We start from the raw sequence: 57,500 nt of genomic DNA on the forward strand, positions 1-57,500 counted from the left end.
AAACAAATACAAACACCGAGGGCTTATATAGCCCATATACTGATTTAAAGTTTCAAAAAGGTCTAAATAGTGTATACAATATCCGTTTTAAGGGGAGGCTAACTGTACGGAGGTGGAGAAGATGGACGAAACAGTTAAACTTAATCATACATGTGTGATTTGTGATCAAGAGAAGAATAGAGGCATTCATCTTTATACGAAATTCATATGCTTAGATTGTGAGAGAAAAGTAATTTCTACATCAACTTCTGATCCTGACTATGCGTTTTACGTAAAAAAACTAAAGAGCATTCATACACCGCCATTATATTCATAGACCTGAAAAGGTCTTTTTTTGTACTCTTAATAATAAAAAGAAGATGAAACTTGTTTAAGGATTGAACGTAGTAGATAATAATATTAAAACTGAGTATAGACACAGGAGTCGATTATCTCATGCAGAGATTTTTTCACTTTTTGGTGTGGAGTTTAACTAGCAGTGCGACTTTTGTTTTCATTGGAATATTGAGCTTTTTTGGTTTAAACCAGTCGATTTTTTTATCTATTGTTTATGGGCTTGCTTCTGGAGCAGCCGTATATATAGCTGGCATCTGGAATGCAAGACGGTTATTTCTTAAAAAGCATGAATTGACAGGAAGAGAGTATGCTTACATTAAGAAAAACTTAGAGGAAGCAAGGCAGAAAATGGTCCGTCTTAGGAAAGCCTTGTTTCAGGCTAAAAGCATTCAAATGTTTAAGCAAAATGCAGAAATGCTAAGGATTGTGAGAAGGATTTATCTCCTCACCAAAAAAGAGCCAAAGCGGTTTTATCAGGCAGAACGATTTTTTTATCAAACTCTCGATTCGGTTGTTGAATTGACAGAGAAGTATGCTTTTCTATCATCTCACCCAAAAAAAAGCAAAGAACTGTCGATGTCGTTAAGTGAGACACGCATCACTCTTACTGAATTGACCAAGCGTTTAGAGGAAGATTTAACTCAAGCAATGGGTGATGAAATTGACGAGTTGCAGTTTGAATTAGACGCAGCAAAACATTCATTAAAGAAATAAGGGAAGAGGGTAAGAGCGATGAACCGAGACCAAAGCGACCTTCATATAGATGAATTATTGGCAGATCCTTTTGGTGGTAACATAGAGATACCAGGTTCGGAGGCTGTAAAAGCAGAGAAAGAGCAAGTACGGCTTGTTGATGTTCTTCCTGAGGAAAACAAGGAAAAAGCAATTCAGCTTGCTGGACAGATTGATCATAAAAATATGCAAAGCATTGTCTTATACGGTTCACAAGCTCAATCTAAACTGCTGAACTTTTCTCATGATATGATTAATCATGTTCAAAAGAAGGATGTCGGGGAGATTGGCGAAATACTTGGAGAGCTGATGAAAAAGCTGGAGCAAGTAAATCCTGATGATCTCCAATCTAAGAAAAAGGGTTTTTTGGCACGCATGTTTGGAAGAGTATCAAGTTCTCTTCAAGAGGTGCTGTCTAAATACCAAAAGACCAGTGTGCAGATAGACAGAATCAGCTTGAAGCTGGAGCACTCTAAAAATGCTTTAATCAGTGACAACAAGCTGTTAGAGCAGTTATATGAAAAAAATAAAGAATATTTCGCAGCGCTGAATGTTTATATTGCTGCAGGAGAACTGAAGCTGGAGGAATTAAAAACAAAAACGATTCCTGAACTGAAGCAACAGGCTGAATCGAGTGATCATAACCAAATGGCCGTTCAAGAGGTGAATGATTTAATTCAATTTGCTGACCGGTTAGATAAAAGGGTGCATGATTTGCTGCTGAGCAGGCAAATTACAATCCAAAGTGCACCGCAAATCAGGCTGATTCAAAATACAAACCAAGCGTTAGCTGAAAAGATTCAGTCATCCATTGTGACAGCGATTCCGTTATGGAAAAATCAAGTTGCCATTGCACTGACGCTTTTAAGGCAGCGCAATGCAGTGGATGCACAGCAGAAAGTATCTGATACAACCAATGAGCTTTTGCTGAAAAATGCGGAGCTTTTAAAAACCAATACAATTGAAACTGCACGGGCAAATGAAAGAGGCCTTGTTGATATAGATACCTTGAAGAAGGTGCAGGAAAGCTTAATAAGCACGCTTGAAGAAACACTGACTATACAAGAAGAAGGACGAATCAAACGCCGTCAGGCAGAAGAAGAGCTCATGATGATGGAAGGCGACCTGAAGCAAAAGCTGATTACAATAAAGGAAAGATGATTACCAGTAAGTCTGGCTTTAAGTTCTGTCAGAGGCACGATATAATAAGGTGTAAGAAGACACATTCAAAGGATTGTTTTCATGAACACACCTTTATATAAAGCATTAATTCAACATGCGAGAAGAAATTCTCATTCATTTCATGTTCCGGGACATCACAATGGAGATGTCTTTTTTGATGACGCTAAGTCAATATTCGATCCGCTTCTCACCATTGATGTAACTGAACTGGCAGGACTGGATGATCTCCATCATCCTTCTGGGGTGATTAAGGAAGCTCAGGAGCTTGCCAGTCAATTATATGGATCGGCGGAAAGTTTTTTTCTGGTAAATGGTACGACTGTCGGAAACTTAGCGATGATTTTATCTGTTTGTGAACCTGGTGATACAATTCTGGTTCAAAGAAACTGTCATAAATCTGTATTTCATGCTGTTGATTTGTCCGGTGCTGAGCCGGTTTATCTTGCACCTGACGTTGATTCAGCGATGCATGTGCCTACGCATGTTCCGCTTGGAACAATTAAAGAGGCCCTGGAAGCATATCCAGATGCGAAAGGCTTGGTACTGACCAATCCGACATATTACGGACATAGTGCTGATTTGACTGAGATCATTACTGAAGCCCATCATTACGGGATTCCTGTTTTGGTCGATGAAGCGCATGGCGCACATTTTATTTTAGGTGAGCCTTTTCCGGTCTCAGCTTTAAAAATGGGGGCAGATATTGTTGTTCAGTCGGCCCACAAAACGTTGCCAGCCATGACGATGGGTTCTTATTTGCATCTCAACAGCAGCTGCAGGATTAACAGGGATCGGGTGGCAGAGTATTTAAACCGATTACAAAGCAGCAGCCCGTCTTATCCGATTATGGCTTCGTTAGATATTGCCCGCGCTTATGTACAGCATATTATAGAAGAACAAAAGCTTTCTGACATTCTGCAGCGGATAGAAACACTTAAACAAACGTTTGATTCACTTACAAATGCAGAAGCTGTTAACCCTGCTAATCCACTGATCATCACGGATCCGCTAAAGCTCACAATTCGTTCAAAACGCGGGCATTCTGGCTATACGCTGCAAAGCATTTTAGAGCGTGCCAACATATTCACTGAGCTTGCTGATGAAAATCAAGTTCTGCTCGTTCTCCCATTGGGAGGAAAACGGAGAATAAACGCTGAAATCATTAGAAGCATCGATGAAGAGATTGAGAAAACGCCTCCGGATCAGACGTTTGTTTCTGCAGAATGGGGTGTGCAGCCTGTTACTGTCTTGCCTTATCCAAAAAAGGTCTTACATTCGTTTAAGAAAGAATATGTGAGCTTTGAGGAAGCAGCTGGCCGGCTTAATGCAGAAGATATCATCCCTTATCCTCCGGGTATCCCGATGATTATGGCGGGAGAAAGAATAACAAAAGAAAGTGTGCAAAAGCTCAGCCGCTTGATCAGCATGAAAACGCATGTTCAAGGGAATATGAAAATCAAAGAGAAACAACTACTTGTTTATATAGAAGAGGAGAAATCATGAGCGGTTTATTTATTACATTCGAAGGTCCTGAAGGTGCAGGGAAAACGACTGTTCTGCAGGAGATCAAAAACATACTGACAGCAGAAGGCCTTCAGGTTATGGCAACTCGAGAGCCAGGCGGAATAGATATTGCAGAACAAATTAGAGAGGTTATTCTGAATGAGAACAATATATTAATGGACCCAAAAACAGAAGCTCTCTTATATGCGGCTGCAAGACGCCAGCATTTAGTTGAAAAAGTAAAACCTGCTTTAGAACAGGGGTTTATCGTTCTTTGCGACAGATTCATAGACAGTTCTCTTGCGTATCAAGGATATGCAAGAGGGCTTGGAATTGATGAGGTTCTGTCCATTAATGAATTTGCCATTGGAGATATGATGCCCCATGTAACGGTTTATTTTTCAATTGATCCGGAAGAAGGACTGAAGCGTATTTACGCAAACGGCTCACGGGAGAAAAACAGGCTCGATTTAGAAAAACTGGACTTTCATACAAAAGTACAAGAAGGTTATCAAGAGCTGATGAAGCGATTTCCGGAAAGATTTCATTCAGTTGATGCCGGGCAATCCAAAGACCTCGTCGTTCAGGATGTTCTAAAGGTGATCGATGAAGCGTTGAAAAAAATTCAATTGTGACCTGTTTCCCAATAGTTGATATAATAATGTAAACGAGATCACGTTGTTTCCAATCTAAAGGAGGCCTTCACAGATGAAATTGATAGTGGCAGTTGTACAAGATCAGGACAGCAACAGACTTTTGAAAACCTTAACGGATCACAACTTCAGAGTCACAAAGCTTGCAACGACAGGAGGATTTCTTAAATCAGGCAATACAACGTTTATGATCGGTGTCGAGGATATACGCGTCAATAAAGCGTTGAGTCTCATTAAAGAAAACGGGCAGAAACGTGATCAGATGATTGCCCCTGTATCTCCAATGGGTGGAAATGCTGATTCCTATGTCCCTTATCCAGTCGAAGTTGAAGTTGGCGGAGCGACAGTATTTGTCCTTCCAGTCGATGAATTTCATCAATTTTAAGGATCTGAAACTGTGAAAATTAATAAAGATATACGTACATTTATAGATAATAAGCAGATTCCCTCTGTGAAAACATCTGAGATCACAGCATCGTTTAAAACATCAATGGAAAACCAAAGCAGCAAAATGAAGCTTGATCAGCTTACCAGGCTGTTATCTGATATAGAAGCATTTGGAAAAAGGCTAACGAAATCTCGGAATTTTAAAGACTTAGCGAGATTTAAAGGACTTGTGAAACGTTTTGTCAAAGAAGCTGTGGACAGCGGTCTTTCACATGAAACATCGAAAAGCTTTGACCTTTACGGGAACAGCAGAACGCTGGGACTTGTGAAAGAAATAGATGACAAATTGATACAGCTTACGGAAGAGATGATGGATCAGGAAAAACCGGCAATTGATTTGCTGGAGCGTATTGGCGAAATAAAAGGTTTATTAATTAACCTTTACACATAGAGAGTGATACAATGGCAATATCCTGGAAGGAAATGAACGAGCTTCAGCCCAGAGTGATGAAGCTTTTATATAATAGTATTGAGAAGGACAGACTATCACACGCTTATTTGTTTGAGGGGAAAAAAGGAACAGGCAAGCTTGATGCCGCGCTGCTTCTTGCAAAAAGCTTCTTTTGTCTGGAGGGTGGCGCGGAGCCTTGTGAGAGCTGCCGAAACTGTAAACGGATAGAGTCAGGGAACCATCCTGATCTCCATCTTGTTCAGCCTGATGGCTTATCAATCAAAAAGGCGCAAATTCAAGCGCTCCAAGAAGAGTTTTCTAAGACAGGACTTGAATCGCATAAAAAGCTGTATATTATTTCGCACGCAGATCAAATGACAGCAAATGCGGCGAACAGCCTGCTGAAATTTTTAGAAGAACCGAACAAAGACACAATGGCCGTCCTCATCACTGAGCAGCCCCAAAGGTTATTGGATACCATCATTTCAAGATGCCAAACCCTTCCTTTTCAGCCTTTGCAGCCGAAAGCAATTGAAGACAGACTGATCGAACAGGACGTCTCGCCTCATATGGCAAGGCTTCTGGCCAACATGACTAATAATGTAGCAGAAGCAGTCGAATTAAGTCGAAATGATGAGTTTGCAGAGTCTAGAGCGAAAGTGATAAAATTGTATGAAGTCCTACACCAGCGGAAAGGACATGCTTTTTTCTTTATTCAAGATCAATGGATGCCCTTTTTCAAAGAAAAAACCCATCAAGAAATGGGTCTTGATATGCTCTTATTGATATATCGTGATGTGTTGTCCATCCAAATAGGAAATGAAGATAAATTGATTTATCAAGACTTATTCCAATCAATAAAACAGCATGCGCTACAATCAACACAACAAAGCGTTACGAATCAGATACTTGCTGTTTTAGAAGCAAAGAAACGGCTTCATTCCAATGTGAATGTACAAGGATTAATGGAGCACTTGGTGTTAATGTTGCAGGAGGGATAAGCTTGTACAATGTAATTGGTGTCCGCTTTAAGAAAGCGGGTAAAATATATTATTTTGATCCGAATGGATTTCATATAGAACATGACAGCTGCGTAATTGTAGAAACTGTCAGAGGCGTTGAGTACGGCCAGGTCGTAATTGCAAATAAACAGGTGGATGAGCATGATGTGGTGCTTCCCCTTCGAAAAGTGATACGTGTGGCAGACGATCGCGATCTTCTCATTGTAGAAGAAAATAAACAGGAAGCACTATCAGCATTTGATATCTGCCAAAAGAAAGTGATTGAGCATGGCTTGGATATGAAGCTGGTCGATGTTGAATTCACGTTTGATCGCAATAAAGTCATTTTTTACTTCACTGCTGACGGCCGAGTCGACTTTAGAGAGCTTGTAAAGGATTTGGCTTCTATCTTTAAGACAAGAATTGAGCTGCGCCAAATCGGAGTGAGGGATGAGGCAAAAATGCTCGGAGGAATCGGTCCTTGCGGAAGAATGCTTTGCTGTTCAACGTTTCTTGGAGATTTTGAACCCGTTTCCATTAAAATGGCCAAGGATCAGAACTTGTCTTTAAATCCTACGAAGATTTCGGGTCTTTGCGGACGATTGATGTGCTGTCTAAAATATGAGAACGATGAGTATGAGACGGCAAAAGAACAGCTTCCGGATATAGGAGAAATGATTACGACAGCAAACGGTCCCGCGAAGGTCGTCGGACTAAATATTCTGGAACGGGTGCTTCAGGTGGAACTGATAAACCGTGAAAAAGTGATAGAATATACTTGGGAAGAGCTCTTGGAAGAGGGCGTCGTATCCGCACAAACCACAGATTAACGAGGTGTGGAACCTTGGATAAAAAAGAGTTATTTGATACAGTCATTAACTTAGAAGAACAAATTGGCTCACTGTACCGGCAGCTGGGGGATTTGAAGCAGCATATCGGTGAGATGATTGAGGAAAATCATCATTTACAGCTTGAAAACAAGCATTTGCGCAAACGGCTGGACGATACGACGCAGCAGATTGAAAAGTTCAAAGCTGATAAAAAAGAATCAAAAACACAGAAGACAGAGCAAACTGATATAGGGGAAGGATATGATAATCTGGCACGTCTGTATCAAGAAGGATTTCATATCTGCAATGTCCACTATGGAAGTGTTCGAAAAGAGGATTGTCTTTTCTGTCTGTCATTCTTAAATAAAAAATAGGGAAAAGGCTTCCGCATAAGACGGGAGCCTTTTTCAAAGGTACTGAAAGGATAAGAAGATGGTTTCATTACATGATGATGAAAGATTAGATTATTTGCTGGCAGAGGACATGAAAATCATACAAAGCCCAACAGTGTTTGCTTTTTCGTTGGACGCTGTGCTTCTGTCCAAATTTGCGTACGTTCCGATTCAAAAAGGGAAAATTGTTGATTTATGCACCGGCAATGGTATTGTGCCGCTGCTGCTCAGTACAAGATCAAAAGCAGACATTCTGGGAGTCGAAATTCAAGAAAGACTGCATGATATGGCTGTTCGCAGCGTGGAGTATAATAAGTTGGACGATCAGATCCAGATCATACATGATGACCTGAAAAACATGCCGGAGAAACTTGGACATAATCGATATGATGTTGTCACCTGCAATCCGCCGTATTTTAAAACGCCGAAACAAACTGAACAAAACATGAACGAGCATCTCCGAATCGCAAGACATGAAATCCACTGCACGCTGGAGGATGTCATTTCAGTCAGCAGCAAGCTGCTCAAGCAAGGGGGAAAAGCAGCTCTTGTTCACCGGCCGGGAAGGCTTCTGGAGATTTTTGAACTGATGAAGGCTTATCAAATCGAGCCGAAACGTGTACAATTTGTCTATCCGAAGCAAGGGAAAGAAGCCAATACCATTTTGGTTGAAGGTATCAAAGGCGGGCGCCCGGATTTGAAAATTCTTCCTCCCTTATTCGTATATGATGAACAAAATGAATATACAAAAGAAATCAGGACCATTTTATATGGAGACAAATAACCATTTCTTCTACGTCGTGAAATGTAAGGACAATAGCTGGTATGCCGGGTATACCAACGATCTGCATAAACGAGTGAAAACGCACAATGATGGAAAGGGCGCAAAGTACACAAAAGTAAGACGTCCGGTTGAATTAATTTTTGCCGAGAGCTTTTCAACAAAGCGGGAAGCTATGCAGGCGGAATATTATTTCAAAAAACTAACTCGGAAGAAAAAAGAGCTTTATATAGAAGAAAAGCGGAACAGCAAGGAGGCTGTATATGTTAAGGCGCCAAATGAGCTTTAATGGAAAGTCGGACATGGGGATTCTTTACTTGGTCCCAACCCCAATCGGAAATTTAGAGGATATGACATTCCGGGCGATCGACACGCTGAAATCAGTGGATGCGATTGCTGCGGAAGATACGAGGCAAACGAAAAAGCTTTGTCATGTATATGAAATTGAAACACCGCTCGTCAGCTATCACGAACACAATAAAGAAAGCAGTGGGCACAAAATTATTGAATGGCTGAAATCGGGAAAAAACATTGCTCTTGTCAGTGATGCCGGTCTGCCGACGATTTCTGATCCCGGAGCGGAAATTGTAAAGGATTTTACGGATATAGGCGGTTATGTTGTTCCGTTGCCGGGAGCAAATGCTGCATTAACAGCTCTTATTGCTTCAGGTATTGTACCGCAGCCTTTTTTCTTTTACGGTTTTCTCAACAGACAGAAAAAAGAAAAGAAGAAGGAGCTTGAAGCCCTTAAAAAACGGCAGGAAACGATCATTTTTTATGAAGCGCCCCACAGATTGAAGGAAACCTTGTCAGCGATGGCAGAGATATTAGGAGATCGGGAAATTGCTGTAACACGTGAACTCACTAAGAAATATGAAGAGTTTATCCGAGGAACCATATCTGAGGTCATTGGATGGGCAAACGAGGATCAGATACGCGGCGAGTTTTGTCTTGTCGTAGAAGGAAGTAATAATGAAGAGGTAGATGAGGAAGAACAATGGTGGGAAACCCTCACTGCGAAAGAACATGTCGAGCATTACATTTCGAAAGGCGCTACGTCTAAAGAAGCTATTAAAAAAGCAGCAGTCGATCGCAATGTACCAAAGCGTGAAGTGTACGATGCTTACCATATTAAGCAATAAAAAAACGTTCTTGTGTCATAACAAGAACGTTTTTTGTACAAGAAATGATTATTTAAGGTTTTGAAGCTGGTTTTGGATTTCGCTGATGATTTGCTCAGCGCCTTCTTTACTAAGAACCAATTTACCGCCTGCAAGTTTAAGGTTATCATCAGAAACTTCACCAGTTACTTGGCAAGTCATGTTTGGTTTATATTTTTTAAGGATGATTTTTTCATCATCAACATAGATTTCAAGAGCATCTTTTTCTGCGATTCCAAGAGTACGACGCAGTTCGATAGGAATAACTACACGTCCTAATTCATCAACTTTACGTACAATACCAGTAGATTTCATAAACATTCTCCTCCCAAGAGATACTTATTTGTTTAAATTATATTTTTCTTCGTCATTATTCGACAAAATCCTTACCTTCATAGCATAACAAGGTTTCCAATAATCGTCAATCATTTTGTTTACTATTGATTGTAAGAATTAGTTCTTATAGTCAGTAATGTCTTGGAAACTACCGAAATAACAGCATTTTATAAATATTTAATAAAGCTATTATCCTACTAAAAATCCTTTTAAATCAAGACTTTCGAACCAAAGTTTTTTATTTCATTTGATTATATACGACAAAATTCGACACGAACAGACTTTTTTTATTTTCATTAAAGATTTTTAATTTTAATTATTCTTTTTCAGGGCGTATGTATATATTCTTGATCTTAAAGGCTAAGATGGTATCATAGATAAAGGATAAATATAAATAATATTCATATATGATTTGCACTTATCGCCGCTCTCGTCCTTTGGGCGGGAGCTTTTTGACATTCTGATTAGGAGGTTTCAAGATGCCGCAAGAAAACAATACATTTTACATTACAACACCGATTTATTATCCGAGCGGAAAATTACATATCGGCCATGCATATACGACAGTCGCAGGAGATGCAATGGCACGTTACAAAAGATTAAAAGGGTTCGATGTTCGCTATTTAACGGGAACGGACGAGCATGGACAAAAGATCCAGCAAAAAGCTGAACAGGAAAACATTACACCTCAGGAGTATGTGGATCGCGCAGCGGCAGATATTCAAAAACTGTGGAAGCAGCTTGAAATCTCAAACGACGACTTTATCCGCACGACAGAAAAACGGCATAAAGTTGTCATTGAAAAAGTGTTTCAAAAGCTTCTTGATAACGGGGACATCTATCTTGATGAGTATGAAGGCTGGTACAGCATCCCTGATGAAACGTTCTACACGGAAACTCAGCTCGTTGATATTGAGCGGAATGAAAAGGGAGAGGTCATCGGCGGAAAAAGCCCTGACAGCGGTCACCCAGTTGAATTGATCAAAGAGGAATCTTATTTCTTCCGCATGGGGAAATACGCGGATCGTCTTCTGAAATACTATGAAGAAAACCCGACATTCATTCAGCCAGAATCACGCAAAAACGAAATGATTAATAACTTTATCAAACCTGGACTTGAGGATTTGGCAGTATCACGTACCACTTTTGATTGGGGCGTGAAGGTGCCGGAAAATCCAAAGCATGTTGTATATGTTTGGATTGACGCACTATTTAACTATTTAACGGCACTCGGTTATGATACAGAAAATGATGAGCTTTATCAAAAATATTGGCCTGCCGATGTTCATTTAGTCGGTAAGGAGATTGTACGATTCCATACTATTTACTGGCCAATTATGCTGATGGCGCTGGATCTTCCGCTGCCAAAGCAAGTATTCGCGCATGGCTGGCTTTTGATGAAAGACGGAAAAATGTCGAAATCAAAAGGAAACGTTGTAGATCCGGTTACATTAATTGAACGCTATGGTTTAGACGAACTTCGCTATTACTTGCTTCGCGAAGTGCCGTTCGGATCAGACGGTGTTTTCACGCCGGAAGGATTTGTTGAGCGAATCAACTATGATTTAGCGAATGATTTAGGAAATCTATTGAATCGTACTGTTGCGATGATTAATAAGTATTTTGACGGACAAATCGGTTCTTACAAAGGTGCTGTTACGGAATTTGACCATACGCTCACTTCTGTTGCTGAAGAAACAGTGAAAGCTTATGAGAAAGCAATGGAAAATATGGAGTTCTCGGTAGCACTTTCGACTTTATGGCAGCTCATCAGCCGCACAAACAAATACATTGATGAGACAGCTCCATGGGTGCTTGCGAAAGATCCGGCAAAAGAAGAAGAATTGCGATCAGTTATGTATCATCTCGCTGAATCATTGCGTATTTCAGCGGTACTGCTTCAGCCATTCTTAACAAAAACACCTGAAAAAATGTTCGAGCAGCTGGGCATTACTGATGAATCTTTAAAAGCTTGGGACAGCATTACAGCTTTCGGCCAGCTGAAAGATACAAAAGTACAAAAAGGCGAGCCATTGTTCCCTCGTTTAGAGGCAGAAGAAGAAATTGCTTACATCAAAGGGAAAATGCAAGGTTCAGCACCAGCGAAAGAAGAAACAAAAGAAGAAGAGCCTCAAGAGGTCGATCGTTTACCTGAAATTACGATTGATCAATTTATGGATGTAGAGCTTCGCGTAGCTGAGGTCATTGAGGCAGAGCCAGTGAAAAAAGCAGACCGTTTATTGAAGCTGCAGCTTGATCTTGGTTTTGAAAAGCGCCAAGTGGTATCCGGCATTGCGAAGCATTATACGCCTGAAGAGCTTGTTGGAAAAAAACTCGTTTGTGTAACAAATCTAAAACCGGTTAAACTCAGAGGAGAGCTTTCTCAAGGTATGATCCTTGCAGGAGAAGCAGACGGCGTTTTAAAGGTCGTATCTATCGATCAGTCGTTACCAAAAGGCACAAGAATTAAATAATGATAAACAAAAGGTGTTTCACGTGTAACAATTCGTCGAACACCTTTTGTGTTTCGACAAGAAAGGAGTTTTTCACTTATGTTGTTTGACACTCACGCGCATTTAAATGCAGAACAATATGATACTGATCTTGAAGAGGTTATTGAACGGGCAAAAGCTGAAAAAGTTGAACGAATTGTCGTAGTTGGTTTTGACCGTCCGACGATTACCCGTGCGATGGAAATGATTGAGGAATATGATTTTATTTATGCAGCCATTGGCTGGCACCCTGTTGACGCTATTGACATGACAGAGGAAGACTTAGCGTGGATTAAAGAGCTTTCTGCTCATGAGAAAGTGGTAGCGATAGGGGAAATGGGACTGGATTATCATTGGGATAAATCACCTAAAGATATTCAAAAAGAGGTGTTTAGAAATCAAATCGCCTTAGCGAAAGAGGTCAATTTGCCTATTATCATTCATAACCGTGATGCAACGGAGGATGTCGTGACCATTTTGAAAGAGGAAGGCGCAGAAGCTGTGGGCGGAATCATGCACTGCTTTACAGGAAGTGCGGAAGTGGCAAGAGAATGCATGAAAATGAATTTTTATTTATCATTTGGGGGACCGGTGACATTTAAAAATGCGAAGAAACCGAAGGAAGTAGTGAAGGAAATTCCCAATGACCGGCTGCTGATTGAAACGGACTGCCCGTTTCTCACACCGCACCCTTTCCGCGGGAAAAGAAATGAGCCAAGCTATGTGAAATATGTGGCAGAACAAATCGCCGAATTAAAAGAAATGACCTTTGAAGAGATTGCTTCCATCACGACTGAAAATGCGAAAAGACTTTTCCGTATAAACTGACAAAAAACGCTAGCGGGTTTTGTAAGAGCTTGTCCCTTACAGCGTTTTTCTATAAAAGTTCTACATGCTTTCTTCTCCTCATAGGATAGGTTTGTCGACAAGTCTTTCTTCCGTTTCTCAGTGTATTTCAGGATAATGAAGAGGACACTGAGCTTTTGGGAGAAAGAGAAGGGAGGGTTGACAGCCTTTTAGATACTCTATATAATCTCTCCGAGGAGAAGGAGGCGTTTTTCATCACACAAAAAATGAAAAAGCTGTTTTCCGTAAAGCTTAGCAAAAGCAAAGTCATTCTGGTTGCTGCTTGTTTGCTTTTGGCAGGAAGCGGGACTGCGTACGCGGCTCATGAGCTGACGAAACAATCAGTCTCAGTTTCTATCAATGGCAAAAAGAAACATATACGCACACATGCAAATACAGTCGGTGATCTTTTGGAGACGCTTGATATAAAGACAAGAGACGAAGACAAGATCACACCTGCTAAACAGACAAAGATAACAGCAGACATGGACGTTGTGTATGAGGCTGCAAAACCTGTGAAGCTTACAATAAACGGGGAAGAAAAGACGTTATGGTCAACAGCAAAAACGGTCGGTGCATTACTGGACGAACAAGATGTTGATGTGAAAGAACAAGATCAAATTGATCCCGCAATAGATACAGATATTTCGAAAGACATGAAGATTAACATAGAGCCCGCATTTCAGGTTACTGTGAATGATGCAGGGAAACAAAAGAAGATCTGGACGACTTCGACTACGGTCGCTGACTTTTTAAAACAGCAAAAGATGAACATAAAAGACGAAGATAAAATCAAGCCTGCGTTAGATGCAAAGCTGACGAAAGGAAAGGCTGATATTACAATTACTCGTATCGAAAAGGTCACCGATGTAGTTGAAGAGAAGATTGCGTTCGATGTGAAAAAGCAAGAAGACGCTTCTCTTGAAAAAGGGAAAGAAAAGGTCGTCCAAAAAGGAAAAGAAGGCAAGCTAAAAAAACATTTCGAAGTCGTTAAAGAAAACGGTAAAGAAGTGTCCAGAGAGCTTGTAAAAGAAGAAACAGCTGAACAAAGCAAAGATAAAGTGATTGCTGTCGGCACAAAGCAAAGCAGTCCAAAATTTGAAACGGTCAGTGCTTCAGGTGATTCAAAAACAGTTGTGTCCCGCAGCAATGAATCAACAGGCAAAGTCATGACTGTATCATCTACGGCTTATACGGCAAGCTGCAGCGGTTGTTCAGGACATACAGCGACAGGCGTCAATTTAAAAAATAATCCGAATGCCAAAGTCATCGCTGTGGATCCAAATGTCATTCCGCTAGGCTCCAAAGTCCACGTGGAAGGCTATGGATATGCCATTGCTGCAGATACCGGTTCAGCGATTAAAGGGAACAAGATAGACGTCTTTTTCCCAGAGAAATCATCGGCGTACCGATGGGGAAATAAAACAGTCAAAATTAAAATCTTAAATTAGTATATACTTATGTATTCAGAGGGTTTTGCGCCCTCTGTTTTTTTCGTTATAATAGACAAAGTGCATTTTCTGCTTATTAGACGCTCGATATAAGAAAAAGTTTCATGAATATACAAAAGTTTTTATTTTGTCTTGGAGGAAATAATGAAAATTAAAGAGATCATTGTGGTCGAGGGGCGTGACGATACGGCCCGCATCAAATTGGCTGTTGATGCAGACACAATTGAAACAAATGGTTCAGCCATCGATGATCATGTGATTGACCAAATCCGTTTGGCCCAGAAGACGAGAGGCGTCATTATTTTAACGGATCCGGACTTTCCGGGAGAGAAGATTCGCAAAACCATCTCAGAGGCTGTACCCGGCTGTAAGCATGCATTTTTGCCAAAACATCTTGCCAAACCTAAAAACAAGCGGGGAATTGGTGTGGAGCATGCATCGGTTGAAAGCATTAGGGCATGTTTAGAAAATGTGCATGAGGAGATGGAAGCGCAGCCGAGTGACATTTCAGCTGAGGATTTGATTCATGCCGGACTAATAGGCGGGCCTGCGGCCAAATGCCGCCGGGAACGACTGGGTGATCTGTTGAAAATCGGCTATACAAATGGCAAACAGCTTCAAAAACGGCTGCAAATGTTTCAAATTAAAAAAAGTGATTTTATGAGTGCGCTCGATACCGTTATGCGGGAGGAACAGAATGAATAAAGATATTGCGACACCGATTAGAACGAAAGAGATACTGAAGAAATACGGTTTTTCTTTTAAAAAGAGCTTAGGACAGAATTTCTTAATTGATACGAACATTTTAAACAGAATTGTTGATCACGCGGAAGTGACGGAGAAAACAGGTGTCATTGAAATCGGCCCGGGAATCGGGGCTTTAACCGAACAGCTTGCCAAGCGGGCGAAAAAGGTCGTGGCATTTGAGATTGACCAGCGATTATTGCCGATTCTGAAGGATACACTGTCACCTTACGAAAATGTCACTGTCATTCATCAGGACGTGTTAAAGGCTGATGTCAAATCAGTCATTGAAGAACAATTTCAAGATTGTGATGAGATCATGGTAGTTGCCAACCTTCCTTATTACGTAACAACACCGATTATCATGAAACTGCTTGAAGAACATCTTCCGCTGAAAGGGATTGTGGTTATGCTGCAAAAAGAAGTGGCTGAGCGCATGGCGGCTGATCCTTCATCTAAGGAATACGGCTCGCTTTCAATCGCGGTGCAGTTTTATACAGAAGCCAAAACGGTGATGATCGTCCCGAAAACCGTATTTGTTCCTCAGCCTAATGTCGATTCCGCAGTCATTCGTCTGATTCTCCGAGACGGCCCGGCAGTGGACGTGGAAAACGAATCCTTTTTCTTTCAGCTCATCAAGGCAAGCTTTGCACAGCGCCGTAAAACGCTGCTCAATAACTTAGTTAACAATCTGCCTGAAGGAAAAGCACAAAAATCAACGATTGAACAAGTGCTCGAAGAAACAAATATTGACGGTAAGCGCCGAGGTGAATCCCTGTCTATTGAGGAATTCGCAGCGCTGTCTAACGGATTGTATAAAGCCCTTTTCTAAAAGGGCTTTTTGTTTTGCGCACCACATGGACTGCCGCTACATAGGCTAGAGAAGGACCTTTCATTCAATGATAAGAAAAAACTTGGACTCAGCGAAAAAAGGCGCTTTCTCAAGGCTCTTTCTTTCATGATGAGGCTTAGTCTATGTGTGGAGTGAGGAACGTGCAATTTCAAATAGGGGATATGGTAGCCAGAAAATCCTATCAGATGGATGTTTTGTTTCGAATTATAGGAATAGAGCAAACAAGCAAAGGAAATTCAATTGCCATTTTGCATGGAGATGAAGTCAGGCTGATTGCTGATTCGGATTTTTCTGATCTGGTGGCAGTGAAAAAGGATGAGCAGATGATGCGGAAAAAGAAAGATGAGAGCAGAATGAATGAGTCGCTCGAATTGCTCCGCCAAGATTATAAGCTGCTCAGAGAAAAGCAGGAGTACTATGCGACAAGCCAATATCAGCATCAGGAGCATTATTTCCATATGCCGGGCAAAGTGCTTCATCTGGATGGTGACGAAGCATATTTGAAAAAATGCCTGAATGTCTATAAAAAAATTGGAGTGCCGGTCTATGGCATCCATTGCCATGAAAAGAAAATGTCTGCTTCTATTGAAGAATTGCTCGACAAATATCGACCTGACATCCTGGTGATCACAGGGCATGATGCGTACTCGAAGCAAAAGGGCGGTATTGATGATTTGAATGCGTACAGACATTCTAAGCACTTTGTTGAAACAGTTCAAACAGCCCGAAAAAAGATCCCTCACTTAGATCAGCTTGTTATTTTTGCGGGGGCCTGCCAATCCCATTTTGAATCACTCATCAGAGCGGGTGCGAATTTTGCAAGTTCACCGTCAAGAGTCAATATTCATGCGCTTGATCCGGTATATATCGTCGCGAAGATCAGCTTTACGCCGTTTATGGAACGGATTAATGTATGGGAAGTGCTCCGTAATACGCTGACAAGAGAGAAAGGGCTTGGAGGTATTGAAACAAGAGGAGTTCTGAGAATTGGTATGCCTTATAAGTCCAATTAACAGTTGAAAACCTGCATAGGAGAGCTATGCGGGTTTTTTATTTTACATAATGATACATAATTTACCGAAACTTGCGGAACATAATTGAGGAATCATAGAATTTTGTCAAAATAATTTTATTGACAACGTCTTATTAACGTTGATATAATTTAAATTTTATTTGACAAAAATGGGCTCGTGTTGTACAATAAATGTAGTGAGGTGGATGCAATGGCGAAGACGTTGTCCGATATTAAAAGATCGCTTGATGGGAATTTAGGTAAAAGGCTGACGTTAAAAGCAAACGGTGGCCGCCGAAAAACGATTGAGCGTTCGGGCATTTTAGCTGAGACGTACCCTTCTGTTTTTGTGATACAACTAGATCAAGACGAGAACTCGTTTGAAAGAGTTTCATACAGTTATGCTGATATTTTGACTGAGACTGTTGAGCTGACATTTAATGATGACGCCGCAAGCTCAGTGGCATTTTAACGGGCAGTGAACCTTTTGTTTACTGCTTTTTGTTTTGCCCTTTTTTGGTTTCCAATAATTTTAACGAAAGTTCCATCTGATTTAACAAAAGATAAAACAGTCACATATTATCGTGACGTGCACGAATGGCTATCACTTCTAAAAAAGGAGTTGTTTCGTTTGGGCAGACGTCGTGGAGTTATGTCAGATGAGTTTAAATATGAGCTGGCTAAAGACCTTGGTTTTTATGACACAGTAAAAAATGGAGGCTGGGGTGAAATTCGGGCCCGCGATGCCGGTAACATGGTGAAGCGTGCTATTGAAATCGCCGAACAGCAAATGGCTCAGAATCAGAATAACCGATAAGGATGTGACCCGGGGGACGTGCTGTTCCCTGGTTTTTTTATTTTGGATATAAATACATAATGGGCTGAATATGGATATGTTCATCCTGTACTTCAAATGTGATACAATGTTCATACTTATGTTTAGATGGAGAAGTAGGTGAAAGCTATGCGTATTTTAGAAAAAGCGCCAGCTAAGATCAATCTGTCACTTGACGTCACCCGAAAACGCCCGGATGGCTATCATGAAGTCGAAATGATCATGACGACAATTGATTTAGCTGATCGAATTGAATTGACGGAGCTTGCAGAGGATGAAGTGAGGGTTTCCTCCCACAACCGATTTGTGCCTGATGACCAAAGAAACTTAGCTTATCAGGCTGCCAAGCTGATCAAGGACAGATACAACGTGAAAAAGGGAGTTTCCATCATGATTACGAAGGTAATTCCGGTGGCTGCCGGTCTTGCCGGCGGAAGCAGTGATGCGGCGGCGACACTCAGAGGGCTGAACAGACTGTGGAATTTAAATCTGTCCGCGGAAACGCTTGCTGAGCTTGGAGCGGAAATTGGCTCTGACGTTTCATTTTGTGTCTATGGCGGAACTGCATTAGCAACAGGGCGCGGCGAGAAAATTAAACATATCAGCACGCCTCCGCACTGCTGGGTCATTTTAGCGAAGCCGACAATCGGTGTTTCAACTGCTGAAGTGTACAGAGCGCTGAAACTGGATGGTATAGAGCATCCCGATGTACAAGGCATGATCGAGGCGATAGAAGAAAAGAGTTTTCAGAAGATGTGCAGCCGGTTAGGCAATGTGCTTGAATCTGTTACACTCGATATGCATCCTGAAGTTGCGATGATCAAAAACCAGATGAAACGCTTTGGTGCAGATGCCGTGTTAATGAGCGGGAGCGGCCCGACAGTGTTTGGACTGGTTCAGTATGAGTCGAAGGTGCAGAGAATTTATAACGGGTTAAGAGGCTTCTGCGATCAAGTTTATGCGGTGAGAATGATCGGCGAACAGAACGCTCTTGATTAAATCCGTATGTTAAGTTATATTGATCTTAAAATATTCGGATTTTGGGGGTGAGTTCATGAAGTTTCGTCGCAGCGGCAGATTGGTGGACTTAACAAATTATTTGTTAACCCATCCGCACGAGTTAATACCGCTAACCTTTTTCTCTGAGCGGTATGAATCTGCAAAATCATCGATCAGTGAAGATTTAACAATTATTAAACAAACCTTTGAACAGCAGGGGATTGGTACTTTGCTTACTGTTCCCGGAGCTGCCGGAGGCGTTAAATATATTCCGAAAATGAAGCAGGCTGAAGCTGAAGAGTTTGTGCAGACACTTGGACAGTCGCTGGCAAATCCTGAGCGTATCCTTCCGGGCGGTTATGTATATTTAACGGATATCTTAGGAAAGCCATCTGTACTCTCCAAGGTAGGGAAGCTGTTTGCTTCCGTGTTTGCAGAGCGCGAAATTGATGTTGTCATGACCGTTGCCACGAAAGGCATCCCTCTTGCGTACGCAGCTGCAAGCTATTTGAATGTGCCTGTTGTGATCGTTCGTAAAGACAATAAGGTAACAGAGGGCTCCACAGTCAGCATTAATTACGTTTCAGGCTCCTCAAACCGCATTCAAACAATGTCACTTGCGAAAAGAAGCATGAAAACGGGTTCAAACGTACTCATTATTGATGACTTTATGAAAGCAGGCGGCACCATTAATGGTATGATTAACCTGTTGGATGAGTTTAACGCAAATGTGGCGGGAATCGGCGTCTTAGTTGAAGCCGAAGGAGTAGATGAACGTCTTGTTGACGAATATATGTCACTTCTTACTCTTTCAACCATCAACATGAAAGAGAAGTCCATTGAAATTCAGAATGGCAATTTTCTGCGTTTTTTTAAAGACAATCTTTTAAAGAATGGAGAGACAGAATCATGACAAAAGCAGTCCACACAAAACATGCCCCAGCGGCAATCGGGCCTTATTCACAAGGGATTATCGTCAACAATATGTTTTACAGCTCAGGCCAAATCCCTTTGACTCCTTCAGGCGAAATGGTGAATGGCGATATTAAGGAGCAGACTCATCAAGTATTCAGCAATTTAAAGGCGGTTCTGGAAGAAGCGGGTGCTTCTTTTGAAACAGTTGTAAAAGCAACTGTATTTATCGCGGATATGGAACAGTTTGCGGAAGTAAACGAAGTGTACGGACAATATTTTGACACTCACAAACCGGCGAGATCTTGTGTTGAAGTCGCGAGACTCCCGAAGGATGCGTTAGTCGAGATCGAAGTTATTGCACTGGTGAAATAATAAGAAAAGTGATTCTGGGAGAGCCGGGATCACTTTTTTATTTACCTTATGCCCGAAATGAAAGCTTTATGACCTAATTGTGTAACTATATCCTATTTTTTCAAAAAATATTTTAAAAACGAGCAGGATTTCAGAAAAAATCGTGGAATTGATACACTAATGCTTTTATATAGGGAAAAGGTGGTGAACTACTGTGGAAGTTACTGACGTAAGATTACGCCGCGTGAATACCGATGGTCGCATGAGAGCGATTGCATCCATCACGCTGGATCACGAATTTGTTGTACATGATATTCGTGTGATTGATGGAAACAATGGTCTTTTCGTTGCGATGCCGAGTAAACGCACCCCTGATGGAGAGTTCCGCGATATTGCTCATCCTATTAATTCAAGCACGCGAGGAAAGATTCAAGATGCCGTGTTAAATGAGTATCATCGTCTGGGTGACACTGAAGCATTAGAATTCGAAGAAGCTGGAGCTTCTTAAAAAATAACCAAAAAGCAAGGACTGCTGAAAGGGCTGACATAAGCCTTTTGCCGGCGGTCCTTTTTTAATTCTGATTTTTCAAACTTAGTTGCACTCAATAGAAAATTCTTGCACTTCATGAAGTCTCCTTGAAATCAGAAGATATTTAGGATATATTTTTCTATGGATAAAAGGGATATTGGAGGCCAATAAATGGATAAGCGGTTTGCAGTTGTTTTAGCGGCTGGACAAGGAACGAGAATGAAATCGAAGCTTTATAAAGTCCTTCATCCAGTTTGCGGTAAGCCTATGGTAGAGCACGTCGTGGACGAAGCCTTAAAATTATCTTTATCAAAGCTTGTCACGATTGTCGGACATGGTGCGGAAGAAGTGAAAAAGCAGCTTGGTGATAAAAGCGAGTACGCGCTTCAAGCAAAACAGCTTGGCACTGCTCATGCTGTAAAACAGGCACAGCCATTTCTTGCTGACGAAAAAGGCGTCACAATTGTCATTTGCGGAGATACGCCGCTTTTGACAGCAGAGACGATGGAACAGATGCTGAAAGAACATACACAAAGAGAAGCGAAAGCTACGATTTTAACTGCGGTTGCAGAAGATCCAACTGGATACGGCCGCATTATTCGCAGCGAAAACGGAGCGGTTCAAAAAATAGTTGAGCATAAGGACGCCTCTGAAGAAGAACGTCTTGTAACTGAGATCAACACCGGTACGTATTGTTTTGACAATGAAGCGCTATTTCGGGCTATTGATCAGGTGTCTAATGATAATGCACAAGGCGAGTATTATTTGCCGGATGTCATAGAGATTCTTAAAAATGAAGGCGAAACTGTTGCCGCTTACCAGACTGGTAATTTCCAAGAAACGCTCGGAGTTAATGATAGAGTTGCTCTTTCTCAGGCAGAACAATTTATGAAAGAGCGCATTAATAAACGGCATATGCAAAATGGCGTGACGTTGATTGACCCGATGAATACGTATATTTCTCCTGACGCTGTTATCGGAAGCGATACTGTGATTTACCCTGGAACTGTGATTAAAGGTGAGGTGCAAATCGGAGAAGATACGATTATTGGCCCTCATACGGAGATTATGAATAGTGCCATTGGCAGCCGTACGGTTATTAAACAATCGGTAGTCAATCACAGTAAAGTGGGGAATGATGTAAACATAGGACCTTTTGCTCACATCAGACCTGATTCTGTCATCGGGAATGAAGTGAAGATCGGGAATTTTGTAGAAATTAAAAAGACTCAATTCGGAGACCGAAGCAAGGCATCTCATCTAAGCTATGTCGGCGATGCTGAGGTAGGCACTGATGTAAACCTGGGCTGCGGTTCAATTACTGTCAATTATGATGGAAAGAATAAGTATTTGACAAAAATTGAAGATGGCGCGTTTATCGGCTGCAATTCCAACTTGGTTGCCCCTGTCACAGTCGGAGAAGGCGCTTATGTGGCGGCAGGTTCAACTGTTACGGAAGATGTACCTGGAAAAGCACTTGCTATTGCCAGAGCGAGACAAGTAAATAAAGACGATTATGTGAAAAATATTCATAAAAAATAATCCTAAATTCGGAGGTTTATCCATGTCTAATCAATACGGAGATAAGAATTTAAAGATTTTTTCTTTGAATTCGAATCCAGAGCTTGCAAAAGAAATCGCAGATATAGTTGGAGTTCAATTAGGGAAATGTTCTGTCACAAGATTTAGTGACGGGGAAGTCCAAATTAATATCGAAGAAAGTATTCGCGGATGTGATTGTTACATCATCCAGTCTACAAGTGACCCCGTTAACGAGCATATTATGGAACTGCTGATTATGGTAGATGCGTTAAAACGCGCTTCTGCAAAAACGATTAACATTGTTATTCCTTATTACGGTTATGCGCGTCAAGACAGAAAAGCAAGATCCCGTGAGCCAATCACAGCTAAACTTTTCGCTAACCTGCTTGAAACAGCCGGTGCGACTCGTGTGATTGCACTTGACCTGCATGCGCCGCAAATTCAAGGATTCTTTGATATACCGATTGACCACTTAATGGGTGTTCCGATTTTAGGAGAATATTTTGAAGGCAAAAATCTTGAAGATATCGTCATTGTTTCACCAGACCATGGCGGTGTGACACGTGCCCGCAAACTGGCTGACCGACTAAAAGCGCCAATTGCGATTATCGATAAACGCCGTCCGCGTCCAAACGTGGCGGAAGTCATGAATATTGTAGGTAACATCGAAGGGAAGACTGCTATCCTCATCGATGACATTATTGATACTGCAGGTACGATTACACTTGCTGCTAATGCGCTCGTTGAAAACGGAGCGAAAGAAGTATATGCATGCTGTACACACCCTGTACTATCAGGCCCTGCGGTTGAACGGATTAATAATTCAACAATTAAAGAGCTTGTTGTGACAAACAGCATCAAGCTTCCTGAAGAAAAGAAAATTGAACGCTTTAAGCAGCTTTCAGTCGGACCGCTTCTGGCCGAAGCGATTATTCGCGTTCATGAGCAGCAATCAGTCAGCTATCTGTTCAGCTAAACCATTTTTCGAGGTTTAAATCCTTATCGTTATGGGTATTGTTTGTAATAGGACAACTAAAACGACAAGAGGATGGTGCTGAATATGGCAACTTTAACGGCAAAAGAAAGAACGGACTTTACTCGTTCGTCTCTTCGGAATATCCGTACTTCAGGACATGTTCCAGGTATCATATATGGGAAGGATACGGGCAACAAACCTGTGTCATTAGACAGTGTGGAGCTCATCAAAACGCTGAGGGACGAAGGCAAAAATGCAGTCATTACGCTTGAGGTCAGCGGAGAAAAACACTCCGTCATGGTAACAGACCTGCAGACGGACCCGCTGAAAAATGAAATCACTCATGCTGATTTTCAAGTAGTTAATATGAGTGAGGACATTGAAGTGGAAGTTCCGATTCATCTGACCGGAGAAGCCATTGGAGTGAAAAACGGAGGCGTACTGCAGCAGCCGTTATATGCACTTACTGTAAAGGCCAAGCCAAAAGCCATTCCGCAAACGATTGAGGCTGATATTTCAAGCCTCGATGTAAATGAAGTACTGACGATTGCAGATTTGCCTGCTGGCGGTGACTACTCCTTTAATCATGAATCAGATGAGGTTGTGGCTTCAATCCTTCCTCCGCAGCAGCAGGAAGCAGCTGAGGTCGATGAAGAGGAATCTGCCGATGCTCAGCCAGAAGGTGAAAACGAACAATAATAGCTTAAGGCGTAACCCTCCCGCGGTTACGTCTTTTGTGCTAGAATGAGAAGAATTATAGCCCGTTTATGAAGACGGGAGTTATGTGACTAAGGGAGGATTCGCCATGCTTGTGATTGCCGGTCTCGGAAACCCGGGGAAGAACTATGAAAATACACGGCATAATGTCGGATTTATGGTGATAGATCAGCTTGCAAAGGAATGGAATATAGAGCTGAATCAAAATAAATTTAACGGATTATACGGAACCGGATTTGTTTCCGGCAAAAAGGTTCTACTTGTTAAACCGCTTACATATATGAATTTATCAGGAGAATGTTTGCGGCCTTTAATGGACTACTATGATGTCGATAACGAAGATTTGACAGTCATTTACGACGACCTTGACCTTCCGACTGGCAAGATCCGTTTAAGAACGAAAGGAAGCGCCGGAGGGCACAATGGCATCAAATCACTGATCCAGCATCTTGGAACATCCGAGTTTGACCGTATCCGCATCGGAATCGGCCGGCCTGTAAACGGCATGAAGGTCGTTGATTATGTGTTAGGCTCCTTTACCAAGGAGGAGGCACCTGAGATCGAAGAAGCGGTTGATAAATCTGTGAAGGCTTGTGAGGCTTCTTTGAGTAAACCGTTTTTAGAAGTCATGAACGAATTTAACGCAAAGGTATAAAATGTAACAACAAAGTCCATACTACACCAAAATGACTTTTTCATCAGGAGGTCCCTTGTATGGCTTTGCATTATTATTGTCGTCATTGCGGAGTGAAAGTAGGCAGTCTCGAATCTTCAATGGTATCGACAGACTCACTTGGATTTCAGCACTTAACAAATGAGGAAAGAAACGATATGATTTCTTATAAAGAAAATGGAGATGTCCATGTTTTGACGATATGTGAAGATTGCCAAGAGGCGCTTGACCGAAATCCGCATTACCACGAATATCACACATTTATTCAATAAAAAGCTTTGGTGTAGACACTAGACCAAAGCGTTTTTCTGTTCTCGCAGGAAACAGAGAGGAGGGGCCATATGGACAACATTCAAACCTTTATAAAAGAAAGCGATGACTTTAAATCCATCATCAACGGTTTACACGAGGGCCTGAAGGAACAGCTGCTCGCGGGTCTGTCGGGTTCCGCGCGTTCTGTTTTTACTTCTGCTCTGGCTAATGAAACGAATAAGCCTATCTTTCTAATCACCCATAACTTATATCAAGCCCAGAAAGTAACAGATGATCTGACTTCACTTCTAGAGGATCGGTCTGTCCTTTTGTACCCCGTCAATGAACTCATTTCATCAGAAATCGCAGTTGCAAGCCCTGAATTGCGGGCGCAGCGATTAGATGTCATTAATAGACTAACGAATGGAGAAGCGCCAATTGTCGTTGCTCCGGTAGCGGCAATCAGAAGAATGCTGCCGCCTGTTGAGGTGTGGAAAAGCAGCCAGATGCTCATTCAAGTAGGCCATGATATCGAACCTGACCAGCTTGCCTCACGGCTGGTAGAGGTAGGGTATGAGCGGTCTGATATGGTTTCTGCGCCCGGGGAATTCAGTATTCGCGGTGGAATCATTGACATTTATCCGTTGACTTCAGAGAATCCGGTGAGAATTGAACTTTTTGACACCGAGGTGGATTCAATCCGCAGCTTTAATTCAGATGATCAGCGGTCAATTGAGACCCTTACCTCGATCAATATCGGTCCCGCGAAGGAATTAATTATCAGACCGGAAGAAAAAGCGCGGGCGATGGAGAAAATCGATAGTGGTCTTGCCGCGAGCTTGAAAAAATTAAAGGCTGACAAACAAAAAGAAATACTTCATGCGAATATTTCTCACGATAAAGAACGCTTGTCTGAAGGCCAGACAGATCAGGAGCTCGTGAAGTATCTCTCATATTTCTATGAAAAGCCTGCTAGTTTACTAGATTATACACCTGATAATACACTTCTGATTTTGGATGAAGTCAGTCGGATTCATGAGATGGAAGAACAGCTTCAAAAAGAAGAAGCGGAGTTTATAACAAATCTTCTTGAGGAAGGGAAGATTTTGCATGACATTCGTTTGTCATTCAGCTTCCAAAAAATAGTGGCTGAGCAAAAACGGCCTCTGCTGTACTACTCTTTATTTTTGCGGCATGTACACCATACGAGCCCGCAAAATATCGTCAATGTGTCAGGCCGGCAAATGCAGAGTTTCCATGGCCAAATGAACGTGCTTGCGGGCGAAATGGAGCGTTTTAAAAAATCAAATTTCACTGTTGTGTTCTTAGGAGCAAACAAGGAACGTACGCAGAAATTGTCATCTGTTTTGGCTGATTATGATATCGAGGCCGCCATGACAGACAGCAAAAAAGCGCTTGTTCAGGGACAGGTCTATATCATGGAAGGCGAGCTCCAATCGGGATTTGAGCTGCCGTTAATGAAGCTTGCCGTTATCACGGAAGAAGAACTGTTCAAAAACCGTGTAAAGAAGAAGCCGCGAAAACAGAAGCTTACCAATGCAGAGCGCATCAAAAGCTATTCTGAGCTTCAAATTGGAGATTATGTCGTTCATATTAATCACGGGATCGGAAAATACCTGGGGATTGAAACTCTTGAAATCAACGGCATTCATAAAGACTATTTAAATATACATTATCAGGGCAGTGACAAGCTTTACGTCCCTGTAGAACAAATTGATCAGGTCCAAAAATATGTTGGCTCCGAAGGAAAAGAGCCAAAGCTGTATAAATTAGGCGGAAGTGAATGGAAGCGGGTCAAGAAAAAAGTAGAGACATCCGTTCAGGATATTGCTGATGACTTAATTAAGCTGTATGCCGAAAGAGAAGCGAGCAAGGGCTATGCGTTTTCTCCTGACCATGAGATGCAGCGTGAATTCGAATCGGCTTTCCCTTATCAAGAGACTGAGGATCAGCTCCGTTCTATTCACGAAATCAAAAAAGACATGGAAAGAGAACGTCCGATGGACCGCTTGCTGTGCGGAGATGTGGGCTACGGTAAAACAGAGGTTGCCATACGTGCCGCGTTTAAGGCGATCGGTGACGGAAAGCAGGTAGCTCTGCTCGTTCCGACAACCATTTTGGCACAGCAGCACTATGAAACCATAAAAGAGCGCTTCCAGGACTATCCGATTAATATCGGCCTTCTCAGCAGGTTCAGAACGAGAAAAGAAGCAAACGAAACAATCAAAGGGCTGAAAAATGGAACGGTTGATATCGTCATCGGGACGCATCGGCTGCTATCAAAGGATGTCGTGTATAAAGACTTAGGGCTCCTCATCATTGATGAAGAGCAGCGTTTCGGTGTAACCCATAAAGAAAAGATCAAGCAAATAAAAGCCAATGTTGATGTATTAACGTTAACAGCAACGCCGATTCCGCGTACGCTGCATATGTCTATGCTTGGCGTAAGGGACCTTTCAGTCATCGAGACTCCGCCGGAAAATCGCTTCCCCGTACAGACGTATGTTGTGGAATATAACGGCGCTCTTGTCAGAGAGGCGATTGAACGTGAGCTTGCACGCGGAGGCCAGGTCTATTTCTTGTACAACCGGGTAGAGGACATTGAGCGGAAAGCGGATGAAATTTCAATGCTAGTCCCTGACGCGAAGGTAGCATATGCGCATGGGAAAATGACAGAAAATGAATTAGAAACCGTTATGCTAAGCTTCCTTGAAGGAGAATCAGACGTTCTCGTCAGCACAACCATTATCGAAACTGGCGTGGACATCCCAAACGTCAATACGCTGATCGTATTTGACGCCGACAAGATGGGACTTTCTCAGCTTTACCAGCTGCGGGGGCGTGTCGGCCGTTCTAACCGTGTGGCGTATGCGTACTTCACGTATCGCCGGGATAAAGTGCTGACAGAAGTGGCTGAAAAAAGGCTGCAGGCTATTAAAGAATTCACAGAGTTAGGTTCCGGTTTTAAAATCGCAATGCGTGACTTAACGATTCGCGGAGCCGGGAATCTTCTTGGTGCCCAGCAGCATGGCTTCATCGATTCGGTCGGATTTGACCTCTATTCACAAATGCTGAAGGAGGCCATTGAGGAGCGTAAAGGAGACACAGCGAAGACAGAGCAGTTTGAAACAGAAATTGATGTCGAGCTTGATGCGTATATTCCGGAAACTTATATTCAAGACGGCAAACAGAAAATTGATATGTATAAACGCTTCAGGTCTGTGGCGACAATCGAAGAGAAGAATGAGCTTCAAGATGAAATGATCGACCGCTTTGGAAACTATCCAAAAGAAGTCGAATACTTGTTTACTGTTGCAGAAATGAAAGTCTATGCGAGACAGGAACGTGTCGAGCTGATTAAGCAGGATAAAGATGCTGTCAGATTGACGATTTCTGAAGAAGCAAGTGCTGAAATTGACGGGCAGAAGCTGTTTGAGCTTGGCAATCAATATGGCAGACAAATCGGACTGGGAATGGAAGGGAAAAAACTCAAAATCTCCATACAGACGAAAGGCCGTAGTGCTGATGAATGGCTCGACACCGTGCTGGGCATGCTGAAGGGCTTAAAAGATGTGAAAAAGCAAACCATTTCATCAACGTAAATTTTGTTACTCTCTGGTGTATATTACATTTGATGTGACGGATACTAATTTCAAGCGAGGCGGAAGGTACATAAAGTAACTGCTTTAGGTCTTTCCCACATGTATATACCATCAAATGAAAGAGAGGCACCAGAGATGAAAGCAACCGGTATCGTACGTCGTATTGATGACTTAGGTCGGGTCGTGATTCCTAAAGAAATTCGAAGAACTCTGAGAATCAGGGAAGGCGATCCGCTTGAGATTTTTGTAGATCGTGACGGAGAAGTGATTTTGAAAAAGTACTCTCCGATCAGTGAGCTTGGAGACTTTGCAAAGGAGTATGCAGACGCGCTTTACGACAGCCTCGGCCATTCAGTGCTGATTTGTGATCGTGATGTATATATTGCCGTGTCCGGCAGCTCCAAAAAAGATTACTTAAACAAGTCAATCAGCGAAATGCTGGAAAGAACAATGGATCAGCGCAGCTCCGTGCTTGAGAGTGATGCGAAATCAGTACAGCTTGTGAATGGAATTGATGAGGACATGAATTCTTATACTGTAGGCCCAATTGTGGCGAACGGTGATCCGATAGGTGCTGTGGTGATCTTTTCAAAAGATCAGACAATGGGCGAAGTAGAGCATAAAGCCGTTGAAACAGCAGCTGGATTTTTGGCTCGTCAAATGGAACAGTAGGTCTTATTCCTTTCTTCGAAAATAGGTATGTAAAGAACAGCTCTCCTTGGGACGCTGTTCTTTTTCATGCGTGCCGAAAAAGGAATCCAAGGGTTGGGATGTGGTATAATAACCTCGTTTTTATTTGTGCCGCGGTAATACGTGAACCGTATTGCCCCTGACGTTGGGAAGGAGCTTTTGGATGGACGATTCAATAGGCGTTAAACGGCATTGGATTTGGCAGGGGGCTTTTGTTTTAATTCTGGCAGGCGTCATCACAAAAATTTTAAGCGCTGTTTACAGAGTCCCGTTTCAAAACATTGTCGGCGATGTTGGATTTTATATATATCAGCAGGTATACCCCTTTCTTGGTATTGCGGTCATGCTGTCCACATCAGGATTTCCAGTCATTATTTCAAAGCTGATGAATGATTATAGTGAAAAAAATCATCACACCATATTAAAAATATCAGCGTTGTTTTTGTCTTTAATCGGTATTTTATTATTTCTTTGTTTATATCTGGGTGCTGTTCCTATTGCACTCTTTATGGGAGATTCGCATCTAGCCGTGTTAATTCAAGTGGCCGCATACGCGTTTCTGCTTTTCCCATTTGTCGCGTTGCTAAGAGGCGGTTTTCAGGGGCGGCACGAAATGCTCCCTTCAGCCTTATCACAGATGACAGAGCAGTTTCTGCGTGTTGCGGTGCTCTTGGGTTTATCATTTTGGCTCGTGAAAAAGGGAGCCTCGCTTTATACTGCGGGAGCGGCAGCCGCTTCAGGCTCTCTTGCCGGAAGTTTGGTTGCATTGATAATACTGGGGTTTTTTTGGTTCAAAACGAAAAGAGACAACCAAACGGATAGGCAAAACGAAAATGTCATCACAACAAAAGAATTGACGAAAAAACTGCTTTTATATTCGGTCACAATTTGTGTAAGCAGTTTGCTGCTTTTGTTTATCCAGCTTGTTGATGCTTTGAATTTATATGCATTGCTTTCGGGTGGTGAGGCAAGCGAAGAAGCAAAATGCCTAAAGGGGATCTATGATCGGGGACAACCCTTGTTGCAGCTCGGTTCAGTTTTTGCCGTAAGCATTGCGACGTCACTCGTTCCGTATATTTCTATGGCTGTAAAAAACAAAGAGCTGAAGATCATGAAAGAAAAAATCACGTCATCTTTGAAACTATGCCTTGTGCTCGGTACAGGCGCATCGGCTGGGTTGATTTGCATTCTAAAGCCGGTAAATATCATGCTGTTTCAAAATGGAGAAGGGACAGGTGCGTTACAAGTATTTAGCTGCTCCATTTTGTTTGCATCCTTGGCGGTAACGGCAGCGGCAGTCTTACAGGGAGCGGGATACACAGTTTTTCCTGCGATAGCGGTGGGCGCGGGTGTTGCGGTGAAATGGGTGTTAAACACACTTTTGGTTCCGCGCTATGGGATTGAAGGCGCATCGCTTGCGACAGCGGCTTCCTTTGCGGCTGTCGCCGGCCTTAACTTGTATCAGCTTCGGCAAAAGGAATGGCTCGATAAGCTTAGAGGCGTTTTGATTCCGATTATTGGATCTGCTCTTTTGATGTCAGCTGTTTTGCTTGCGTATACGCGTCTCTGGACTTTCTTGTTTCCTGCAACAGGAAGAGGAGCGGCTGTGATTGAGAGTCTTTCTGCTGTTGCCATTGGTGGCGCGGTGTTTATTTATTGTATGATGAGATTGGGAATATTTACAGATGAAGAGCTGAACAGTGTGCCATTCGGCAGCAAGTTAAGCAAATTCATGAGAAGGAGAGAACAAAATGGCGGGTAAAATTACAGTCGTCGGACTTGGTGCCGGAGACATGGACCAATTGACAATTGGTATACACAAGCTGCTGACGAAGGCAGATACGCTGTATGTCAGAACCAAGGATCATCCTTTAATTGAGGAGCTTGAAAAAGAAACGAAGAACATCCGTTTCTTTGATGATATATATGAGAAACATGATCAGTTCGAGGCGGTATATGAAGAAATTGCAGATATCCTCTTTGAAGCGGCGCGGCGTGAGGACGTGGTTTACGCTGTGCCGGGACACCCTTTTGTCGCAGAAAAAACAGTTCAGCTGCTGACGGAGCGGCAGGAAAAGGAAAACGTTCAAGTGAAAGTCGCGGGGGGACAAAGTTTCCTTGATGCCACATTCAATGTCTTGCAAATTGACCCGATTGAAGGTTTTCAATTTGTGGATGCCGGCACATTGTCCGCGGATGAGCTTGAGCTCAGACATCATCTGATCATATGTCAGGTTTACGACCAAATGACGGCTTCTGAAGTCAAGCTGACATTGATGGAGAAGCTGCCTGATGATTATGAGGTCGTCATTGTGACTGCAGCAGGCAGCCGTGGCGAGGAGATCAGGACAGTGCCATTATTTGAGCTGGACCGCAATGTCGCTTTGAACAACTTAACAAGTGTGTATATTCCGCCGATTAAAGAAGAGAAGCTGCTTTATCACGAATTCTCCACGTTCCGAAGCATCATCAGAGAGCTTCGCGGACCTAATGGATGTCCGTGGGATAAAAAGCAGACGCATCAGTCATTAAAGCAGTACATGATTGAAGAATGTTATGAGCTTCTCGAAGCTATTGACGAAGAAGACACAGACCATATGATCGAAGAGCTTGGCGACGTTTTGCTTCAGGTCTTGCTTCACGCGCAAATTGGTGAAGATGAAGGTTATTTCACAATTGATGATGTCATAAAAGGAATCAGTGAAAAAATGGTCCGAAGACATCCCCATGTGTTTAAAGATGTTAAGGTTCAGGATGAAAACGATGTTTTAGCCAATTGGGAAGATATAAAAAAGGCCGAAAAAAATACATCTGAATCATCATTACTAGACAGCGTACCGAAAACCCTTCCAGCTCTTTCGAAAGCAGCTAAATTGCAGAAAAAAGCAGCGAAGGTCGGTTTTGACTGGGAAGACGTCAGCGATATTTGGGAAAAGGTAAGTGAGGAAATGAAGGAATTTTCTTCTGAGGTTTCTGAAGCTCCTCACGAACACAATCTTAAAGCTGAGTTTGGCGACATTTTGTTCGCGCTGGTGAATGTAGCCCGCTTCTACAAAATAGAGCCAGAGGAAGCGCTGACCATGACTAATGACAAATTCCGGAGACGGTTCTCGTACATTGAGGAAACAGCGAAGGAAGAGGGAGTCGAGTTGGCTGATATGTCCCTTGAGGACATGGACAAACTGTGGAATGAAGCAAAAGAAACTGAGAGGAGATCATAGATATGAGATTAGATAAATTTTTGAAAGTATCACGGCTGATCAAACGGCGTACACTAGCGAAGGAAGTAGCTGACCAAGGACGAATCTCTATTAACGGAAACCAAGCTAAAGCTAGCTCTGACGTAAAACCGGGAGATGAACTAACGGTCCGCTTCGGCCAAAAGCTTGTAACGGTTCAAGTTAATGAATTGAAAGACACGACGAAAAAAGAAGAAGCTGCAAACATGTACACGATTCTAAAAGAAGAAAAACTCGGCGAATAGGCTTGTTCTAAAAAAACCCCCCACCTCATACAATGCAGTAATAATGCTAAAAGTATCGAGGATATGGGGGCTGAATAGATGAATTCATATTATGATCAAAAAGGTTCTTCGTCTGTTCCGGAACAGCATGATGTGACAATGAAAGGCCGGAAGCATTTAGATATTTCTGGGGTTAAGCATGTGGAGAGTTTTGATAACGAAGAATTCCTGCTGGAAACGGTGATGGGAATGCTCTCCGTCAGAGGCCAAAACCTGCAGATGAAAAATCTTGATGTGGAAAAAGGGATTGTTTCGATTAAAGGCAGGGTATTTGATTTAGTGTACTTAGACGAACAACAAGGGGATAAAGCTAAAGGGTTTTTTAGCAAGTTGTTTAAATGACGCTGACGACACAATTCTATACAATGCTAGCGATGTCCGGTATGGGTCTCTGGCTTGGTGCTTCGCTTGATACATACCGGCTCTTTGTCATTCGTGCCAAAACAGCCAGATGGCTATTATTTATTCATGATATTCTTTTCTGGATTATGCAAGGGCTGCTTTTCTTTTATGTCTTGCTTCATGTAAATGAGGGAGAATTCAGGATTTACATCTTTTTAGCGGTTCTGCTGGGCGTTGCGACGTATCAGAGCCTTTGCAAACGAATCTATATAAAAATACTGAAATTCGTCATTTACCTTGTTGTTTCTGTTTATCAATTCTTCAAAAAACTCATTCAGCACGTGTTATTTCGTCCTATTGTGTGGACATGCGGAGCGATCATCTGGCTGGCGGCATTTTTATTCAAGAAAACATACAGCCTGATAGGTTTTCTCCTGCTGTGTCTATATAAAATAGTCATGGTTCTGTGTTTTCCGATCCGTTTTATCGCGAAACAATGTTTGAAACTTCTTCCTGTGAAAATGCGTCTAACTTTTAGACGTTATTTTGAAAAAGGTGCAGGATTTCTCAAAAAGAAGAAGAAACTATTGATAACCATAAGAACGACCATCACACGGTTTTTGAAGAGATGAAAGGAGGACCGTCTGGTTTGAATTTTTCCAGGGAACGAACGATAACTGAAATACAAAACGACTATAAAGAACAAGTAGAACGGCAAAATCAGCTGAAGAAACGAAGACGCAAAGGGCTGTACAGACGGTTAACTGTATTCGGCGCCCTAGTATTCCTGACGGCAATTGTGCTGGCAAGCTCTGTATGGTCCCAAACATCTTCCCTTAGTGCAAAAGAAGAAAAGAAAGAACAGCTTGAAAAAGAACTGAAAAGTTTAAAGACAAAACAAACGGATTTAAAAGAAGAAATATCCAAATTGAAGGATGAGGATTACGTCACAGAGCTTGCCAGAAGGGACTTATTCATGTCTGGAGACGGAGAAATTATCTTCAATGTGGAGAAGAAGAGCAAGTAGCCTTGTTGACACTTAAATTTTTATTTAGGTATAATTAAGCAAACGATCTTTTTATAAGCCTAAGGAGGAGCACTTTTTTTATGTCGATTGAAGTTGGCAGCAAGTTGCAAGGGAAAATTACAGGTATTACAAATTTTGGAGCATTTGTTGAATTGCCTGGAGGCTCAACCGGTCTCGTTCACATTAGTGAGGTAGCTGATAATTATGTCAAAGACATTAACGACCACTTAAAAGTCGGCGACCAAGTTGAAGTGAAAGTCATCAACGTTGAAAAAGACGGGAAAATTGGTTTATCTATTAAAAAAGCTAAAGACCGTCCGCAAGCCAGACCTAGAAATGATTTCCGTCCGAAAGAATCTTTTGAACAGAAAATGAATAAGTTTTTAAAAGACAGCGAAGATCGCTTGTCATCTTTAAAACGCAATACGGAATCAAAACGTGGAGGGCGCGGAGCAAGAAGAGGATAACTTGCTGCTTTCTATAAAATAAATGAAGCATCCGTTCATCCCGACGGATGCTTTTTTATTATCCTCATTCTCTTTAAGAGTCAGAAAATTACAACATTAAAGTTTCTGTTGACGAAAGAGACAAACCTTTGTATTATATAACTTGTGCTTAGAAGCACAAAACAATATGGCGGTGTAGCTCAGCTGGCTAGAGCGTACGGTTCATACCCGTGAGGTCGGGGGTTCGATCCCCTCCGCCGCTACCATATTTGTTTGGCCCGTTGGTCAAGCGGTTAAGACACCGCCCTTTCACGGCGGTAACACGGGTTCGAATCCCGTACGGGTCATCCTAACAAATCGGTTTCTCTTGCAGAAGCCGATTTTTTTCATTTTTAGACAACATTCCGGAAATTCTTTTCATAAACGAATATCAAGGCAGAAACCGTCGAAGATTTCTTTGGTATTGTTACCTTCTTTTGACAAAATCCTATCTGTGCTTTCGCTATAATGACAGGCAACGAATATAACAGGTGGGAGATGAGAGGAATGGAAAAAGCAGAAAGAAGAGTGAACGGGCCAATGGCGGGACAAGCTTTGGAAAAACTCCAATCGTTTTTTAACAGGGGCACGAAGCTGGTGACTCATCATTTGCATTCACTGTTTTTCTATAAAGGATTCATTTATGTTGTCATCGGATTTTTGCTTGGACGGGCTTTCATATTATCCGAGGTGCTTCCTTTCGCACTTCCTTTCTTTGGAGCGATGCTTCTTATCAGAAGAGACAAAGCGTTTTATGCGGTTTTGGCTGTGCTTGCAGGTGCGCTGACCATATCTCCAAAGCACTCATTGCTCATACTGGCGGCATTGCTGGCATTCTTCGTATTTTCTAAAGTGGCTGCCTTCATTACCGACGATCGTGTTAAAGCGCTCCCGATTGTCGTGTTCTTCTCCATGGCTGCAGCAAGAGCCGGGTTTGTTTATGCCCAAAATGGCGTATTTACAACCTATGATTATGTAATGGCTATCGTTGAGGCTGGACTATCGTTTATCTTAACACTGATTTTCCTTCAGAGCCTTCCGATTTTTACTGTGAAAAAAGTGAAACAATCATTAAAAATAGAGGAAATCATTTGCTTTATGATTCTTATTGCCTCTGTTTTAACGGGGCTGGCTGGCTTGTCCTACCAAGGGATGCAGGCAGAACATATATTGGCTCGTTATGTTGTGTTGAGTTTTTCCTTTATTGGCGGAGCAAGCATCGGCTGTACGGTTGGGGTTGTGACCGGCCTGATTCTTGGCTTGGCGAATATCGGAAACCTATATCAAATGAGTCTGCTTGCTTTTTCCGGTTTATTGGGCGGTTTGCTGAAGGAAGGGAAAAAAGCGGGTGCAGCAATTGGTTTGATCGTTGGATCACTTCTTATATCTTTATATGGTGAAGGCTCTGCCGGTCTGATGACAACGCTCTATGAGTCATTAATCGCAGTCTGCCTGTTTTTGCTCACACCTCAATCTATTACGAGGAAAGTGGCGAGATATATTCCGGGAACTGTCGAGCATCTTCAAGAGCAACAGCAATACGCTAGAAAAATCCGTGATGTCACTGCTCAGAAGGTAGACCAATTCTCCAATGTATTTCACGCGCTGTCTGAAAGCTTTGCAACCTTTTATCAAGCATCAGACGAACAGACAGATGACAGCGAAGTTGATCTGTTCTTAAGCAAAATCACGGAGCATTCCTGCCAGACGTGCTACAAGAAAAACAGGTGCTGGGTACAGAACTTTGATAAAACATATGACTTAATGAAACAAGTTATGCTTGAAACAGAGGAAAAAGAATATGCATCAAACCGAAGGCTGAAAAAAGAGTTTCAACAGTATTGTTCTAAATCCAAGCAGGTTGAAGAGCTGATTGAGGATGAGCTCGCACATCATCATGCCCATTTGACACTCAAGAAAAAAGTCCAAGACAGCAGGCGCCTTGTTGCTGAACAGCTTTTAGGCGTTTCTGAGGTTATGGCCGACTTTTCTCGGGAAATAAAAAGAGAGCGAGAACAACACTTTCTGCAGGAAGAGCAAATCATAGAAGCGCTTCAGCATTTCGGAATTGAGATTCAGCATGTCGAGATCTATAGTCTTGAACAAGGAAATATCGATATTGAAATGACCATTCCGTTCAGCGGACATGGAGAAAGTGAAAAAATCATTGCTCCTATGCTTTCTGACATTCTGGAGGAACAAATTCTTGTGAAAGCCGAACAGCACTCTCCGCATCCGAATGGATACAGCCATGTCGCCTTTGGATCAACAAAATCATACAGGGTGTCCACGGGAGCTGCTCACGCTGCGAAGGGCGGCGGCCTTGTCTCCGGTGACAGCTACAGCATGATGGAGCTTGGAGCCAGAAAATATGCTGCAGCAATCAGTGACGGAATGGGCAATGGCGCAAGAGCGCACTTTGAAAGCAATGAAACGATCAAGCTTCTTGAAAAAATCCTTGAATCGGGCATTGATGAAAAAATAGCAATTAAAACGATCAACAGCATACTGTCTCTAAGGACAACTGACGAAATATATTCCACGCTTGACCTATCTATTATCGATCTTCAAGATGCCAGCTGTAAATTTTTGAAGGTTGGATCGACGCCCAGCTTTATCAAACGGGGTGACCAGGTCATGAAAGTTCAAGCGAGCAATCTGCCAATCGGTATTATTAATGAATTCGATGTGGAGGTTGTGAGTGAACAGCTGAAAGCGGGTGACCTCTTAATTATGATGAGTGATGGCATTTTTGAGGGGCCTAAGCATGTGGAAAATCACGACTTATGGATGAAGCGTAAAATGAAAGGGTTGAAAACAAATGACCCGCAGGAGATTGCCGATTTGCTTATGGAAGAAGTCATCCGCACAAGATCCGGCCAAATTGAGGACGATATGACTGTTGTTGTCGTCCGGATTGATCACAATACACCGAAGTGGGCATCCATTCCTGTTCCGGCAATCTTTCAAAACAAACAAGAAATTTCATAACGCTTCCGTATAAATCAAATTTCTTCTGGCGAAGATGGGAATATATGAATCTGAGAATCCTCGTATTCTCCAGGAGGAATGAATGTGAACAACGGACATTTAAATCAAATTTTGCTGATAACGGATGGCTGCTCAAACCATGGGGAAGACCCGCTTGCAATGGCTGCTTTTGCTAAAGAGCAGGGGATTACGGTAAATGTCATTGGTATAATGGAAGAAAATCAAATTGACCCTGAGGCAATGAAGGAAGTCGAAGGGATTGCACTTGCCGGAGGAGGCGTGCACCAAGTCGTTTATGCATCTCAGCTTTCACAAACTGTTCAAATGGTAACAAAGAAAGCGATGACGCAAACCTTACAAGGTGTAGTCAATCAAGAACTGAAACAGATTCTCGGAAAGAATGTGGAAATGGAAGAGCTTTCTCCGGAAAAACGCGGCGAAGTCATGGAAGTGGTAGACGAGCTTGGAGAAACGGTGCATCTTCAGGTTTTGGTTCTTGTTGATACAAGTGCAAGTATGGCGCCAAAGCTTCCAACAGTAAAAGAGGCGCTGATTGATTTGTCTGTAAGCCTCAATTCCCGAATTGGGAATAACGAATTTGCGATGTGTATATTTCCCGGGAAAAAACAAGAGGTCGAGCTTGTGCTGAACTGGACACCGAAGCTGCAATCTCTTTCCACACTCTTTGCAAAGCTTTCGACAGGCGGCATCACGCCGACAGGTCCGGCGATTCGTGAAGCGACACTGCAGTTTGAAAAAATACGCTCAAGAAGGGGCATGCTGGCAGATGATGAACGACGCTTTGACGAGTTTGGCATGTAGCCTCAAGCCGGGTACGACAATCAAAGGCAAGTGGAATGGAAACACTTATACATTGCGTAAACAGCTTGGTAAAGGGGCCAATGGAATTGTGTATTTGGCAGAAACATCAGATGGACATGTTGCCTTAAAGGTGAGTGATGACAGCCTGTCTATTACTTCTGAAGTGAATGTCTTGAAATCTTTCTCAAAGGCCCAGTCCGTTACGATGGGGCCTTCTTTTTTTGATACGGATGATGCCTATATTCCCAGTGCCAATACGAAAGTTTCATTTTATGCAATGGAATACATAAAAGGGCCGCTGCTTTTGAAGTATGTCAGTGATAAAGGAGCAGAGTGGATACCGGTATTAATGATTCAGCTGTTATCCAGCTTATCGGTGCTTCACCAGCAAGGATGGATATTCGGCGATCTTAAACCTGATAATCTGATCGTAACTGGTCCGCCCGCAAGGATCCGCTGCATTGATGTGGGCGGCACGACAAAGGAAGGCCGGGCGATAAAAGAGTATACGGAGTTTTATGACAGAGGCTATTGGGGGTATGGAACAAGAAAGGCAGAGCCATCCTATGATCTGTTCGCAGTTGCCATGATTATGATCAACAGTGTGCATAAAAAAGAATTTAAGAAAACGAACCAGCCCAAAGAACAGCTTAGGTCTCTCATCGAAGGAAACCCGCTGCTTCAAAAGTATAAAAAAGCGCTTTTTTCAGCCTTGAACGGAGATTATCAATCCGCAGATGAAATGAAAAAGGATATGCTAGACGCGGGGCAAAAAGCAGCACAAAGAAAACAGCCTATAAAAGCATCACCGCAGCCTGCCACACGACAAAGACAGCAAAAACCGCGCCAAGGAAAAATAACGAAGACGCGATATACCCCAAAACAGAAACCGGCTAAGTCGGGGGGGTTATTTGAAACAACGCTTATCGTGATCAGTGTTTTAGCGCTTTATTTCGCCTATATTATCTTTTTCTTAATCTGAATGGTGCAAACTGCAGAGCCTATGCTTCTTCTTTGCTTGGAGGGGTTGAAAGTGTTAGGATATGAATATCTTTAAAATACCTGCTCATTGTGAGGAGGACATTGTGAAAAGTGTCAAAGATTTTTTAAACAAACACAATCTTACGTTAAAAGGGGCGACAATCATTGTAGGCGTTTCCGGCGGTCCGGACTCAATGGCTCTTCTTCACGCGTTGCATACGTTATGCGGCCGTTCAGCGAATGTTATTGCAGCTCACGTTGACCATCGGTTCAGAGGTGCGGAATCCGAGGAGGACATGCGTTTTGTCCAAGCTTATTGTAAAGCTGAACAGCTCGTGTGCGAAACGGCTCAAATCAATGTAACCGCATATGCACAGGAAAAAGGACTCAATAAGCAGGCTGCAGCACGCGATTGCCGCTACCAGTTTTTTGAGGAAATCATGTCGAAGCACCAAGCGGACTATCTGGCTCTTGCGCATCATGGTGATGACCAGGTTGAAACAATGCTTATGAAACTGGCTAAGGGTACGCTTGGAACGGGACTTGCGGGAATGCAGCCGGTTAGACGTTTTGGGACAGGGCGGATCATCAGGCCGTTCTTAACCATTACAAAGGAAGAGATCCTTCACTATTGCCATGAAAACGGCTTGAGCTACCGGACGGATGAAAGCAACGCCAAAGATGACTACACAAGAAACAGATTCAGAAAAACAGTGCTCCCGTTTTTGAAGCAGGAATCTCCGGATGTGCATAAAAGGTTTCAGAAAGTGAGTGAAGCACTGACGGAAGATGAGCAATTCTTACAGTCATTAACGAAAGATGAAATGAATAAAGTAATCACAAGCCAGTCTAATACATCAGTTGAAATCAATTCCTCTCAATTGCTTGCCCTCCCGATGCCTTTACAAAGAAGAGGAGTTCAACTAATATTAAACTATCTTTATGAAAACGTTCCATCATCCTTTTCAGCCCATCACATTCAGCAGTTTCTCGATTGGGCGGAAAATGGCGGTCCTTCAGGAGTACTGGACTTTCCGAAAGGGCTGAAGGTGGTCAAATCATATCAGACATGTTTGTTTACATTTGAACAATGGCAGTGCAAAAATGTTCCCTTTGAATACCAAATTAGCGGAGCTGCTGATGAAACGGCAGTGCTCCCTAATGGATATCTGATAGAGGCAAGGCATTATGCGGACTCGCCTGAAGAACATGGGAATGCTGTTTTTATCACAAGTGAAAAAAAGGTGCGATTTCCCTTAACAATCCGGACGAGAAAAGCTGGAGACCGGATCAAACTAAAAGGGATGAACGGCTCAAAAAAGGTAAAGGATATATTTATTGATAAGAAATTGCCTCTCCAAGAAAGAGACAACTGGCCGATTGTGACGGACGCAAGCGGTGAAATTATCTGGATACCTGGCTTGAAAAAATCAATTTTTGAAGATCTTGTGATTCCAAACAGCGACCGCATTGTATTACAATATAGACAGCATGAAAAGTGTAGGGGGCAAGCAAAATCATGATGAAACATGATATCGAGAAAGTACTGATCTCAGAGGAAGAGATACAAAAGAAAGTAAAAGAGTTAGGTGCAGAATTAACGAGCGAGTATCAAGATACATTTCCGTTGGCAATCGGTGTGTTAAAAGGAGCACTTCCTTTTATGGCGGATCTTATCAAGCATATTGATACATATTTGGAAATGGATTTCATGGATGTATCAAGCTACGGAAATTCTACGGTTTCTTCTGGAGAAGTAAAAATCATTAAAGATTTGGATACATCTGTAGAGGGCCGGGACATCTTAATTATTGAAGATATCATCGACAGTGGGTTAACCTTAAGTTATCTCGTAGAGCTCTTCCGATACCGTAAAGCAAAATCAATTAAGATTGTTACCCTTTTGGATAAACCGAGCGGAAGAAAAGCGGACATCAAAGCAGACTTTGTCGGTTTTGAAGTTCCTGACGCGTTTGTAGTGGGTTACGGACTTGATTATGCTGAGCGCTATCGCAATCTGCCTTATATCGGAGTGTTAAAACCGGCAGTTTATGAAAGCTGATCGGCAGCCTGCTTCCGAGATGGTTATTGTTTGTATTGGAATGATTTTCTATGGTACTATTGAACATAGTTGTGCTTACTGTGGGAGGAGGTAAGGAATGAATCGGGTCTTCCGTAATACCATTTTTTATTTACTTATTTTATTAGTAGTAATCGGGGTTGTGAGCTACTTCCAGACCTCAAATCCGAAAACAGAAAATATGTCGTACAGTACGTTCATCAAAAACCTGGATGACGGGAAAGTTGATAGCGTATCGGTTCAGCCTGTCAGAGGTGTTTATGAGGTAAAAGGGCAGCTGAAAAACTACGACAAAGATCAATACTTTTTGACTCATGTTCCTGAAGGAAAGGGAGCAGACCAGATATTTAACGCTTTGAAAAAGACAGACGTAAAGGTTGAGCCCGCGCAAGAAACAAGCGGATGGGTGACGTTCCTGACGACCATCATCCCATTTGTCATTATCTTTATTCTGTTTTTCTTCCTGCTCAATCAGGCTCAAGGCGGCGGCAGCCGTGTCATGAACTTTGGCAAGAGTAAAGCGAAGCTGTATACAGAGGAAAAGAAACGCGTCAAATTTAAAGACGTTGCAGGGGCTGACGAAGAAAAGCAAGAACTTGTTGAAGTTGTTGAGTTTCTGAAAGATCCCCGCAAGTTTGCCGAGCTCGGCGCCAGAATACCGAAAGGCGTGCTTTTAGTCGGACCTCCGGGTACCGGTAAAACATTGCTTGCCAAGGCTTGTGCAGGAGAAGCCGGCGTACCTTTCTTCAGCATCAGCGGATCTGATTTCGTTGAAATGTTTGTAGGGGTCGGTGCTTCCCGTGTGCGTGACTTGTTTGAAAATGCGAAAAAGAATGCGCCTTGTTTGATCTTCATTGATGAAATTGACGCAGTCGGACGCCAGCGTGGCGCTGGTCTCGGCGGTGGACACGATGAACGTGAACAGACGCTAAACCAATTGCTTGTTGAAATGGACGGATTCAGCGCTAATGAAGGAATTATCATCATTGCTGCGACGAACCGTGCGGACATCTTGGACCCAGCCTTACTTCGTCCGGGACGTTTTGACCGTCAAATCACAGTGGACCGCCCAGATGTCATTGGCCGTGAAGCTGTATTGAAAGTCCATGCGAGAAACAAACCGCTGGATGAAACGGTTAACCTAAAATCAATTGCCATGAGAACACCAGGCTTCTCAGGCGCTGACTTAGAAAACCTCTTGAATGAAGCTGCGCTTGTAGCGGCTCGTCAAAACAAGAAAAAAATCGATGCGCGTGATATTGACGAAGCGACGGACCGTGTAATTGCCGGACCCGCTAAGAAGAGCCGCGTTATCTCCAAGAAAGAACGCAATATCGTGGCTTATCACGAAGGCGGACACACCGTTATCGGTCTCGTTTTAGATGAGGCAGATATGGTTCATAAAGTAACGATTGTTCCTCGGGGCCAGGCTGGCGGTTATGCTGTTATGCTGCCAAGAGAAGACCGTTATTTCCAAACAAAGCCGGAGCTGCTTGATAAAATTGTCGGCCTCTTGGGCGGACGTGTTGCTGAAGAGATTATCTTCGGTGAAGTCAGCACAGGGGCGCACAATGACTTCCAGCGTGCGACGAATATTGCAAGACGAATGGTTACAGAATTCGGTATGTCAGAAAAACTGGGACCGTTGCAATTTGGACAGTCTCAGGGCGGTCAGGTATTCTTAGGCCGTGATTTCAACAACGAACAGAACTACAGTGATCAAATCGCTTACGAAATTGATCAGGAAATTCAGCGCATCATCAAAGAATGTTATGAGCGTGCGAAACAAATCCTGACTGAAAATCGTGACAAGCTTGAATTGATTGCCCAAACGCTTCTGAAAGTTGAAACGCTTGACGCTGAACAAATCAAACACCTTATCGATCATGGAACATTACCTGAGCGTAATTTCTCAGATGATGAAAAGAACGATGATGTGAAAGTAAACATTCTGACAAAAACAGAAGAAAAGAAAGACGATACGAAAGAGTAATTCGCTTTCTTTCTAAAAAAACTGCCGGCTGACGCTGGCAGTTTTTTTATGTAAATGATTGGCTCAGCTGCGGCTTTTACAATCATCCAATTCTGGTATCGATTTGTTTACAAATGAGCCGCTGATCGTGTATGGTATTGTAGAATGTTTGTAAAAAGTAAAGTAGAGAAACTATTCAAAAGTGGTGATAGAGGTTGTTACTGGTTATCGATGTGGGGAACACCAATACTGTACTTGGTGTATATCATGATGGAAAATTAGAATATCACTGGCGTATAGAAACAAGCAGGCATAAAACAGAAGATGAGTTTGGGATGATTTTGCGCTCCTTATTTGATCACTCCGGGCTTATGTTTGAACAGATAGATGGCATTATTATTTCGTCAGTAGTGCCGCCAATCATGTTTGCGTTAGAAAGAATGTGCACAAAATACTTTCATATCGAGCCTCAAATTGTTGGTCCAGGTATGAAAACCGGTTTAAATATAAAATATGACAATCCGAAAGAAGTAGGGGCAGACAGAATCGTAAATGCTGTCGCTGCGATACACTTGTACGGCAATCCATTAATTGTTGTCGATTTCGGAACCGCCACAACGTACTGCTATATTGATGAAAACAAACAATACATGGGCGGGGCGATTGCCCCTGGGATTACAATTTCGACAGAGGCGCTTTACTCGCGTGCAGCAAAGCTTCCTCGTATCGAAATCACCCGGCCCGACAATATTATCGGAAAAAACACTGTTAGCGCGATGCAATCTGGAATTTTATTTGGCTATGTCGGCCAAGTGGAAGGAATCGTTAAGCGAATGAAATGGCAGGCAAAACAGGAACCAAAGGTCATTGCGACAGGAGGCCTGGCGCCGCTCATTGCGAACGAATCAGATTGTATAGACATCGTTGATCCATTCTTAACCCTAAAAGGGCTGGAATTGATTTATGAAAGAAACCGCGTAGGAAGTGTATAGGAGGTTTAGTAATGGATTATTTAGTAAAAGCACTTGCGTATGACGGAAAAGTTCGGGCTTATGCAGCGAGAACGACTGATATGGTAAATGAGGGGCAGAGACGCCATGGTACGTGGCCGACAGCATCCGCTGCACTAGGCCGTACAATGACAGCTTCACTTATGCTCGGCGCTATGCTGAAGGGCGATGATAAGCTGACCGTGAAAATCGAGGGCGGAGGTCCGATCGGAGCTATTGTAGCTGATGCCAATGCCAAAGGAGAAGTCAGAGCCTATGTCTCTAACCCGCAAGTTCATTTTGATTTAAATGAACAAGGTAAGCTTGATGTCAGACGTGCGGTTGGAACAAACGGAACGTTAAGTGTCGTAAAAGATTTAGGTTTGCGCGAGTTCTTCACAGGACAAGTAGAAATCGTTTCAGGAGAATTAGGAGATGATTTTACTTACTATCTTGTGTCATCTGAGCAGGTTCCTTCATCAGTGGGCGTAGGTGTGCTCGTAAATCCTGACAATACCATTCTTGCGGCAGGGGGCTTTATTATTCAGCTGATGCCGGGAACAGATGATGAAACAATCACAAAAATTGAACAGCGTCTATCTCAAGTAGAGCCGATTTCTAAGCTCATCCAAAAAGGGCTGACACCAGAAGAAATTTTAGAAGAAGTCCTAGGCGAGAAACCTGAGATTTTGGAAACGATGCCTGTCAGATTCCATTGCCCTTGTTCAAAAGAACGGTTCGAAACAGCCATTTTAGGACTAGGCAAAAAAGAAATTCAAGATATGATAGAAGAAGATGGACAAGCCGAAGCAGTATGCCATTTTTGTAATGAAAAGTACTTATTTACAAAAGAAGAGCTGGAAGGGCTTCGTGACCAAACTACCCGCTAAGCTCTTTAGCGGGTTTTTAATTTGAGAAAAGGGGCTGAAAGCAGGTTTGAAATCAAGAACAATCTGGACCATTATTTTAGGGGCGCTGTTGGTTTGCTGTATTGCTGTTGCATATACGCTGACGAAATCCCAAGCCGGCGCATCGTCATCCGGTGAGTCTATTGCGACTATCGGAGGCAAGAGTGTGACAAGAGAAGAATGGCTGAAAGAAATGGAAGATCAGTATGGTAAGTCAACGCTTGAAGATATGATCAATGTCCGAGTTGTTGAGCAGCTGGCTAAAAAGAACAAACTTAAAATATCCAAAAGCGAAGTTGATCGTGAGTTTTTGCTGATTAAAGCGGTCAATAATTCCTTTTACGAAGATGAACATACGACGGAGAAAGAGTGGAAAGACCAAATTCGTTATAATATCCTCCTTGAGGATTTGTTAACAAGGGATATCGATATCTCAAACAAAGAATTGGAATCATTCTATAATAAAAATAAGGAACTATATCAGTTTGATGATTCGTATCGAATTCGGCACATTGTTGTAAAAGATGAAGAAGAAGCAAGAGAAGTCCTGAAAGAACTGAAAGGCGGATCAAGCTTTGAAGCTGTCGCTGCCGAAAGATCTACAGACAGATATACATCACCATACGGCGGAGATTTAGGTTTTGTCACAGAGGCATCAGACAACATTCCATCAGCATACATTGAAGAGGCGAAAACACTCAAAGAGGATGAATGGTCTCAGGAACCAATAAAGGTCAGCAACGGATATGCCATTATCCAGCTGAAAGAAAAACTAAAGGCAAGAACGTTCTCATTTGATGAAGTAAAGGACCAGATCAGACGGCAAATCGCAATGGATCAGCTAGGCGATAAAGCGACAGTTAAGACACTTTGGAAAGAAGCCGATGTATCTTGGTTTTATGGGGAAAAAAGTACTAAGTGATTGACAAAAAATTTTGAAATTGATAGATTATATACATAATACCAATACAAATAGTCGGAAATTGAGGTGTCGAGAATGGTACGTGTAGCAAACTCCATTACTGAATTAATTGGGAATACGCCAATCGTTAAATTAAATCGCCTTGCAGATGAAAACAGTGCGGATGTATATCTAAAACTTGAATACATGAACCCTGGAAGCAGTGTAAAAGACCGTATCGGTTTAGCTATGATTGAAGCGGCTGAAAAAGAAGGAAAATTAAAAGCCGGTAATACAATCATTGAACCGACAAGCGGAAATACTGGAATCGGGCTTGCAATGGTTGCTGCTGCTAAAGGATTAAAAGCCATTTTGGTTATGCCTGATACAATGAGCATGGAGCGCCGCAACCTTCTTCGCGCATATGGTGCTGAGCTTGTGCTGACTCCTGGTGCGGAAGGCATGAAAGGTGCTATTAAGAAAGCTGAAGAGCTTGCTGAAAAGCACGGATACTTTGTGCCGCAGCAGTTTAACAACCCTTCTAACCCCGAAATTCACCGCCAAACAACGGGTAAAGAAATCGTTGAGCAATTCGGTGATGATCAGCTTGACGCATTTGTAGCCGGAATCGGAACGGGCGGAACGATTACGGGAGCGGGCGAAGTGCTGAAGGAAGCATACCCTTCCATCAAGATTTATGCTGTTGAACCGTCAGATTCCCCAGTGCTTTCAGGAGGAAAACCAGGCCCCCACAAAATTCAGGGAATCGGAGCAGGATTCGTGCCGGACATCTTAAACACTGAAGTATATGATGAAATCTTCCCTGTGAAGAATGAAGAAGCATTCGAATATGCCCGCAGAGCTGCACGTGAAGAAGGAATTCTCGGAGGCATCTCATCAGGTGCGGCAATTTATGCTGCTCTTCAAGTAGCAAAAAAACTCGGAAAAGGCAAAAAAGTATTGGCCATCATTCCAAGTAACGGCGAACGTTATCTAAGCACGCCGCTGTACCAATTCGATTAAAAAAAGCCAAAACTCCCGGTTCGCCGGGAGTTTTTTTATATTTCGTGCATCAAATATGCCATGTCTGCGACGAATGTTATTCTTGGAAGAGAAATTCACTTTTTTCACTAACAACATTGCTTTACAATTAAAAACAAGTAAAAAAGAAAATAGAGGAATGATACAAATGGCACAACGCAGACCGGCAGGCAAAAAAATACCTTTTCAAAAAGACTCATTCTTACAACAATTTGAGAAACTTGCGCAATCCCGGAAACATCATGTACTTCTCGAAAGTGCAAGAGGCGGCAGATATAGTATAGCCGGTCTTGATCCAATTGCGACTGTGAAAGGAAAAGACGGAATAACTACAATTAAGCATGGTGATGAGATGCTGTTTAAAGAAGGTGATCCATTACGGGCCTTCCACAGCTGGTTTAAAACACTGGAAACAGAAACGAATCATGAGTTCCCTGACTTTCAAGGCGGGGCAATCGGGTTTCTCAGCTATGATTACGCACGGTACATTGAAAATTTTAAAATGCTCTCATTAGATGATTTAGAAACACCAGATATTTATTTTCTTGTTTTTGATGATATAGCAGTTTATGACCATCAAGAAGAGTCTCTATGGCTGATTACTCATGTTAATGGTTCTGATCAGGAAACAGCGGATGTGAAGCTATCTGAGTTAGAGCAGATGTGGTTGACTGAGCTTCCCGCTGTCACTTCGCGAGAGATGAAGCCTGAAACAGCTGGTTCTTTCGCGGCGCCATTTACCGAGGATGGGTTCTCACAAGCTGTAGAGAAAATCAAACAATACATTGCCAGCGGAGATGTGTTTCAAGTCAATCTATCAATAAGGCAGTCACAGTCACTGTCTGTCCACCCATATCAAATTTACAAAACCTTGAGAGAAGTAAATCCTTCTCCTTATATGGCGTATTTAGAAACACCTGATTTCCAAATCATTTGCGGATCGCCTGAACTGCTTGTCAGCAAAAAGGGCAAGCTATTAGAGACGAGACCGATTGCGGGCACCCGTTCCAGAGGGAAAACAAATGAAGAAGACGAGGCGCTTGCAAACGAATTGATACACAATGAAAAAGAACGCGCGGAACATGTCATGCTGGTTGATCTTGAGCGAAATGATCTGGGAAGAGTATCACGTTACGGGTCTGTGCGCGTAAATGAATTCATGGCAATTGAAAAATACTCGCATGTGATGCACATTGTGTCTAATGTCCAAGGTGAACTGCAGGATGGGTATGATGCTGTAGATATTATTCATGCTGTGTTTCCCGGAGGAACCATTACTGGTGCACCGAAAGTAAGAACGATGGAAATTATAGAAGAACTTGAGCCGACACGCCGAGGGCTTTATACTGGATCTATAGGATGGTTTGGATATAATCACGATCTGCAGTTTAATATCGTCATTCGAACCATTTATGCAACCGGAGGGCAGGCATTTATGCAGTCCGGTGCAGGAGTTGTGATTGATTCTGTTCCGAAGCACGAATACAAGGAATCATTCAAAAAAGCTTTTGCGATGCAAAGAGCATTAGAGCTGAGCGAAGAAGAGACAAAAATTAGATGAGGTGAGCGGAGAAATGATTTTAATGATTGATAACTACGATTCATTCACGTACAACTTGGTACAGTATTTGGGCGAGCTTGGGGAAGAGCTGGTTGTGAAACGCAATGACAGCATCACAATCGATGAAATTGAAGAACTGTCTCCGGACTTTCTGATGATATCTCCCGGACCGTGCAGCCCTGATGAGGCGGGAATCAGCCTCGAAGCAATTAAACATTTCGCAGGGAAAATTCCTATTTTCGGTGTATGTCTCGGACATCAGTCCATCGCACAAGTGTTCGGTGGTGATGTTGTTAGGGCAGAACGGCTTATGCACGGGAAAACCTCGGATATCGAGCATGACGGCAAAACCATTTTTGAAGGGTTGAAAAATCCCCTTGTTGCGACGCGATACCACTCGCTGATCGTAAAACCTGAGACGCTGCCAAGCTGTTTTACAGTAACAGCACAAACGAAAGAAGGAGAAATCATGGCTATTCGCCACAATGACCTCCCGATAGAGGGTGTGCAATTTCACCCAGAGTCTATTATGACCTCCTTTGGGAAAGAAATGCTCAGAAATTTTATTGAGACATATCGCAAGGAAGTTATTGCGTGATGATATATGTGAACGGCCGGTATATGGAGGAGAAAGATGCAGTTCTTTCTCCTTTTGACCATGGGTTTTTATATGGGATCGGTGTTTTCGAAACCTTCAGGCTCTACGAAGGCTGCCCGTTTTTGCTTGATTGGCATATAGAGAGGCTTGAACGCGCGCTTAAGGATCTGCAAATCGAATATACTGTTTCAAAGCATGAGATCCTTGAGATGCTGGACAAGCTGCTTAAGCTAAATGATATCAAGGATGGCAATGCCCGCGTCAGACTGAACATATCAGCGGGAATCAGCGATAAAGGCTTTGTCGCCCAGACGTACGATAAGCCCACCGTTTTATGCTTTGTGAATCAGCTGAAACCAGAAAGTCTTCCTTTGCAAAAAGAAGGAAAGGTTTTATCGATACGGAGAAACACTCCAGAGGGATCGTTCCGGTTAAAATCTCATCATTATCTAAATAATATGTATGCGAAACGGGAAATTGGAAATGATCCGCGTGTCGAGGGAATTTTCTTAACGGAGGATGGAGCTGTTGCAGAGGGTATCATATCTAATGTCTTCTGGAGAAAAGGTCGCTGTATCTATACGCCATCGCTTGATACCGGTATTCTGGACGGCGTCACGAGACGTTTTATCATAGAAAATGCAAAGGATATCGGCCTGGAGCTCAAAACGGGCCGATATGAGCTAGAAGCTCTCTTGACAGCTGACGAAGCGTGGATGACGAACTCGGTTCTTGAAATCATCCCGTTTACTAAAATAGAAGAAGTAAACTATGGAAGCCAAAGCGGAGAAGCAACCTCCGCTCTTCAATTGTTATACAAAAAAGAAATAAAGAACATGATTCATGAAAAGGGAGGAAGAGCATGGCGCAGCACACAATAGATCAAACACAAGTAATCCACACTAAGCCCAGCGCTTTATCATATAAAGAGAAGACGCTGGTGATGGGAATTTTAAACGTAACGCCTGACTCTTTCTCGGACGGCGGAAAATATGACAGCTTGGACAAGGCGCTGCTGCACGCGAAAGAGATGATCGATGATGGTGCCCATATCATTGATATTGGAGGGGAATCGACAAGGCCTGGCGCTGAGTGCGTATCTGAGGATGAGGAGATGTCCAGAGTCATTCCGGTGATTGAGCGGATTACGAAAGAGCTTGGTGTTCCTATTTCTGTAGACACGTACAAGGCTTCTGTCGCAGATGAAGCAGTGAAAGCCGGTGCATCCATTATCAATGATATTTGGGGAGCCAAACATGATCCGAAGATGGCTTCCGTTGCAGCTGAACATAATGTTCCAATTGTACTCATGCATAACCGCCCTGAAAGAAACTACAATGACTTATTGCCGGATATGCTGTCGGACTTAATGGAGAGTGTAAAAATTGCTGTTGAGGCCGGAGTAGACGAGAAGAACATTATTCTTGATCCTGGTATCGGTTTCGCGAAAACCTATCACGATAACTTGGCAGTGATGAACAAACTAGAGATTTTCAGCGGATTGGGATATCCGGTTCTTCTGGCAACCTCCCGAAAAAGATTCATCGGACGTGTTCTGGATCTTCCGCCTGAGGAGCGGGCTGAGGGCACAGGCGCGACTGTGTGTCTCGGCATTCAAAAAGGCTGTGACATTGTCAGGGTCCATGATGTAAAGCAAATTGCCAGAATGGCGAAAATGATGGACGCGATGCTGAATAAGGGAGGGGTGCACCATGGATAAAGTTTATGTAGAAGGTATGGAGTTTTACGGATATCACGGTGTGTTCACAGAAGAAAACAAACTTGGCCAGCGGTTTAAAGTCGATTTAACCGCTGAGCTGGATTTAAGCAAAGCTGGACAGACAGACGACCTTGAGCAAACGATCAACTATGCTGAGCTCTATCACGTATGTAAAGATATCGTGGAAGGGGAGCCTGTGAAATTGGTGGAAACGCTGGCGGAACGTATTGCTGGCACTGTTCTCGGAAAATTTCAGCCTGTTCAGCAATGTACGGTGAAAGTGATTAAGCCAGACCCGCCAATTCCCGGACACTATAAATCAGTAGCAATTGAAATTACGAGAAAAAAGTCATGAACAACATAGCTTATATTGCACTTGGATCTAATATTGGAGATAGAGAAACGTATTTAAGGCAAGCAGTGGCTTTACTGCATCAGCATGCTGCGGTGACAGTCACTAAAGTGTCGTCTATTTACGAAACTGACCCGGTCGGATACGAAGATCAAGCTCAATTTTTGAATATGGCTGTTGAAATCAAGACATCATTGAACCCTTTTGAACTCCTTGAACTGACGCAGCAGATAGAAAATGAATTAGGCAGAACAAGGGAAGTAAGATGGGGGCCGCGGACGGCAGACCTTGACATTTTGTTATTTAATCGTGAAAATATTGAAACAGAGCAACTAATTGTTCCGCATCCGAGAATGTATGAGCGTTTGTTTGTCCTTGCGCCGCTTGCGGAAATTTGCCAGCAGGTTGAAAAAGAGGCTACAAGCGCCGAAACAGACCAAGAAGGTGTAAGAGTATGGAAGCAGAAATCTGGGGTAGACGAATTCGTGCATTCAGAAAGCTGAAAGGTTATACTCAAGAAGGATTTGCAAAAGCATTAGGTATATCAGTTTCTATTCTCGGCGAAATTGAACGCGGAAACCGATTGCCGTCTGCTGCCATCATTCAAGATGCAGCAGATGTTTTAAATATAAGTGCGGACGAATTGGCGCCGCCAGAAAAATAGAACAAATGAAAGGAGGAGAAAAATTGTTCAAAATCGGAGATATTCAATTGAAAAACCGGGTTGTGCTCGCACCTATGGCTGGTGTCTGCAACTCTGCGTTCAGATTGACTGTAAAGGAATTCGGAGCCGGATTGGTATGCGCTGAAATGGTCAGTGACAAAGCGATCCTTTACAACAATGCAAGAACAATGGGTATGCTTTATATTGATGAACGTGAGAAACCACTGAGCCTTCAAATTTTCGGAGGAAAAAAGGAAACCCTTGTGGAAGCGGCGAAGTTTGTAGACCAAAACACAACTGCTGATATCATTGATATTAACATGGGATGTCCCGTGCCGAAGATTACAAAATGCGATGCGGGAGCCAAATGGCTTCTCGATCCTGATAAGATTTACGAAATGGTTTCTGCAGTAGTGGATGCTGTTAATAAGCCAGTTACAGTGAAAATGAGAATGGGCTGGGATGAAGACCACATTTTCGCAGTGAAAAATGCACAGGCTGTAGAACGTGCGGGCGGTAAAGCAGTGGCGCTTCACGGCCGTACGAGAGTGCAGATGTACGAAGGAACGGCAAACTGGGATATCATCAAAGAAGTAAAACAATCAGTATCGATTCCGGTTATCGGAAACGGCGATGTTAAGACACCGCAGGATGCTAAGCGTATGCTCGATGAGACAGGAGTAGACGGGGTCATGATCGGACGCGCTGCATTGGGTAACCCGTGGATGATTTACCGTACGGTTCAGTATCTTGAAACAGGTAAATTAAAAGAAGAGCCGCAAGTACGCGAAAAAATGGCCGTATGCAAACTGCATCTTGACCGCCTGATTGACTTAAAAGGTGAAAACGTAGCGGTAAGAGAAATGAGAAAGCACGCTGCATGGTATCTGAAAGGCGTGAAAGGCAATGCGAACGTTCGTAATGAAATCAATCATTGCGAGACGAGAGAAGAGTTTGTACAGCTTTTAGATGCATTTACGGTTGAAGTTGAGGCAAAAGAGCTTCAAAATGCAAAAGTAGGATAATACTCACCTCTATTTGCTGCTCACTGCTAGTTTTACGCTGGCAGTTTTTCTGCTTTTTTCATGAAACAATATCTGTAATGGAGTGATAACAATGAGTCAAGAAGAGCATAACCATGAAGAATTGAATGATCAGCTGCAAGTCAGACGCGATAAAATGAATCAGCTGAGAGATAACGGCATCGATCCATTCGGCGCACGTTTTGAAAGAACTCATCAGTCTCAAGAAGTTATTTCGGCATATCAAGATCTAACCAAAGAAGAGTTAGAAGAAAAAGCGATTGAAGTTACAATCGCAGGCCGCATGATGACAAAACGCGGCAAAGGAAAAGCCGGCTTTGCCCATCTTCAGGATTTAGAAGGCCAAATCCAAATCTACGTAAGAAAAGACAGTGTCGGTGACGACCAATATGAAATCTTCAAGTCTTCTGACCTCGGTGATCTTATCGGCGTAACCGGAAAAGTCTTCAAAACAAATGTAGGCGAATTGTCTGTTAAAGCAACTTCCTTTGAATTGCTGACAAAAGCGCTTCGTCCGCTTCCTGACAAATACCATGGTTTAAAAGACGTTGAGCAGCGCTACCGTCAGCGCTATCTGGATCTTATCGTAAACCCAGACAGCAAACATACGTTCATTACACGAAGCAAGATCATTCAAGCTATGAGAAGGTACCTTGATGATCATGGATACTTAGAAGTAGAAACACCTACAATGCACAGCATTCCTGGGGGAGCTTCTGCACGTCCGTTTATCACTCACCACAACGCGTTAGACATTCCACTCTATATGCGTATTGCTATCGAACTGCACCTAAAACGTCTAATTGTCGGCGGTTTAGAAAAAGTATATGAAATCGGCCGTGTTTTCCGTAACGAAGGTGTCTCTACACGCCATAACCCTGAATTTACAATGATTGAGTTATATGAAGCATATGCGGACTATAAAGATATCATGAGCTTAACTGAAAACCTTGTCGCTCATATCGCCCAAGAAGTGCTTGGCACAACTACGATTCAATACGGGGAAGAGCAAATCGACCTTAAACCGGAGTGGAAAAGAATCCATATGGTTGACGCAGTCAAAGAAGCGACCGGCGTTGATTTCTGGGAAGAGGTTACTGTTGAGCAGGCGCGTGAATATGCAAAAGAACATGAAGTAGAAATTAAAGACTCTATGACAGTAGGCCATATCATCAACGAATTCTTCGAACAAAAAATTGAAGAAACGCTTATTCAGCCAACGTTTATTTACGGGCATCCTGTAGAAATTTCTCCTCTTGCTAAGAAAAACCCTGAGGACCCGCGTTTTACAGACCGTTTTGAGCTGTTTATCGTTGGCCGTGAACATGCCAACGCGTTTACAGAGCTGAATGATCCTATTGATCAAAGAGAACGCTTTGAAGCGCAATTAAAAGAGCGTGAAGCCGGTAATGATGAAGCTCATTTAATGGATGAAGACTTTGTTGAAGCTCTGGAATACGGTATGCCGCCAACAGGAGGTTTAGGCATCGGTATCGACCGTCTGGTTATGCTGCTGACGAATGCCCCTTCTATTCGCGATGTGCTGTTATTCCCGCAAATGAGACAACGCTAATAAAAAAGAGCGGTATCCTCCATAGGGAAAGGATGCCGCTCTTTTTAAATCCCTTAGTATTTCTTCAAAAAAACTATTGCACTATTATTTACTAGGTGGTATATTATTATTCGTTGCCGCTAAACAAGGCGATAACGAAAAAAAGAACTTCAAAAAAAGTTATTGACTTCACTGAGTCAACGAGTTATAATAATAAAGTCGCTTGAACGAAGTGAACAAAATGATCTTTGAAAACTAAACAAGACAAAACGTACCTGTTAATTCAGTTTTTAAAAATCGCACAGCGATGTGCGTAGTCAGTCAAACTACTTTATCGGAGAGTTTGATCCTGGCTCAGGACGAACGCTGGCGGCGTGCCTAATACATGCAAGTCGAGCGGACAGATGGGAGCTTGCTCCCTGATGTTAGCGGCGGACGGGTGAGTAACACGTGGGTAACCTGCCTGTAAGACTGGGATAACTCCGGGAAACCGGGGCTAATACCGGATGGTTGTTTGAACCGCATGGTTCAAACATAAAAGGTGGCTTCGGCTACCACTTACAGATGGACCCGCGGCGCATTAGCTAGTTGGTGAGGTAACGGCTCACCAAGGCAACGATGCGTAGCCGACCTGAGAGGGTGATCGGCCACACTGGGACTGAGACACGGCCCAGACTCCTACGGGAGGCAGCAGTAGGGAATCTTCCGCAATGGACGAAAGTCTGACGGAGCAACGCCGCGTGAGTGATGAAGGTTTTCGGATCGTAAAGCTCTGTTGTTAGGGAAGAACAAGTACCGTTCGAATAGGGCGGTACCTTGACGGTACCTAACCAGAAAGCCACGGCTAACTACGTGCCAGCAGCCGCGGTAATACGTAGGTGGCAAGCGTTGTCCGGAATTATTGGGCGTAAAGGGCTCGCAGGCGGTTTCTTAAGTCTGATGTGAAAGCCCCCGGCTCAACCGGGGAGGGTCATTGGAAACTGGGGAACTTGAGTGCAGAAGAGGAGAGTGGAATTCCACGTGTAGCGGTGAAATGCGTAGAGATGTGGAGGAACACCAGTGGCGAAGGCGACTCTCTGGTCTGTAACTGACGCTGAGGAGCGAAAGCGTGGGGAGCGAACAGGATTAGATACCCTGGTAGTCCACGCCGTAAACGATGAGTGCTAAGTGTTAGGGGGTTTCCGCCCCTTAGTGCTGCAGCTAACGCATTAAGCACTCCGCCTGGGGAGTACGGTCGCAAGACTGAAACTCAAAGGAATTGACGGGGGCCCGCACAAGCGGTGGAGCATGTGGTTTAATTCGAAGCAACGCGAAGAACCTTACCAGGTCTTGACATCCTCTGACAATCCTAGAGATAGGACGTCCCCTTCGGGGGCAGAGTGACAGGTGGTGCATGGTTGTCGTCAGCTCGTGTCGTGAGATGTTGGGTTAAGTCCCGCAACGAGCGCAACCCTTGATCTTAGTTGCCAGCATTCAGTTGGGCACTCTAAGGTGACTGCCGGTGACAAACCGGAGGAAGGTGGGGATGACGTCAAATCATCATGCCCCTTATGACCTGGGCTACACACGTGCTACAATGGACAGAACAAAGGGCAGCGAAACCGCGAGGTTAAGCCAATCCCACAAATCTGTTCTCAGTTCGGATCGCAGTCTGCAACTCGACTGCGTGAAGCTGGAATCGCTAGTAATCGCGGATCAGCATGCCGCGGTGAATACGTTCCCGGGCCTTGTACACACCGCCCGTCACACCACGAGAGTTTGTAACACCCGAAGTCGGTGAGGTAACCTTTTAGGAGCCAGCCGCCGAAGGTGGGACAGATGATTGGGGTGAAGTCGTAACAAGGTAGCCGTATCGGAAGGTGCGGCTGGATCACCTCCTTTCTAAGGATATTTTACGGAATATAAGACCTTGGGTCTTATAAACAGAACGTTCCCTGTCTTGTTTAGTTTTGAAGGATCATTCCTTCGAAACGTGTTCTTTGAAAACTAGATAACAGTAGACATCACATTCAAGTAATACAAGATATCACATAGTGATTCTTTTTAACGGTTAAGTTAGAAAGGGCGCACGGTGGATGCCTTGGCACTAGGAGCCGATGAAGGACGGGACGAACACCGATATGCTTCGGGGAGCTGTAAGCAAGCTTTGATCCGGAGATTTCCGAATGGGGAAACCCACCACTCGTAATGGAGTGGTATCCATATCTGAATTCATAGGATATGAGAAGGCAGACCCGGGGAACTGAAACATCTAAGTACCCGGAGGAAGAGAAAGCAAATGCGATTCCCTGAGTAGCGGCGAGCGAAACGGGATTAGCCCAAACCAAGAGGCTTGCCTCTTGGGGTTGTAGGACACTCTGTACGGAGTTACAAAGGAACGAGGTAGATGAAGAGGTCTGGAAAGGCCCGCCATAGGAGGTAACAGCCCTGTAGTCAAAACTTCGTTCTCTCCTGAGTGGATCCTGAGTACGGCGGAACACGTGAAATTCCGTCGGAATCCGGGAGGACCATCTCCCAAGGCTAAATACTCCCTAGTGACCGATAGTGAACCAGTACCGTGAGGGAAAGGTGAAAAGCACCCCGGAAGGGGAGTGAAAGAGATCCTGAAACCGTGTGCCTACAAGTAGTCAGAGCCCGTTAACGGGTGATGGCGTGCCTTTTGTAGAATGAACCGGCGAGTTACGATCCCGTGCAAGGTTAAGCA

General features: G+C 43.0%; 59 protein-coding genes, 2 tRNA genes and 2 rRNA genes (1 of these 63 only partly in view). 62 read left to right on the plus strand and 1 reads right to left on the minus strand.

Annotated elements, in window-relative coordinates; all coding sequences use genetic code 11:
• Window positions 1-121 precede the first annotated feature (121 nt).
• The 13 genes from csfB (at window position 122) to rsmI (ending at window position 9,390) form a co-directional block, all read left to right on the plus strand.
• On the plus strand, window positions 122-316 hold the full coding sequence (gene csfB, locus NST22_RS00180) for an anti-sigma-G factor (protein WP_003243294.1): 195 nt from the start codon (window positions 122-124) through the stop codon (window positions 314-316).
• 119 nt (window positions 317-435) lie between these two features.
• The gene (locus NST22_RS00185; RefSeq protein ID WP_003242630.1) at window positions 436-1,050 is read left to right on the plus strand and encodes a 5-bromo-4-chloroindolyl phosphate hydrolysis family protein; all 615 of its coding nucleotides are present in this window, start codon (window positions 436-438) and stop codon (window positions 1,048-1,050) included.
• 18 nt (window positions 1,051-1,068) lie between these two features.
• On the plus strand, window positions 1,069-2,229 hold the full coding sequence (locus NST22_RS00190; protein WP_003226779.1) for a toxic anion resistance protein: 1,161 nt from the start codon (window positions 1,069-1,071) through the stop codon (window positions 2,227-2,229).
• Between the two features lie 81 nt (window positions 2,230-2,310).
• Window positions 2,311-3,753 carry an aminotransferase class I/II-fold pyridoxal phosphate-dependent enzyme gene (locus NST22_RS00195; RefSeq protein WP_003243352.1) on the plus strand — a complete coding sequence of 481 codons (1,443 nt, stop codon included), beginning with the start codon at window positions 2,311-2,313 and terminating at the stop codon, window positions 3,751-3,753.
• On the plus strand, window positions 3,750-4,388 hold the full coding sequence (tmk, locus tag NST22_RS00200) for a dTMP kinase (protein ID WP_003243137.1): 639 nt from the start codon (window positions 3,750-3,752) through the stop codon (window positions 4,386-4,388). The genes NST22_RS00195 and tmk overlap by 4 nt, the downstream gene beginning before the upstream one ends.
• A 73-nt stretch (window positions 4,389-4,461) precedes the next feature.
• Window positions 4,462-4,791 carry a cyclic di-AMP receptor DarA gene (gene darA, locus NST22_RS00205; protein WP_003242755.1) on the plus strand — a complete coding sequence of 110 codons (330 nt, stop codon included), beginning with the start codon at window positions 4,462-4,464 and terminating at the stop codon, window positions 4,789-4,791.
• A 12-nt stretch (window positions 4,792-4,803) separates the two neighbouring features.
• Entirely contained in the window at window positions 4,804-5,244 is a 441-nt protein-coding gene (locus NST22_RS00210; protein ID WP_009966249.1) for a YaaR family protein, read from the plus strand.
• Between the two features lie 11 nt (window positions 5,245-5,255).
• Window positions 5,256-6,245 (plus strand): DNA polymerase III subunit delta', encoded by a 990-nt coding sequence (gene holB, locus NST22_RS00215; protein WP_003244417.1) that lies wholly within the window; start codon window positions 5,256-5,258, stop codon window positions 6,243-6,245.
• A gap of 2 nt (window positions 6,246-6,247) precedes the next feature.
• A complete protein-coding gene (ricT, locus tag NST22_RS00220; protein WP_003243571.1) occupies window positions 6,248-7,075 on the plus strand; it encodes a competence/sporulation regulator complex protein RicT in 828 nt (275 codons plus the stop codon).
• Window positions 7,076-7,089: 14 nt separating this feature from the next.
• A complete protein-coding gene (gene yabA / locus NST22_RS00225) occupies window positions 7,090-7,449 on the plus strand; it encodes a replication initiation-control protein YabA (RefSeq protein ID WP_003218308.1) in 360 nt (119 codons plus the stop codon).
• 58 nt (window positions 7,450-7,507) lie between these two features.
• Complete coding sequence (locus NST22_RS00230; RefSeq protein WP_003244526.1) at window positions 7,508-8,251, plus strand: tRNA1(Val) (adenine(37)-N6)-methyltransferase; 744 nt, start codon at window positions 7,508-7,510, stop codon at window positions 8,249-8,251.
• Entirely contained in the window at window positions 8,238-8,537 is a 300-nt protein-coding gene (locus NST22_RS00235) for a GIY-YIG nuclease family protein (protein ID WP_003242983.1), read from the plus strand. The genes NST22_RS00230 and NST22_RS00235 overlap by 14 nt, the downstream gene beginning before the upstream one ends.
• A complete protein-coding gene (rsmI, locus tag NST22_RS00240) occupies window positions 8,512-9,390 on the plus strand; it encodes a 16S rRNA (cytidine(1402)-2'-O)-methyltransferase (RefSeq protein ID WP_003243457.1) in 879 nt (292 codons plus the stop codon). The genes NST22_RS00235 and rsmI overlap by 26 nt, the downstream gene beginning before the upstream one ends.
• A 48-nt stretch (window positions 9,391-9,438) precedes the next feature.
• On the opposite strand, the gene abrB is transcribed toward rsmI, so the two are convergent.
• Window positions 9,439-9,729, minus strand: coding sequence for a transition state genes transcriptional regulator AbrB (gene abrB / locus NST22_RS00245; RefSeq protein ID WP_003226760.1), 291 nt, complete (start codon window positions 9,727-9,729; stop codon window positions 9,439-9,441).
• 494 nt (window positions 9,730-10,223) lie between these two features.
• Here abrB and metG point away from each other — a divergent pair, with 494 nt between their 5' ends.
• The 49 genes from metG to NST22_RS00490 form a co-directional block, all read left to right on the plus strand.
• Window positions 10,224-12,218: a methionine--tRNA ligase gene (gene metG / locus NST22_RS00250; protein ID WP_003226758.1), complete on the plus strand. Its 1,995-nt coding sequence runs from the start codon at window positions 10,224-10,226 to the stop codon at window positions 12,216-12,218.
• A 78-nt stretch (window positions 12,219-12,296) separates the two neighbouring features.
• Window positions 12,297-13,064, plus strand: coding sequence for a TatD family hydrolase (locus NST22_RS00255; RefSeq protein WP_003226756.1), 768 nt, complete (start codon window positions 12,297-12,299; stop codon window positions 13,062-13,064).
• A 155-nt stretch (window positions 13,065-13,219) separates the two neighbouring features.
• Entirely contained in the window at window positions 13,220-14,533 is a 1,314-nt protein-coding gene (locus NST22_RS00260) for a ubiquitin-like domain-containing protein (RefSeq protein ID WP_003226754.1), read from the plus strand.
• A gap of 144 nt (window positions 14,534-14,677) precedes the next feature.
• Window positions 14,678-15,238, plus strand: a complete 561-nt coding sequence (gene rnmV, locus NST22_RS00265) for a ribonuclease M5 (RefSeq protein ID WP_003226752.1) — start codon at window positions 14,678-14,680, stop codon at window positions 15,236-15,238.
• Window positions 15,231-16,109 (plus strand): 16S rRNA (adenine(1518)-N(6)/adenine(1519)-N(6))-dimethyltransferase RsmA, encoded by an 879-nt coding sequence (gene rsmA / locus NST22_RS00270; RefSeq protein WP_003226751.1) that lies wholly within the window; start codon window positions 15,231-15,233, stop codon window positions 16,107-16,109. Before rnmV ends, rsmA begins: the two co-directional genes overlap by 8 nt.
• A 161-nt stretch (window positions 16,110-16,270) precedes the next feature.
• Entirely contained in the window at window positions 16,271-17,143 is an 873-nt protein-coding gene (prtG, locus tag NST22_RS00275) for a sporulation-specific protease PrtG (protein WP_014475574.1), read from the plus strand.
• Between the two features lie 210 nt (window positions 17,144-17,353).
• On the plus strand, window positions 17,354-17,614 hold the full coding sequence (locus tag NST22_RS00280) for a Veg family protein (protein WP_003218330.1): 261 nt from the start codon (window positions 17,354-17,356) through the stop codon (window positions 17,612-17,614).
• Between the two features lie 159 nt (window positions 17,615-17,773).
• Entirely contained in the window at window positions 17,774-17,959 is a 186-nt protein-coding gene (locus NST22_RS00285; protein ID WP_003218333.1) for a small, acid-soluble spore protein, alpha/beta type, read from the plus strand.
• A gap of 147 nt (window positions 17,960-18,106) precedes the next feature.
• Window positions 18,107-18,976: a 4-(cytidine 5'-diphospho)-2-C-methyl-D-erythritol kinase gene (gene ispE, locus NST22_RS00290; protein WP_003226742.1), complete on the plus strand. Its 870-nt coding sequence runs from the start codon at window positions 18,107-18,109 to the stop codon at window positions 18,974-18,976.
• A 55-nt stretch (window positions 18,977-19,031) separates the two neighbouring features.
• Window positions 19,032-19,889, plus strand: a complete 858-nt coding sequence (gene purR / locus NST22_RS00295; protein WP_003218342.1) for a pur operon repressor — start codon at window positions 19,032-19,034, stop codon at window positions 19,887-19,889.
• The gene (ridA, locus tag NST22_RS00300) at window positions 19,886-20,263 is read left to right on the plus strand and encodes a 2-iminobutanoate/2-iminopropanoate deaminase (RefSeq protein ID WP_003226738.1); all 378 of its coding nucleotides are present in this window, start codon (window positions 19,886-19,888) and stop codon (window positions 20,261-20,263) included. The genes purR and ridA overlap by 4 nt, the downstream gene beginning before the upstream one ends.
• 193 nt (window positions 20,264-20,456) lie before the next feature.
• The gene (spoVG, locus tag NST22_RS00305) at window positions 20,457-20,750 is read left to right on the plus strand and encodes a septation regulator SpoVG (protein WP_003218346.1); all 294 of its coding nucleotides are present in this window, start codon (window positions 20,457-20,459) and stop codon (window positions 20,748-20,750) included.
• A gap of 192 nt (window positions 20,751-20,942) precedes the next feature.
• Complete coding sequence (glmU, locus tag NST22_RS00310; RefSeq protein ID WP_003226732.1) at window positions 20,943-22,313, plus strand: bifunctional UDP-N-acetylglucosamine diphosphorylase/glucosamine-1-phosphate N-acetyltransferase GlmU; 1,371 nt, start codon at window positions 20,943-20,945, stop codon at window positions 22,311-22,313.
• A gap of 22 nt (window positions 22,314-22,335) precedes the next feature.
• The gene (locus NST22_RS00315) at window positions 22,336-23,289 is read left to right on the plus strand and encodes a ribose-phosphate diphosphokinase (protein ID WP_003218353.1); all 954 of its coding nucleotides are present in this window, start codon (window positions 22,336-22,338) and stop codon (window positions 23,287-23,289) included.
• Window positions 23,290-23,373: 84 nt separating this feature from the next.
• The gene (locus tag NST22_RS00320) at window positions 23,374-23,988 is read left to right on the plus strand and encodes a 50S ribosomal protein L25/general stress protein Ctc (RefSeq protein WP_003243443.1); all 615 of its coding nucleotides are present in this window, start codon (window positions 23,374-23,376) and stop codon (window positions 23,986-23,988) included.
• Between the two features lie 106 nt (window positions 23,989-24,094).
• Window positions 24,095-24,661, plus strand: a complete 567-nt coding sequence (gene pth / locus NST22_RS00325) for an aminoacyl-tRNA hydrolase (RefSeq protein ID WP_003226727.1) — start codon at window positions 24,095-24,097, stop codon at window positions 24,659-24,661.
• A 59-nt stretch (window positions 24,662-24,720) separates the two neighbouring features.
• Window positions 24,721-24,951: an anti-sigma-F factor Fin gene (gene fin, locus NST22_RS00330; RefSeq protein WP_003243417.1), complete on the plus strand. Its 231-nt coding sequence runs from the start codon at window positions 24,721-24,723 to the stop codon at window positions 24,949-24,951.
• A 69-nt stretch (window positions 24,952-25,020) separates the two neighbouring features.
• Window positions 25,021-28,554, plus strand: a complete 3,534-nt coding sequence (gene mfd / locus NST22_RS00335) for a transcription-repair coupling factor (protein WP_003243453.1) — start codon at window positions 25,021-25,023, stop codon at window positions 28,552-28,554.
• A gap of 135 nt (window positions 28,555-28,689) precedes the next feature.
• Window positions 28,690-29,226: a stage V sporulation protein T gene (gene spoVT, locus NST22_RS00340; RefSeq protein WP_003218365.1), complete on the plus strand. Its 537-nt coding sequence runs from the start codon at window positions 28,690-28,692 to the stop codon at window positions 29,224-29,226.
• Window positions 29,227-29,407: 181 nt separating this feature from the next.
• Entirely contained in the window at window positions 29,408-31,006 is a 1,599-nt protein-coding gene (locus tag NST22_RS00345; protein WP_003243709.1) for a polysaccharide biosynthesis protein, read from the plus strand.
• On the plus strand, window positions 30,996-32,465 hold the full coding sequence (gene mazG, locus NST22_RS00350; protein ID WP_003226718.1) for a nucleoside triphosphate pyrophosphohydrolase: 1,470 nt from the start codon (window positions 30,996-30,998) through the stop codon (window positions 32,463-32,465). The genes NST22_RS00345 and mazG overlap by 11 nt, the downstream gene beginning before the upstream one ends.
• Before the next feature lie 2 nt (window positions 32,466-32,467).
• Window positions 32,468-32,728 carry a S4 domain-containing protein gene (locus NST22_RS00355; RefSeq protein ID WP_003226716.1) on the plus strand — a complete coding sequence of 87 codons (261 nt, stop codon included), beginning with the start codon at window positions 32,468-32,470 and terminating at the stop codon, window positions 32,726-32,728.
• Window positions 32,729-32,806: 78 nt separating this feature from the next.
• A complete protein-coding gene (gene yabP / locus NST22_RS00360; RefSeq protein ID WP_003226714.1) occupies window positions 32,807-33,109 on the plus strand; it encodes a sporulation protein YabP in 303 nt (100 codons plus the stop codon).
• Window positions 33,106-33,741, plus strand: a complete 636-nt coding sequence (yabQ, locus tag NST22_RS00365) for a spore cortex biosynthesis protein YabQ (RefSeq protein ID WP_003243260.1) — start codon at window positions 33,106-33,108, stop codon at window positions 33,739-33,741. The genes yabP and yabQ overlap by 4 nt, the downstream gene beginning before the upstream one ends.
• A 17-nt stretch (window positions 33,742-33,758) precedes the next feature.
• Window positions 33,759-34,136, plus strand: coding sequence for a cell division protein DivIC (gene divIC / locus NST22_RS00370; RefSeq protein WP_003243211.1), 378 nt, complete (start codon window positions 33,759-33,761; stop codon window positions 34,134-34,136).
• 80 nt (window positions 34,137-34,216) lie between these two features.
• Window positions 34,217-34,603 (plus strand): S1 domain-containing RNA-binding protein, encoded by a 387-nt coding sequence (locus NST22_RS00375; RefSeq protein ID WP_003218379.1) that lies wholly within the window; start codon window positions 34,217-34,219, stop codon window positions 34,601-34,603.
• A gap of 168 nt (window positions 34,604-34,771) precedes the next feature.
• Window positions 34,772-34,848: transfer RNA gene (locus NST22_RS00380), tRNA-Met, on the plus strand.
• 9 nt (window positions 34,849-34,857) lie between these two features.
• A tRNA-Glu gene (locus tag NST22_RS00385) sits at window positions 34,858-34,929 on the plus strand.
• A gap of 199 nt (window positions 34,930-35,128) precedes the next feature.
• Window positions 35,129-37,612 carry a stage II sporulation protein E gene (gene spoIIE, locus NST22_RS00390; protein WP_003243026.1) on the plus strand — a complete coding sequence of 828 codons (2,484 nt, stop codon included), beginning with the start codon at window positions 35,129-35,131 and terminating at the stop codon, window positions 37,610-37,612.
• A gap of 84 nt (window positions 37,613-37,696) precedes the next feature.
• Window positions 37,697-38,434 (plus strand): VWA domain-containing protein, encoded by a 738-nt coding sequence (locus tag NST22_RS00395; protein ID WP_003243782.1) that lies wholly within the window; start codon window positions 37,697-37,699, stop codon window positions 38,432-38,434.
• A complete protein-coding gene (gene prkT, locus NST22_RS00400; protein ID WP_009966278.1) occupies window positions 38,400-39,416 on the plus strand; it encodes a serine/threonine protein kinase PrkT in 1,017 nt (338 codons plus the stop codon). The genes NST22_RS00395 and prkT overlap by 35 nt, the downstream gene beginning before the upstream one ends.
• 103 nt (window positions 39,417-39,519) lie before the next feature.
• Window positions 39,520-40,938 carry a tRNA lysidine(34) synthetase TilS gene (gene tilS / locus NST22_RS00405; RefSeq protein WP_003243704.1) on the plus strand — a complete coding sequence of 473 codons (1,419 nt, stop codon included), beginning with the start codon at window positions 39,520-39,522 and terminating at the stop codon, window positions 40,936-40,938.
• Window positions 40,935-41,477: a hypoxanthine phosphoribosyltransferase gene (hpt, locus tag NST22_RS00410; protein ID WP_003226700.1), complete on the plus strand. Its 543-nt coding sequence runs from the start codon at window positions 40,935-40,937 to the stop codon at window positions 41,475-41,477. Before tilS ends, hpt begins: the two co-directional genes overlap by 4 nt.
• 97 nt (window positions 41,478-41,574) lie before the next feature.
• Window positions 41,575-43,488 (plus strand): ATP-dependent zinc metalloprotease FtsH, encoded by a 1,914-nt coding sequence (ftsH, locus tag NST22_RS00415; protein ID WP_003243881.1) that lies wholly within the window; start codon window positions 41,575-41,577, stop codon window positions 43,486-43,488.
• Between the two features lie 194 nt (window positions 43,489-43,682).
• Window positions 43,683-44,459 (plus strand): type III pantothenate kinase, encoded by a 777-nt coding sequence (locus tag NST22_RS00420; protein ID WP_010886388.1) that lies wholly within the window; start codon window positions 43,683-43,685, stop codon window positions 44,457-44,459.
• A gap of 11 nt (window positions 44,460-44,470) precedes the next feature.
• Window positions 44,471-45,346, plus strand: coding sequence for a redox-regulated molecular chaperone HslO (gene hslO / locus NST22_RS00425; protein WP_003226695.1), 876 nt, complete (start codon window positions 44,471-44,473; stop codon window positions 45,344-45,346).
• A 46-nt stretch (window positions 45,347-45,392) separates the two neighbouring features.
• Window positions 45,393-46,286: a peptidyl-prolyl cis-trans isomerase gene (locus tag NST22_RS00430; protein ID WP_003243824.1), complete on the plus strand. Its 894-nt coding sequence runs from the start codon at window positions 45,393-45,395 to the stop codon at window positions 46,284-46,286.
• A gap of 75 nt (window positions 46,287-46,361) precedes the next feature.
• On the plus strand, window positions 46,362-47,288 hold the full coding sequence (gene cysK / locus NST22_RS00435) for a cysteine synthase A (RefSeq protein ID WP_003244491.1): 927 nt from the start codon (window positions 46,362-46,364) through the stop codon (window positions 47,286-47,288).
• Window positions 47,289-47,454: 166 nt separating this feature from the next.
• Window positions 47,455-48,867: an anthranilate synthase component I family protein gene (locus tag NST22_RS00440; RefSeq protein WP_003242468.1), complete on the plus strand. Its 1,413-nt coding sequence runs from the start codon at window positions 47,455-47,457 to the stop codon at window positions 48,865-48,867.
• 13 nt (window positions 48,868-48,880) lie between these two features.
• A complete protein-coding gene (gene pabA, locus NST22_RS00445) occupies window positions 48,881-49,465 on the plus strand; it encodes an aminodeoxychorismate/anthranilate synthase component II (RefSeq protein WP_003243797.1) in 585 nt (194 codons plus the stop codon).
• Window positions 49,465-50,346, plus strand: a complete 882-nt coding sequence (gene pabC / locus NST22_RS00450) for an aminodeoxychorismate lyase (protein ID WP_003244544.1) — start codon at window positions 49,465-49,467, stop codon at window positions 50,344-50,346. Before pabA ends, pabC begins: the two co-directional genes overlap by 1 nt.
• Window positions 50,328-51,185 (plus strand): dihydropteroate synthase, encoded by an 858-nt coding sequence (gene folP, locus NST22_RS00455; RefSeq protein WP_003242672.1) that lies wholly within the window; start codon window positions 50,328-50,330, stop codon window positions 51,183-51,185. Before pabC ends, folP begins: the two co-directional genes overlap by 19 nt.
• Entirely contained in the window at window positions 51,178-51,540 is a 363-nt protein-coding gene (gene folB, locus NST22_RS00460) for a dihydroneopterin aldolase (protein ID WP_003242949.1), read from the plus strand. Before folP ends, folB begins: the two co-directional genes overlap by 8 nt.
• Window positions 51,537-52,040 (plus strand): 2-amino-4-hydroxy-6-hydroxymethyldihydropteridine diphosphokinase, encoded by a 504-nt coding sequence (gene folK / locus NST22_RS00465; protein ID WP_003242690.1) that lies wholly within the window; start codon window positions 51,537-51,539, stop codon window positions 52,038-52,040. Before folB ends, folK begins: the two co-directional genes overlap by 4 nt.
• Window positions 51,992-52,201, plus strand: coding sequence for a helix-turn-helix transcriptional regulator (locus tag NST22_RS00470; protein ID WP_003226678.1), 210 nt, complete (start codon window positions 51,992-51,994; stop codon window positions 52,199-52,201). The genes folK and NST22_RS00470 overlap by 49 nt, the downstream gene beginning before the upstream one ends.
• Before the next feature lie 23 nt (window positions 52,202-52,224).
• Window positions 52,225-53,226 carry a tRNA dihydrouridine synthase DusB gene (gene dusB, locus NST22_RS00475; RefSeq protein WP_003243741.1) on the plus strand — a complete coding sequence of 334 codons (1,002 nt, stop codon included), beginning with the start codon at window positions 52,225-52,227 and terminating at the stop codon, window positions 53,224-53,226.
• Between the two features lie 91 nt (window positions 53,227-53,317).
• Window positions 53,318-54,817 carry a lysine--tRNA ligase gene (gene lysS / locus NST22_RS00480; RefSeq protein WP_003242743.1) on the plus strand — a complete coding sequence of 500 codons (1,500 nt, stop codon included), beginning with the start codon at window positions 53,318-53,320 and terminating at the stop codon, window positions 54,815-54,817.
• Between the two features lie 310 nt (window positions 54,818-55,127).
• Window positions 55,128-56,677 (plus strand): 16S ribosomal RNA (locus NST22_RS00485).
• A gap of 167 nt (window positions 56,678-56,844) precedes the next feature.
• Window positions 56,845-57,500: ribosomal RNA gene (locus NST22_RS00490) — 23S ribosomal RNA — on the plus strand; it runs 2,272 nt beyond the window's last position.
• Together the 16S and 23S rRNA genes form the textbook arrangement of a ribosomal RNA operon.

Origin of the sequence: Bacillus sp. PS237, assembly GCF_037963345.1 — a bacterium.
Lineage (GTDB): Bacteria > Bacillota > Bacilli > Bacillales > Bacillaceae > Bacillus > Bacillus subtilis.

Bases quoted from the DNA above. Each gene is read 5' to 3' on its own strand.
- csfB (WP_003243294.1), top strand. From the start codon at position 122: ATGGACGAAACAGTTAAACTTAATCATACATGTGTGATTTGTGATCAA.
- NST22_RS00185 (WP_003242630.1), top strand. From the start codon at position 436: ATGCAGAGATTTTTTCACTTTTTGGTGTGGAGTTTAACTAGCAGTGCG.
- NST22_RS00190 (WP_003226779.1), top strand. From the start codon at position 1,069: ATGAACCGAGACCAAAGCGACCTTCATATAGATGAATTATTGGCAGAT.
- NST22_RS00195 (WP_003243352.1), top strand. From the start codon at position 2,311: ATGAACACACCTTTATATAAAGCATTAATTCAACATGCGAGAAGAAAT.
- tmk (WP_003243137.1), top strand. From the start codon at position 3,750: ATGAGCGGTTTATTTATTACATTCGAAGGTCCTGAAGGTGCAGGGAAA.
- darA (WP_003242755.1), top strand. From the start codon at position 4,462: ATGAAATTGATAGTGGCAGTTGTACAAGATCAGGACAGCAACAGACTT.
- holB (WP_003244417.1), top strand. From the start codon at position 5,256: ATGGCAATATCCTGGAAGGAAATGAACGAGCTTCAGCCCAGAGTGATG.
- NST22_RS00230 (WP_003244526.1), top strand. From the start codon at position 7,508: ATGGTTTCATTACATGATGATGAAAGATTAGATTATTTGCTGGCAGAG.
- NST22_RS00235 (WP_003242983.1), top strand. From the start codon at position 8,238: ATGGAGACAAATAACCATTTCTTCTACGTCGTGAAATGTAAGGACAAT.
- rsmI (WP_003243457.1), top strand. From the start codon at position 8,512: ATGTTAAGGCGCCAAATGAGCTTTAATGGAAAGTCGGACATGGGGATT.
- abrB (WP_003226760.1), bottom strand. From the start codon at position 9,729: ATGTTTATGAAATCTACTGGTATTGTACGTAAAGTTGATGAATTAGGA.
- metG (WP_003226758.1), top strand. From the start codon at position 10,224: ATGCCGCAAGAAAACAATACATTTTACATTACAACACCGATTTATTAT.
- NST22_RS00255 (WP_003226756.1), top strand. From the start codon at position 12,297: ATGTTGTTTGACACTCACGCGCATTTAAATGCAGAACAATATGATACT.
- rnmV (WP_003226752.1), top strand. From the start codon at position 14,678: ATGAAAATTAAAGAGATCATTGTGGTCGAGGGGCGTGACGATACGGCC.
- rsmA (WP_003226751.1), top strand. From the start codon at position 15,231: ATGAATAAAGATATTGCGACACCGATTAGAACGAAAGAGATACTGAAG.
- NST22_RS00280 (WP_003218330.1), top strand. From the start codon at position 17,354: ATGGCGAAGACGTTGTCCGATATTAAAAGATCGCTTGATGGGAATTTA.
- ispE (WP_003226742.1), top strand. From the start codon at position 18,107: ATGCGTATTTTAGAAAAAGCGCCAGCTAAGATCAATCTGTCACTTGAC.
- purR (WP_003218342.1), top strand. From the start codon at position 19,032: ATGAAGTTTCGTCGCAGCGGCAGATTGGTGGACTTAACAAATTATTTG.
- ridA (WP_003226738.1), top strand. From the start codon at position 19,886: ATGACAAAAGCAGTCCACACAAAACATGCCCCAGCGGCAATCGGGCCT.
- glmU (WP_003226732.1), top strand. From the start codon at position 20,943: ATGGATAAGCGGTTTGCAGTTGTTTTAGCGGCTGGACAAGGAACGAGA.
- NST22_RS00315 (WP_003218353.1), top strand. From the start codon at position 22,336: ATGTCTAATCAATACGGAGATAAGAATTTAAAGATTTTTTCTTTGAAT.
- NST22_RS00320 (WP_003243443.1), top strand. From the start codon at position 23,374: ATGGCAACTTTAACGGCAAAAGAAAGAACGGACTTTACTCGTTCGTCT.
- pth (WP_003226727.1), top strand. From the start codon at position 24,095: ATGCTTGTGATTGCCGGTCTCGGAAACCCGGGGAAGAACTATGAAAAT.
- fin (WP_003243417.1), top strand. From the start codon at position 24,721: ATGGCTTTGCATTATTATTGTCGTCATTGCGGAGTGAAAGTAGGCAGT.
- mfd (WP_003243453.1), top strand. From the start codon at position 25,021: ATGGACAACATTCAAACCTTTATAAAAGAAAGCGATGACTTTAAATCC.
- spoVT (WP_003218365.1), top strand. From the start codon at position 28,690: ATGAAAGCAACCGGTATCGTACGTCGTATTGATGACTTAGGTCGGGTC.
- NST22_RS00345 (WP_003243709.1), top strand. From the start codon at position 29,408: ATGGACGATTCAATAGGCGTTAAACGGCATTGGATTTGGCAGGGGGCT.
- mazG (WP_003226718.1), top strand. From the start codon at position 30,996: ATGGCGGGTAAAATTACAGTCGTCGGACTTGGTGCCGGAGACATGGAC.
- NST22_RS00355 (WP_003226716.1), top strand. From the start codon at position 32,468: ATGAGATTAGATAAATTTTTGAAAGTATCACGGCTGATCAAACGGCGT.
- yabP (WP_003226714.1), top strand. From the start codon at position 32,807: ATGAATTCATATTATGATCAAAAAGGTTCTTCGTCTGTTCCGGAACAG.
- yabQ (WP_003243260.1), top strand. From the start codon at position 33,106: ATGACGCTGACGACACAATTCTATACAATGCTAGCGATGTCCGGTATG.
- NST22_RS00375 (WP_003218379.1), top strand. From the start codon at position 34,217: ATGTCGATTGAAGTTGGCAGCAAGTTGCAAGGGAAAATTACAGGTATT.
- spoIIE (WP_003243026.1), top strand. From the start codon at position 35,129: ATGGAAAAAGCAGAAAGAAGAGTGAACGGGCCAATGGCGGGACAAGCT.
- prkT (WP_009966278.1), top strand. From the start codon at position 38,400: ATGATGAACGACGCTTTGACGAGTTTGGCATGTAGCCTCAAGCCGGGT.
- hpt (WP_003226700.1), top strand. From the start codon at position 40,935: ATGATGAAACATGATATCGAGAAAGTACTGATCTCAGAGGAAGAGATA.
- ftsH (WP_003243881.1), top strand. From the start codon at position 41,575: ATGAATCGGGTCTTCCGTAATACCATTTTTTATTTACTTATTTTATTA.
- hslO (WP_003226695.1), top strand. From the start codon at position 44,471: ATGGATTATTTAGTAAAAGCACTTGCGTATGACGGAAAAGTTCGGGCT.
- cysK (WP_003244491.1), top strand. From the start codon at position 46,362: ATGGTACGTGTAGCAAACTCCATTACTGAATTAATTGGGAATACGCCA.
- NST22_RS00440 (WP_003242468.1), top strand. From the start codon at position 47,455: ATGGCACAACGCAGACCGGCAGGCAAAAAAATACCTTTTCAAAAAGAC.
- pabA (WP_003243797.1), top strand. From the start codon at position 48,881: ATGATTTTAATGATTGATAACTACGATTCATTCACGTACAACTTGGTA.
- pabC (WP_003244544.1), top strand. From the start codon at position 49,465: ATGATATATGTGAACGGCCGGTATATGGAGGAGAAAGATGCAGTTCTT.
- folP (WP_003242672.1), top strand. From the start codon at position 50,328: ATGGCGCAGCACACAATAGATCAAACACAAGTAATCCACACTAAGCCC.
- folB (WP_003242949.1), top strand. From the start codon at position 51,178: ATGGATAAAGTTTATGTAGAAGGTATGGAGTTTTACGGATATCACGGT.
- folK (WP_003242690.1), top strand. From the start codon at position 51,537: ATGAACAACATAGCTTATATTGCACTTGGATCTAATATTGGAGATAGA.
- NST22_RS00470 (WP_003226678.1), top strand. From the start codon at position 51,992: ATGGAAGCAGAAATCTGGGGTAGACGAATTCGTGCATTCAGAAAGCTG.
- lysS (WP_003242743.1), top strand. From the start codon at position 53,318: ATGAGTCAAGAAGAGCATAACCATGAAGAATTGAATGATCAGCTGCAA.